The organism is Paenibacillus sp. MDV22-iso6 (assembly GCF_058408365.1).
Window position 1 is genome coordinate 1 of sequence record NZ_JBZVDZ010000004.1, and the last position, 57,671, is coordinate 57,671.

At 47.1% G+C, this 57,671-nt stretch carries 55 protein-coding genes, 2 tRNA genes and 1 other annotated feature (1 of these 58 running past the window's edge); of the genes, 4 read left to right on the forward strand and 53 right to left on the reverse strand.

The genetic code is table 11. From position 1 onward, the window contains the following. Positions 1 to 153 precede the first annotated feature (153 nt). Positions 154 to 636 carry a NucA/NucB deoxyribonuclease domain-containing protein gene (locus tag AC4PM4_RS12045; RefSeq protein WP_079696176.1) on the reverse strand — a complete coding sequence of 161 codons (483 nt, stop codon included), beginning with the start codon at positions 634 to 636 and terminating at the stop codon, positions 154 to 156. A 112-nt stretch (positions 637 to 748) separates the two neighbouring features. Further along, a complete protein-coding gene (locus tag AC4PM4_RS12050; RefSeq protein WP_090953417.1) occupies positions 749 to 1,897 on the reverse strand; it encodes a sensor histidine kinase in 1,149 nt (382 codons plus the stop codon). Positions 1,898 to 2,200: 303 nt separating this feature from the next. Between AC4PM4_RS12050 and AC4PM4_RS12055 the strand changes: the two genes are divergently transcribed. Together AC4PM4_RS12055 and AC4PM4_RS12060 are read left to right on the forward strand one after the other, a co-directional pair. Continuing rightward, complete coding sequence (locus AC4PM4_RS12055) at positions 2,201 to 2,389, forward strand: DUF6199 family natural product biosynthesis protein (RefSeq protein WP_053784205.1); 189 nt, start codon at positions 2,201 to 2,203, stop codon at positions 2,387 to 2,389. A 144-nt stretch (positions 2,390 to 2,533) separates the two neighbouring features. Continuing rightward, positions 2,534 to 3,736: an MFS transporter gene (locus AC4PM4_RS12060; RefSeq protein WP_090953419.1), complete on the forward strand. Its 1,203-nt coding sequence runs from the start codon at positions 2,534 to 2,536 to the stop codon at positions 3,734 to 3,736. 72 nt (positions 3,737 to 3,808) lie between these two features. Here AC4PM4_RS12060 and AC4PM4_RS12065 read toward each other — a convergent pair whose 3' ends face one another. The 24 genes from AC4PM4_RS12065 to pyrR form a co-directional block, all read right to left on the reverse strand. Continuing rightward, positions 3,809 to 4,138, reverse strand: coding sequence for a DUF1904 family protein (locus tag AC4PM4_RS12065; RefSeq protein WP_063567881.1), 330 nt, complete (start codon positions 4,136 to 4,138; stop codon positions 3,809 to 3,811). Between the two features lie 171 nt (positions 4,139 to 4,309). Further along, positions 4,310 to 4,432: a sporulation protein YjcZ gene (locus tag AC4PM4_RS12070; RefSeq protein WP_079696179.1), complete on the reverse strand. Its 123-nt coding sequence runs from the start codon at positions 4,430 to 4,432 to the stop codon at positions 4,310 to 4,312. Between the two features lie 116 nt (positions 4,433 to 4,548). Further along, positions 4,549 to 5,229, reverse strand: a complete 681-nt coding sequence (locus tag AC4PM4_RS12075) for a hypothetical protein (RefSeq protein ID WP_491613690.1) — start codon at positions 5,227 to 5,229, stop codon at positions 4,549 to 4,551. Between the two features lie 171 nt (positions 5,230 to 5,400). Beyond that, on the reverse strand, positions 5,401 to 5,571 hold the full coding sequence (locus AC4PM4_RS12080) for a hypothetical protein (RefSeq protein WP_157258415.1): 171 nt from the start codon (positions 5,569 to 5,571) through the stop codon (positions 5,401 to 5,403). Positions 5,572 to 5,652: 81 nt separating this feature from the next. Continuing rightward, positions 5,653 to 7,209: a hypothetical protein gene (locus AC4PM4_RS12085; protein WP_072734467.1), complete on the reverse strand. Its 1,557-nt coding sequence runs from the start codon at positions 7,207 to 7,209 to the stop codon at positions 5,653 to 5,655. A gap of 238 nt (positions 7,210 to 7,447) precedes the next feature. Beyond that, positions 7,448 to 7,870: a hypothetical protein gene (locus AC4PM4_RS12090; protein WP_063567878.1), complete on the reverse strand. Its 423-nt coding sequence runs from the start codon at positions 7,868 to 7,870 to the stop codon at positions 7,448 to 7,450. Positions 7,871 to 8,009: 139 nt separating this feature from the next. Then, complete coding sequence (locus AC4PM4_RS12095) at positions 8,010 to 8,207, reverse strand: hypothetical protein (RefSeq protein ID WP_063567877.1); 198 nt, start codon at positions 8,205 to 8,207, stop codon at positions 8,010 to 8,012. 187 nt (positions 8,208 to 8,394) lie between these two features. Then, positions 8,395 to 9,627: a beta propeller repeat protein gene (locus tag AC4PM4_RS12100; RefSeq protein ID WP_090953422.1), complete on the reverse strand. Its 1,233-nt coding sequence runs from the start codon at positions 9,625 to 9,627 to the stop codon at positions 8,395 to 8,397. Between the two features lie 23 nt (positions 9,628 to 9,650). Next, positions 9,651 to 10,019: a hypothetical protein gene (locus AC4PM4_RS12105; RefSeq protein WP_063567875.1), complete on the reverse strand. Its 369-nt coding sequence runs from the start codon at positions 10,017 to 10,019 to the stop codon at positions 9,651 to 9,653. Between the two features lie 244 nt (positions 10,020 to 10,263). Next, positions 10,264 to 10,337 (reverse strand) — tRNA-Ile (locus AC4PM4_RS12110). Positions 10,338 to 10,393: 56 nt separating this feature from the next. After that, positions 10,394 to 10,467 (reverse strand) — tRNA-Met (locus tag AC4PM4_RS12115). Positions 10,468 to 10,538: 71 nt separating this feature from the next. After that, complete coding sequence (locus tag AC4PM4_RS12120; RefSeq protein ID WP_162842468.1) at positions 10,539 to 10,703, reverse strand: hypothetical protein; 165 nt, start codon at positions 10,701 to 10,703, stop codon at positions 10,539 to 10,541. Between the two features lie 132 nt (positions 10,704 to 10,835). Beyond that, positions 10,836 to 12,290, reverse strand: coding sequence for an ABC transporter substrate-binding protein (locus tag AC4PM4_RS12125; RefSeq protein WP_063567874.1), 1,455 nt, complete (start codon positions 12,288 to 12,290; stop codon positions 10,836 to 10,838). Between the two features lie 21 nt (positions 12,291 to 12,311). Next, positions 12,312 to 13,175 carry an ABC transporter ATP-binding protein gene (locus AC4PM4_RS12130; protein WP_063567873.1) on the reverse strand — a complete coding sequence of 288 codons (864 nt, stop codon included), beginning with the start codon at positions 13,173 to 13,175 and terminating at the stop codon, positions 12,312 to 12,314. A 2-nt stretch (positions 13,176 to 13,177) separates the two neighbouring features. Then, entirely contained in the window at positions 13,178 to 16,084 is a 2,907-nt protein-coding gene (locus AC4PM4_RS12135) for an ABC transporter permease (RefSeq protein WP_491613691.1), read from the reverse strand. Beyond that, the gene (locus tag AC4PM4_RS12140) at positions 16,084 to 17,199 is read right to left on the reverse strand and encodes an efflux RND transporter periplasmic adaptor subunit (RefSeq protein WP_491613692.1); all 1,116 of its coding nucleotides are present in this window, start codon (positions 17,197 to 17,199) and stop codon (positions 16,084 to 16,086) included. The genes AC4PM4_RS12135 and AC4PM4_RS12140 overlap by 1 nt, the downstream gene beginning before the upstream one ends. Next, positions 17,162 to 18,082 (reverse strand): ABC transporter ATP-binding protein, encoded by a 921-nt coding sequence (locus tag AC4PM4_RS12145; protein ID WP_256863706.1) that lies wholly within the window; start codon positions 18,080 to 18,082, stop codon positions 17,162 to 17,164. Before AC4PM4_RS12145 ends, AC4PM4_RS12140 begins: the two co-directional genes overlap by 38 nt. Positions 18,083 to 18,371: 289 nt before the next feature. After that, positions 18,372 to 19,013 (reverse strand): orotate phosphoribosyltransferase, encoded by a 642-nt coding sequence (pyrE, locus tag AC4PM4_RS12150; protein WP_062326374.1) that lies wholly within the window; start codon positions 19,011 to 19,013, stop codon positions 18,372 to 18,374. Then, positions 19,010 to 19,750, reverse strand: coding sequence for an orotidine-5'-phosphate decarboxylase (gene pyrF / locus AC4PM4_RS12155; protein ID WP_072734472.1), 741 nt, complete (start codon positions 19,748 to 19,750; stop codon positions 19,010 to 19,012). Before pyrF ends, pyrE begins: the two co-directional genes overlap by 4 nt. A gap of 111 nt (positions 19,751 to 19,861) precedes the next feature. After that, entirely contained in the window at positions 19,862 to 23,080 is a 3,219-nt protein-coding gene (gene carB, locus AC4PM4_RS12160; RefSeq protein WP_063567868.1) for a carbamoyl-phosphate synthase large subunit, read from the reverse strand. 1 nt (position 23,081) lies between these two features. After that, on the reverse strand, positions 23,082 to 24,224 hold the full coding sequence (gene carA, locus AC4PM4_RS12165) for a glutamine-hydrolyzing carbamoyl-phosphate synthase small subunit (RefSeq protein WP_063567867.1): 1,143 nt from the start codon (positions 24,222 to 24,224) through the stop codon (positions 23,082 to 23,084). A gap of 405 nt (positions 24,225 to 24,629) precedes the next feature. Next, the gene (gene pyrC, locus AC4PM4_RS12170) at positions 24,630 to 25,934 is read right to left on the reverse strand and encodes a dihydroorotase (RefSeq protein WP_491613693.1); all 1,305 of its coding nucleotides are present in this window, start codon (positions 25,932 to 25,934) and stop codon (positions 24,630 to 24,632) included. Between the two features lie 126 nt (positions 25,935 to 26,060). Next, the gene (locus AC4PM4_RS12175) at positions 26,061 to 26,972 is read right to left on the reverse strand and encodes an aspartate carbamoyltransferase catalytic subunit (protein ID WP_491613947.1); all 912 of its coding nucleotides are present in this window, start codon (positions 26,970 to 26,972) and stop codon (positions 26,061 to 26,063) included. Beyond that, positions 26,972 to 27,535: a bifunctional pyr operon transcriptional regulator/uracil phosphoribosyltransferase PyrR gene (pyrR, locus tag AC4PM4_RS12180; protein ID WP_072734474.1), complete on the reverse strand. Its 564-nt coding sequence runs from the start codon at positions 27,533 to 27,535 to the stop codon at positions 26,972 to 26,974. The genes AC4PM4_RS12175 and pyrR overlap by 1 nt, the downstream gene beginning before the upstream one ends. Before the next feature lie 703 nt (positions 27,536 to 28,238). Here pyrR and AC4PM4_RS12185 point away from each other — a divergent pair. After that, entirely contained in the window at positions 28,239 to 30,914 is a 2,676-nt protein-coding gene (locus AC4PM4_RS12185) for a YhgE/Pip family protein (RefSeq protein WP_491613694.1), read from the forward strand. Positions 30,915 to 31,067: 153 nt separating this feature from the next. On the opposite strand, the gene AC4PM4_RS12190 is transcribed toward AC4PM4_RS12185, so the two are convergent. The 9 genes from AC4PM4_RS12190 to AC4PM4_RS12230 form a co-directional block, all read right to left on the reverse strand. Then, complete coding sequence (locus AC4PM4_RS12190; protein WP_491613695.1) at positions 31,068 to 32,369, reverse strand: DUF6080 domain-containing protein; 1,302 nt, start codon at positions 32,367 to 32,369, stop codon at positions 31,068 to 31,070. Positions 32,370 to 32,393: 24 nt separating this feature from the next. Then, positions 32,394 to 32,696, reverse strand: coding sequence for a DMT family transporter (locus AC4PM4_RS12195; protein WP_256338016.1), 303 nt, complete (start codon positions 32,694 to 32,696; stop codon positions 32,394 to 32,396). 4 nt (positions 32,697 to 32,700) lie between these two features. Next, positions 32,701 to 32,991, reverse strand: a complete 291-nt coding sequence (locus AC4PM4_RS12200) for an EamA family transporter (protein ID WP_090810048.1) — start codon at positions 32,989 to 32,991, stop codon at positions 32,701 to 32,703. A 26-nt stretch (positions 32,992 to 33,017) separates the two neighbouring features. Continuing rightward, on the reverse strand, positions 33,018 to 33,650 hold the full coding sequence (locus AC4PM4_RS12205; RefSeq protein WP_079696187.1) for an HAD-IB family hydrolase: 633 nt from the start codon (positions 33,648 to 33,650) through the stop codon (positions 33,018 to 33,020). Positions 33,651 to 33,682: 32 nt separating this feature from the next. Next, on the reverse strand, positions 33,683 to 34,597 hold the full coding sequence (locus AC4PM4_RS12210; RefSeq protein ID WP_371121651.1) for a decaprenyl-phosphate phosphoribosyltransferase: 915 nt from the start codon (positions 34,595 to 34,597) through the stop codon (positions 33,683 to 33,685). A gap of 184 nt (positions 34,598 to 34,781) precedes the next feature. Continuing rightward, positions 34,782 to 36,035: an LL-diaminopimelate aminotransferase gene (locus tag AC4PM4_RS12215; protein WP_063567860.1), complete on the reverse strand. Its 1,254-nt coding sequence runs from the start codon at positions 36,033 to 36,035 to the stop codon at positions 34,782 to 34,784. Between the two features lie 109 nt (positions 36,036 to 36,144). Beyond that, positions 36,145 to 37,128, reverse strand: a complete 984-nt coding sequence (locus AC4PM4_RS12220) for an RluA family pseudouridine synthase (protein ID WP_090809957.1) — start codon at positions 37,126 to 37,128, stop codon at positions 36,145 to 36,147. Further along, positions 37,121 to 37,615 carry a signal peptidase II gene (gene lspA / locus AC4PM4_RS12225; RefSeq protein WP_024628399.1) on the reverse strand — a complete coding sequence of 165 codons (495 nt, stop codon included), beginning with the start codon at positions 37,613 to 37,615 and terminating at the stop codon, positions 37,121 to 37,123. Before lspA ends, AC4PM4_RS12220 begins: the two co-directional genes overlap by 8 nt. Before the next feature lie 9 nt (positions 37,616 to 37,624). Then, on the reverse strand, positions 37,625 to 37,771 hold the full coding sequence (locus AC4PM4_RS12230) for a hypothetical protein (protein WP_157258414.1): 147 nt from the start codon (positions 37,769 to 37,771) through the stop codon (positions 37,625 to 37,627). A gap of 64 nt (positions 37,772 to 37,835) precedes the next feature. Between AC4PM4_RS12230 and AC4PM4_RS12235 the strand changes: the two genes are divergently transcribed. After that, complete coding sequence (locus AC4PM4_RS12235) at positions 37,836 to 38,573, forward strand: TraR/DksA C4-type zinc finger protein (protein WP_063567858.1); 738 nt, start codon at positions 37,836 to 37,838, stop codon at positions 38,571 to 38,573. 12 nt (positions 38,574 to 38,585) lie between these two features. Here AC4PM4_RS12235 and AC4PM4_RS12240 read toward each other — a convergent pair whose 3' ends face one another. From AC4PM4_RS12240 to murG, 18 genes are all read right to left on the reverse strand, one after another. After that, positions 38,586 to 38,942, reverse strand: a complete 357-nt coding sequence (locus tag AC4PM4_RS12240; RefSeq protein WP_063567857.1) for a DUF5665 domain-containing protein — start codon at positions 38,940 to 38,942, stop codon at positions 38,586 to 38,588. 229 nt (positions 38,943 to 39,171) lie between these two features. Beyond that, positions 39,172 to 42,270 carry an isoleucine--tRNA ligase gene (gene ileS, locus AC4PM4_RS12245; protein ID WP_491613696.1) on the reverse strand — a complete coding sequence of 1,033 codons (3,099 nt, stop codon included), beginning with the start codon at positions 42,268 to 42,270 and terminating at the stop codon, positions 39,172 to 39,174. Positions 42,271 to 42,863: 593 nt separating this feature from the next. Beyond that, positions 42,864 to 43,155 (reverse strand) — a binding site (T-box leader). Positions 43,156 to 43,213: 58 nt separating this feature from the next. Further along, positions 43,214 to 43,723, reverse strand: coding sequence for a DivIVA domain-containing protein (locus tag AC4PM4_RS12250; protein WP_063566974.1), 510 nt, complete (start codon positions 43,721 to 43,723; stop codon positions 43,214 to 43,216). Between the two features lie 241 nt (positions 43,724 to 43,964). Then, positions 43,965 to 44,747, reverse strand: coding sequence for a YlmH family RNA-binding protein (locus tag AC4PM4_RS12255; protein ID WP_491613697.1), 783 nt, complete (start codon positions 44,745 to 44,747; stop codon positions 43,965 to 43,967). Between the two features lie 16 nt (positions 44,748 to 44,763). Continuing rightward, on the reverse strand, positions 44,764 to 45,033 hold the full coding sequence (locus tag AC4PM4_RS12260; protein ID WP_301290087.1) for a YggT family protein: 270 nt from the start codon (positions 45,031 to 45,033) through the stop codon (positions 44,764 to 44,766). 7 nt (positions 45,034 to 45,040) lie between these two features. Next, a complete protein-coding gene (locus AC4PM4_RS12265; RefSeq protein WP_063566976.1) occupies positions 45,041 to 45,508 on the reverse strand; it encodes a cell division protein SepF in 468 nt (155 codons plus the stop codon). Continuing rightward, entirely contained in the window at positions 45,499 to 46,200 is a 702-nt protein-coding gene (locus AC4PM4_RS12270) for a YggS family pyridoxal phosphate-dependent enzyme (protein WP_491613698.1), read from the reverse strand. Before AC4PM4_RS12270 ends, AC4PM4_RS12265 begins: the two co-directional genes overlap by 10 nt. Before the next feature lie 6 nt (positions 46,201 to 46,206). Further along, positions 46,207 to 47,100: a peptidoglycan editing factor PgeF gene (pgeF, locus tag AC4PM4_RS12275; protein ID WP_072734482.1), complete on the reverse strand. Its 894-nt coding sequence runs from the start codon at positions 47,098 to 47,100 to the stop codon at positions 46,207 to 46,209. A gap of 51 nt (positions 47,101 to 47,151) precedes the next feature. Next, positions 47,152 to 47,505 carry a YlmC/YmxH family sporulation protein gene (locus AC4PM4_RS12280; RefSeq protein WP_063567037.1) on the reverse strand — a complete coding sequence of 118 codons (354 nt, stop codon included), beginning with the start codon at positions 47,503 to 47,505 and terminating at the stop codon, positions 47,152 to 47,154. Between the two features lie 236 nt (positions 47,506 to 47,741). Beyond that, a complete protein-coding gene (gene sigG / locus AC4PM4_RS12285) occupies positions 47,742 to 48,524 on the reverse strand; it encodes an RNA polymerase sporulation sigma factor SigG (RefSeq protein ID WP_063566979.1) in 783 nt (260 codons plus the stop codon). A 111-nt stretch (positions 48,525 to 48,635) separates the two neighbouring features. Continuing rightward, on the reverse strand, positions 48,636 to 49,358 hold the full coding sequence (gene sigE, locus AC4PM4_RS12290) for an RNA polymerase sporulation sigma factor SigE (RefSeq protein WP_017687308.1): 723 nt from the start codon (positions 49,356 to 49,358) through the stop codon (positions 48,636 to 48,638). A gap of 11 nt (positions 49,359 to 49,369) precedes the next feature. Continuing rightward, positions 49,370 to 50,350 (reverse strand): sigma-E processing peptidase SpoIIGA, encoded by a 981-nt coding sequence (gene spoIIGA, locus AC4PM4_RS12295; protein ID WP_063567038.1) that lies wholly within the window; start codon positions 50,348 to 50,350, stop codon positions 49,370 to 49,372. 253 nt (positions 50,351 to 50,603) lie between these two features. After that, positions 50,604 to 51,716 (reverse strand): cell division protein FtsZ, encoded by a 1,113-nt coding sequence (ftsZ, locus tag AC4PM4_RS12300; RefSeq protein WP_063566980.1) that lies wholly within the window; start codon positions 51,714 to 51,716, stop codon positions 50,604 to 50,606. Positions 51,717 to 51,866: 150 nt separating this feature from the next. Further along, positions 51,867 to 53,150, reverse strand: coding sequence for a cell division protein FtsA (ftsA, locus tag AC4PM4_RS12305; protein ID WP_063566981.1), 1,284 nt, complete (start codon positions 53,148 to 53,150; stop codon positions 51,867 to 51,869). Positions 53,151 to 53,443: 293 nt separating this feature from the next. Continuing rightward, on the reverse strand, positions 53,444 to 54,211 hold the full coding sequence (locus AC4PM4_RS12310) for a cell division protein FtsQ/DivIB (RefSeq protein ID WP_063566982.1): 768 nt from the start codon (positions 54,209 to 54,211) through the stop codon (positions 53,444 to 53,446). 58 nt (positions 54,212 to 54,269) lie between these two features. Then, positions 54,270 to 55,553, reverse strand: coding sequence for a UDP-N-acetylglucosamine 1-carboxyvinyltransferase (gene murA, locus AC4PM4_RS12315; RefSeq protein ID WP_063566983.1), 1,284 nt, complete (start codon positions 55,551 to 55,553; stop codon positions 54,270 to 54,272). Between the two features lie 17 nt (positions 55,554 to 55,570). Next, the gene (murB, locus tag AC4PM4_RS12320) at positions 55,571 to 56,476 is read right to left on the reverse strand and encodes a UDP-N-acetylmuramate dehydrogenase (protein ID WP_063566984.1); all 906 of its coding nucleotides are present in this window, start codon (positions 56,474 to 56,476) and stop codon (positions 55,571 to 55,573) included. Between the two features lie 148 nt (positions 56,477 to 56,624). Next, a protein-coding gene (gene murG / locus AC4PM4_RS12325) for an undecaprenyldiphospho-muramoylpentapeptide beta-N-acetylglucosaminyltransferase (protein WP_063566985.1) crosses the window boundary here: on the reverse strand, positions 56,625 to 57,671 show its 3' portion. It continues 63 nt past the right edge of the window; the window shows 1,047 of its 1,110 coding nt (coding positions 64-1,110); its start codon lies beyond the right edge, outside the window; its stop codon occupies positions 56,625 to 56,627.

Consider the following 57,671-nt stretch of genomic DNA (forward strand, 5'->3'; position numbering starts at 1 on the left):
TTCATGCCATACAGGTTGCATAAAAATATTTGTCTAACTTTAAGGGGTCACTTCAATCAACGTCTGGTTTTATTTTTGCCTTTTACTTTACACCACACTCTTTCAAAGCCAAGGCATTTCTCCATCAATTACTTTCTCATTCATAGTCCGTCGTTATTTCACCACAAACTTTACTCGTGTTCCATCCGGATATGTACTTAGCTGGTTTCCCACCCATGAGCCTGCACCACGATTATCTTTGGGACTAATATATTGGATATCCGCACCCGCTCCGCCTTCCGCACACATCGCCATTGGCCATTCATCCCGATCTTTCCCCTTTTTGACCGGAACACCTTTGAGGGACAAATCCCGATTACCTTCAGCTCCACTGCGATCAATGGTGCATACATCCGAATGTCCTGCCTTGATGGCCTTCTTGATATGATTGGCCGTTTCGGGATAGCGCTCGGCCGGGAATGTGATGGTATGATCTACGCTCCCCTTGCTTCCTCCAAATTGGGACGGTATATCCAGAGACCATTCTCCCCCAACCCATGCATAGAGAGCTACCATTAACATGGCCACCAGCGTCAATATCTGCTTTTTAAATCGTTGCTTGCCCTTGCTCCTTTTACTTCTGCGTCTTTTACTCATGCTGTTTCTCCCCCATTCAACACTTGCATTATACCAGAACGCCAGTTCGCTAAACAATATAAAAAAACATAAAAAAACAGCCGACACTTCCCGGCTGTTCGTTCTGTATAGACTACCCTACGTTAGGAATCGCCTGTTGTCGAAGTAAAGGCAAGGTTACCTCAAACTTCGTACCTTTCCCCTCGGTACTCTCCACCGAAATTTGACCATCCATCAATTCGAGCAACTCTTTGCAGATGGTGAGTCCAAGTCCGCTGCCGCCAAATTTGCGTGCATGAGAGATGTCTGTCTGCGTGAATGCTTCAAACAATTGATTGATTTTATTATCTGGAATGCCAATGCCGGTGTCATGTACAGTGAATACCAGAATAACGGTATCCCCTCGCCGCTCCTCAACGTCCATCTGTAATTGCACTTCACCTTGTTCCGTGAATTTAATGGCGTTGCTGAGCAGGTTATCCAGCACTTGTCGGAGACGCAGAGGATCACCTGTGAGTACATCAGGAGTAGTCAGATCCGCATGACAGAGCAAGCGAATTTGTTTATTCTGCGCCGCAGGTTCATGCGTTTTAATAATCTGTTGAATCAGCTTTAACGGCTGAAATTCGATTTGCTCCACTCTCATTTTCCCTCTGCCCAGCTTGGCCATATCAAGACTATTGTTGACAATGTTCAGAAGAGCCTCCCCTGACTGGCGCGCAAGCTCCAGGTACTCTTTTTGCTCCTCACTGTTGTCACCCATGCCCACAAGTTCGATCATGCCCATAATCCCGTTCAGCGGCGTGCGAAGTTCATGGTTCAGCTTCCCAATGAACTCCAGCTGTCCCCTACTGTTCATTTCTGTCAGCGAAGCTGCCATACGTAACTGCTGCTCAGCATATTTTCGCTCCGAAATATCGTATTGAATCCCTACAAAAAACAAACATTCCCCTGAATCATCGAAAATCGGATCAATATTCAGTTCATTCCAGAATTTCTGTCCATGCTTCGTATAGTTTAGAATCTCTGTCTTGATCGACTGATGCTTCTTCAATGCTTCGCGAATTTTCTGTACGGTTTCCGGATCCGTATCCGCCCCTTGCAGGAACCGGCAATTCTGTCCAATCGACTCTTCCGCACTATATCCGGTTAATTCACTAAAATATTCATTTACATACATTAGCGGAAAATCAGGCAAGGTAGCATCGACTACGGTCACGGAAGATTTAATCTTAGAAATTATAAATTCCCATTGTATAGCGAGTTGATTGTATTTAGTCATGCTTCCTCCTTCATCTCACCAAACTTTGTTGCGTTGTGTTCATGCTCCTAATGCAGCTATCGATAACCCGATGGTATGTGATTATATAAAAACAATATAATTAATTGTAACATAGTTATTCAAGCCATGTGTTCCTTGGGTAATATCTGATTAATACATTCACAAAACTTATCATGTCATCAGGAGGGTCACTCATGAAATTTTTATTAATCGTTATTATTATTATTTTGCTTGTTTTCTTCTTCTCCAGACGTAAGCGTTAATTTTGAGCCGGTCATGTAAAATGAGGAAGGAAGATCGGGTATGAGAACCCTCTTTTTTATATTCATGACACTTTGTATCATTAATTTGTGCTTCCCGAAATTTGGCTGGTACTTGCGTTATGGCTGGATTTCTCGGGGAGAGGCTGAGCCCAGCAGACCGTATATGGCGATGACCAGAATGACCAGTCTGTTGATGCTGCTTATCGCTTTTACGCTAGTTGTGGCTTGAATTATAGAAACCAGAACGGCAGCTATCCCTTGGGACAGCTGCTTTTTTGCTGCTTCAATGACGGGAAAATGACAACTTTGTTTGTGGTGCGTTTGCAACGATACCCGTAATATATAATTAACGTTGTGGAAAGGACACCTTAGCATGAACATCGCATTTTATCCATATTGGGCTGCCAAAACGCTGCTTTCTCTCATTAATGTTATATATATCATGGTTATCACGACGTTTATTTACGGTCAGACCGGGTCTGTCCTTTACGCTGCGCTGTTTCCATTCATTCAAATGTCAGCTCGTATCGTCGCAGGGTTCACTGCACCACTGCTTGTGAACCGTTTCGCATTCTCCAGGCTGATTATTAGCATTCCTTTAGCCAAAACATTGATGATAACCGGAATCGCCATCGCATTTACCGATCTCACTGCTCACATTCCTCTTCTGCTGGTGGGAATAGCGATCCTCTCGTTCCTGGACGGATGGGAATCTCCATTAATAAACACATTAACTCCACGATTGGTTCAAGGAGAAGATCTGGTGAAGGCGAATAGTTTTCTCTCATTCTCTACTCAGACCGTGACGATCATTGGATATGCGATGACAGGATTCATCGTTATGCACTGGGGGGCTTCACAAACATTCTGGGCGGCTACAAGCTTATCCTGGGCTGTCCTGCTTCTAATGATTACGATCAGTTCACTTACCCGCGATATGCAGGAAAAAGTCGAGAAATCCACTTCCAGATGGGATGTATTAAGGGAAGGTTGGCTTATCCTTTGGAAAAATCGATCGTTGCGCCTGATAACGTTCATGGATCTGGTTGAAGGTCTTGCTGGCTCCATCTGGATCGGTGCTATCACGCTTGCTTTTGTGAAAGAAGCTTTGGGCCAAGAGGAAGGTTGGTGGGGACTTATCAACTCCAGCTATTCTGCCGGCACCATTCTTGGGGGAATTCTGGCCATCGCCTTGGCCACTCGCATACAAAAGCACTTGATCTCCAGTATGGCCATAGGTTCTCTTCTCTTCAGCTTACTGACCATCGCATACGGTTTAAACAGCCTTCCTTGGCTTGCTCTGTTATTGTGTATGCTTATGGGTCCTGCTTATCAGATCCGCGATATTGCTCAGCAGACGGCTTTTCAGACCCGTGTGCCCATCGAATCACTGACCAAAGTAAACGCAGCACATGGAATTATTCTCTCAGCTTCCATGAGCATATCTACGGTAATCTTCGGTCTGATTGCTGATCAAATGGGGATTCGGCTAGTATATTTGATTGGCGGTGCCTTATTCATCGTATCCTCCCTGTGCTCTTTCCGGTTAAATCGAATTAAAGAGCAAAATGATTGAATCAAAAAAAGACGAGCACATATCTGCTCGTCTCTGCTGCATCCGAACATCATCGGTGCAGCCATTTTATTCTCAATCCAATCGGTAATCTGTCAACGGCTTGCCTTGTTTATAATACAGGGCGGGTGACAGTATATTGAAGAAAATATGCACATCAGGCAAATCCGCTTCTTCCAAAATAACCTGCATTGAGGAAGCAATCCGATTATGAATCTCCTGATCACGTTGGAACATCAAGATCTCTACTGAAGCCGGAGAAGGAGTAAGGGCTTGTACGTCATGACGTTCTGCCTTCATTCTCTCCCGCGGAATATTGGTAATCAACGCAAATTGCTCCGTGATGCGAGGTACAACTTCCTCCAGCTGAGGTCCTGTGAATCCTTTAAAACGAATAAACGGCATTGCTATCCCTTCAATCTCTATTATTAGTCTCTTATGTGATTTTAAGCACATTGTTTTCGGTTGTCAAATCTCTTTCATCATATCATTTTTTTCATAGAAACGCAGAAAAGCCCCGCTGAAGTCTCAGCGGAGCATACACGCAACCAGGGTCTCACCTTGTTCTACAGCGGCTTACAGCCAGAAAGATTTAGTGATGATTACGAGCAGGATGAAGAGTACGAGAATTGCGCTTGTGGAAGTCCATCCGCCAAATCCACCAACATTGCCGCCACAACCGTATCCAACTTCACTCATTTGATTGGCCTCCTTTGAATTTCAAGGTATGCCATAACATATGTCGATTCTAACATGAATGACCGGGCTATACGGCAAGCTAACCGGCCCAATCATTGTGTATTCTGTTAGTTGAATTATGCCGAAGGAATGACTTGGATGTTGATGTTCACATCATTTCCCGATACTTCACGATAGAAGTCTGGTGTATTTTGTTTCTCCAGGACAATCAAACGAGTACGTGTATCGTTTCTGGACGCCAAAACCACTTGGCCATCCGGGGCAATACAATAAGCGATTGGAATTGAAATTTCACTGTTACGATATGAACCGTCCGCATGGCTGGTCCCCATAACAATGCATTGATTTTGTATCGCCATCTGCCGCGCTTCTTCAACCCACTCTGTATACTGCTCTTCACTGAACATCCCCACACCAATGGAATGCATAATCAAATCCACTCTGCCAATATTCTCGTTGCGAAATCCTTGCAGTACCAGTTCGTCACATAACAATGTGCTTATGGTCCAGTCCTGTTCCTTAACTACCTCAGCAGCGGTATACTTCGCTTTCTCCAATACAGTCTCCCCAGCCTTGTTAATGATAATCGTACGGTCCTTGGGACGTTCATCCAACCTGCGATGACCTGATACAATCATCGTTCGATATGCAGCCGCCAGACGGCTAGCTTCTTCCACGTTCTGATTCAGGTAGCCTTCAGGAAAGAACAACACATCCGCTTCTGGATGTTGTTTCAATTCCGCTTCCAGCTGCAGCAATTGTTGTTCCAACCTGGGTTGTCCAATAATAATCTTCAACGTTTATCCCCCATTCATGAATAAAAGCCGGTTCATACCTGTATCAGGTACGAAACCGGCTTAAAGGTTGTACAGGCAGGATTCCTGCTCACCGCACTTCGCTTCAAGAGTAATTGTCTTTGGCATATCGTTACGTCTAACAATTACTTTTACAGTTTAAATGATATGTAGTTAGGAATTTCTATGTTCAATTCTATCATAAATCTCCTGCCCGTCATAACCTCGATCTGTGGCTATATCTTTGGCAAAAAGTACCATATCACCAGTCGCAGCTGAATTTGCGCCCAACGCTCCCACAACCGCCGCAAGTGGATACAGCAAAATGGTCAGAACCTTCTTCATGCACTCATCTCCTCTTCCGTATACAGGAAATTTTTGTGTGATCATCCTAATAATACGATGAAAAGAAGTAAGTTTCAATCTTTATAGACACTCGAAGCTTTTCAACAAATCTATTGCTTCCTCATGATCAGGTTCCAAAGCCAGTACTTTCCGTGTGTAAGCCAGTGTTTCTTCTTCCAGTTCAAGTTCATAACAACACACAGCCAAGTCGTACAGCACAGCTGAGTTCTGTTTTCTCGAATCAGTACCTAACGACAGCTCCAGAAATCGCTTGGCGTCCTCATACATATACATCCCATATAACAGCTGACCTACAAGAAACGCCACATCTCCTAGCCGCTCCATTACATAATATGAAGACCACATGATGTGGATTCCAGACTGAATATCAAGCATTTCCTCATCGCTTGCATCCGGTAGAAGGTTCGAAATCCGGTTGGCACTATGAATCAAAAACTCAGCATCATATCCGCCCAGACGCCAGAACGGTATAATCTGCTTCAATTCCATCCGCTCTACCTGATGATCCATCCATTCTTTCATACTGAAGAAATCATCGGGTCCAAAACGTTCAACAAATCGGTGATACGCCAGACGAGTGTTTATGTACCCCAGTGGTTCGTCCACCATCAACATACATCCAACGTTCAGATCTTTATAATGATGTGTTGTGAAACGAGTGTGGGCTCCTTGCTGTTCCAATACATATTGAATGGCATGATAATTTGCCGTTAAAGAAAAACTTCCATGAAGTACAAATTCAGGAGGCTCGGCAAACTTCCAGTTGTCCAGTCGATGGTCACCTTTGTCCGCAGTAATTAACACATATCCTGAATCTGATAACCTATTCAATCGTTCGAGACAGGACAGACCGATTGCCGGGAACATAATGTGCGAATCCTCCAACTCTTCCTTGTACAGAGCGATAAGCCCTTGATACGGATAGTCTTCTGCACTGTACTCAGGTGCACGGCGGTATTCATAACTCAGTATCATGTTTTTCAGCAACTCGGCAGGCTCCGAATGAAGAGCAGATTCTGGAGATTGGAGGAGTATGTCACACTCGTATATCTCACCCTCACCGACATAAATTAATTCCTGTGGAATGCTGTCAAAAAAGTAATTGGCAATCAACAGCAAAGGTTGCTTCAGATCGCCCGGTCGAATAACTGTATCCGCCACTACCAGATTCAACTCGGTGTCCTCTATCGCGTCAAAACGTGCGAAATCCAGTATTCCTTGGTCAATAAAGGATTGCATGGACGGATGCTCTCTCCAGCCCAATACATTATCTTCGACCAGATCGGTCATTACATATCGAAAAGCTGGCAGCTGCACGCCTGCAAAATCTTTCAACTCTGTCAGTTTGAACAGAATTTGGTGCGCCAAGCGGCCTACGCCCGCTCCAAGTTCCAGAATGGTCACTGTCTCGGCCGTCTTTCCTTTGCTGGCGAGATCTTGAAGAAAACCAAAAATCATCTCGGCATACGCCATTGCAATCATGGGGTTACTCGTAATATATTGCGGAACCTGATTCTCGGTCCAAGCGTGCAGCCCTTTCTGTTCATAATATGCCCGCTGCCAGTCCCATACCGGAGCTTCACTGAAGCGGAATCGTTGTCCTTCGTTTTGCATCATTGGTTGAAAACCTGCTTTCCATTCATAATTTCATCGACATTTCGGAATTTCCATTCCATCTTCTCATAGACCGTTCCCTTAATCTCTAACGCATTATATCATAAACGATGCCTGATCCAATGAAGTGCTAAACCACACTCCTGTAAAATAGAAAAAACCTGCCTTTCTCAAGGCAGGCAATGCTCGTTAATACATTTATACTCCTTCTATAACGAACTGTTGGCAAGGGCGCTCAACGTTAGTCCGAATATACGGCTCCATCAAAGTTCTCAGGTCCTACACGGATCGTACCCAGCAAGTTAGAGCTGATAAATGCAGTGTACGTCAACTGAGGTGTTATTGGTGGATTGAAATCATCCGCTGAGAACGTAATGACCTGAGGAGCCAGAATGCTCAAGCTGAACGTAGACGTTGCAGAATAGATGACAGGATCCGTTGCTAAGGTCCCTCTGACAATTGTTATCGTTACACCTACGAGGGCTAATGGAAGCTGCACTGATACAGTTCCTTTGAATTGTACCCGTGGGTTTGCACCAGCACCAGCTGTTTGCAGACCAATCTGACCAAACAGTTGAGGAGTATTGATTACGAGAATCGGGATAGCAATGGAGTTCGCCAAACTCGCATTCTGCGATGTTCTAGCATCAAGAAATTGACTCATGAAATCTACCTCCTTCTGTCGGGGATATGATAGTATATGTGAGATTTGAGATATGGCATGGACAGACACTGATATTTAGAAAAAAGGGCATATGAAAAAGACACTGCCCGTATTGCTACGGTAGTGCCTCCAGAATTTCTTAATCGAAGTTATGTTCGTTTTTCTCCAATCTCTCTTTTAATAATCGAATCTCTTGCTTCAAACCTGAGATTTCCTCCCTTAAACCAGATCTTTTTATTGCCATTGAAAACACAGCATATAAAATCAGACCTACCAAACCAATGAAAATAAATATAGTTAAAATCCCTACAAAACCCACAGCACTAGCACCATTCATAACTTTAAATTGTCACCACCTTTATAACATATATTTTAACAATTATACCATATATTTATTTTATCAGCTTTGTTTGCAATTTCGTTAGCATTCGCCTGCCATAAAAAAGCTCTGCTAGCATTATGCTAACAGAGCTTTCTCACAGTGAATTATTAAGTAATTCCCTCATCACTTTAAAGTAATCTAATCAACTTCCAAAGTAAACGTCCAATTTTCCAGTGGGCGGAGTGGTTGCCATCCAAACTGCAGCCAAATTATCGGGAGCATACGTTGTAGCGGTGATATAATCACCAATTAATACGGTAGGCACCGGTGAATTGCCGTTGGGGTTAAACGAAGTCGTTGTGAGTCGGCGATTCGCAAAGGTAGCTCCTCCGTTAAACGATTCAGCAACAAACACATCTAAAAGAAACCCGTCAATCTGATTGGAATAATAAATAACCCTTACAGTTCCTGTGAATGGCGATACAGTAATGGAGGGAAAGAAATTTTGAGAACCAACAGGGGCTCCAGTAATGCTTACGGGATCTGACCATAGAAGCCCATCCGGTGAGCTGCATAGGAAAATGTCGGTGTATCCATTCCGCGCATCATTCCAGGTTGCATAGACTTTACCACTAAAGGTTCCATTGGATATGTCAGCTCCCAAGCTCAGGTTCGTCTGCACGCGAAAAGCATAATTCGTGACAGGTAAAGGAGATGGGGCAGGGACAACAGAAGCAATCCATGTGGATTGTCGTTCAATTGGCGGCTGGAACGTAGCCCCTCCATCGTAGGAGATGCGAAGCAGTGCGTACGGACTATCCGGCCCTGTAGTAATATATCCTGCATATACCTCACCAGTAAAACCTATAGCTATAGAACTTCTGTCATGGAAACCTCTTGGGCTTGAAATTCGGCTCGGAATCTCCCACGTTGTCCCCTGATCTAATGACCTTTGCAAAAATGTGGACGAAGCCAATGTAGCAAGAGGGGTGTACCCCACATACGCATTCCCCCGATAAGGGCTTCCAGGTGTTCGATCCACTGCTATAAACGGCTCATCATTATGAACGATAAGGCCATATCCCTTGTTCACAAACACGGGAGGAGTCCAGGTCACCCCATCATCCAGGGATGTGTAACTGATGATTGTACCGTCATTATCACCGTTAAATATGTGAACTGTCACTATAAACGTACTCGGAAATGTGTAATCAATGGTTGGTGCTTCAGCGCCTGCATACCCGGCAGGCTGCTGCATAGTTGTCGTTGACCATGTCTGTCCACTGTCAGTAGAACGATAAACGCCGATAAGTGTAGGTCCTGTACTTGTGTCAACAGCAACCGCACACATGATATTCGGAAGTAACTCGTTGGAAGCAATCGAGGGTTCAAATTGGTTTCCACCGAGTGCTCCTGTGATATTTACAACGGGCAAGTACCTCATCTCCATTCCAAAGATTAAGGAATATTCGTAAACCGGTCAATTAATATCATTTCTGACTGTAAAACACGTTGAATAATATTACCTGTAGAATCAATACCATATGCATGAATAATCGTACTTGTAGCACTAAAGAAATCTGCTTGAACTTCATAAAATGCTGCATCGTTTAGAGCATAAATCAAGGTCCGAGATGCCTGGGGGCCTACTTGAAATAAATCGTGCCCGATTGGAATTCTGGCATTTTGAGTAGTGTCCCATTTAAACACTTCTATCTCTATATTTACAGGAATATCAAGAGAATCATTTAAACAAGTCACAAGAATCTGAGTAGCCACACTTCCACCTGTTGGCGAATTGTAGATCAACCCTGTAGAGTTTGGCAATCGAACTATCCCTCCTCTTTGAACCACAGATTAACTACACTATTTGTACGCCCCTATCATTTAAAGTAGTACGGATTCTTTGTTGAAGGGGACATACAACAAAAAAGCCTTGATGAAGCAGCAACGAATGATGATGCTCATCACCATCGAACTTTTGCAGGCTTTATTCCAAGGCTCAGTTAATATCAGTTTTGAGTTTATAACAATAGAAAAAAACCCTTGCTACGCAAGGGTTTTGAGAGAATGGGCCCTACAGGACTCGAACCTGTGACCAATCGGTTATGAGCCGACCGCTCTAACCAACTGAGCTAAGGGCCCTGAACAAAAATGTATAACGTTCAGATGATGGCTGTGAATCATCCAGTAAAACTAAATTGCGGGGGCAGGATTTGAACCTGCGGCCTTCGGGTTATGAGCCCGACGAGCTACCGGGCTGCTCCACCCCGCGTCAGTAAGAAATATTAAAACAGCGACTTAATTAATATACACCATACCTGCCCCACATGTCAAGGGGTAATGTTAGGGAATGAAGCGTACGCCATACCGCCCTTTTTTTGAACGATATACTTCCACTTCAGCTGGCTCGTTATGACCGTAAATCCACCCATCCTGCTCCATCCGTTTTGCAAGACACCCTGCCTGAAATTTGGTTGTATACAATTTGCTGAAATATACCCAGTGCATTCCACTCGTCCTTTCTTGAAGTCATCATTTATCCCTGCTTTTGTAGAATACCCCAATTCCATAAAAATAGCCGCCGAAGATATAAATCTCCAGCGGCTGCATCTATGATTTTTTCACAAGATCATCTAACTTTTATTGAAATGTGGCTTTAGGGTTCTTTTTCAATTTCTCCAGCATCTCGTTCCCTTTGGCTGCCCATTCACCAAGCGCTTCTTTTGGTGTTTTTTTGTTCGCAAGAACTTGATTGAAGTATTCCATACCCTTGTCACTTACTTGCCACAGGTTCGGCATTTTTTGATACATTTTATCCAAGTTCGTATTGGTCGGAGGTATAGGTTTCAGTGTATAGAACGCCTGGATATTGTAATCCAAGCCATCCTTCGGTTTAATAAAGCTCTTCCGTGAAACCATCTCATAACTGCTGCGTGCTTTGATTTTCGCCCAGTCTTCACTGTTCATATACTTAATCAATTCCCATGCATCATCAGGGTTCTGAGCTGAACTATTAATGGCCATAAGATTGCTCAGATAAATGTTGCCTCCGATTTCAGGAGCCTCCGGATGAACTGGAGGTGTAACAACATCCCAGTCTACCTTCGTAAAGTCTTTCATTTTATCTGCATTTTTATTGGCATCAATCAACTGATTAATGTAGCTGTAATCTCCAATCACCATGGCTGTTTTGCCACTCAGGAACAGATCACCCTGAAGCGGATTATAACGTCCACTCTCATCCTGACTATCCTGCGGTTCGTCTCCTTTAGGGATGACTTTATCTAAGGCGAGCTTGCTTATCGTGCTCCATACTTTCTCCCATTGAGGAGAATCTACAGTCATTTTTTCCGCTTTGTCATCAAAAATTTTCAGCTGCAAAGAGTTATAATACTGGGACATCGTATAGTATGGAGAACCGCCTTGATAGGTACTGAAAGAGAAACCAAATACATGGTCTTTTCCTTCACCTTTGGTAAGGCGTGTACCCAGGTTGAAAATATCATCCCAAGTCATATTATCCGTTGGAGGCTCCACGCCTGCTTTCTCAAACATACCCTTGTTATAGAACAAAGCGGAAGAGGAGAACGTTGGTGTCAAAGCGTAGATGCTCTGATCTCCCAAATCCTTAATTCCTTCGAGAACACTTGGCACAATATCCGTAGTATCAAACTTGTCTTCCTGCATCAGTGGGTCCAGTTGTTTCACCATGTTTTCCTGAATCAACGACTTGACTGTCGCCGTATCCGCCACGATGACATCTACCGGGTTATCCCCTGTCATAATCTTCTTCAAGCTTTCCATCGTATCCGGAATGTCCTTCTGCTCTTCCTGGTTACCATAGCCATACATGCTGCCCTGATCTACCGCAGGTACAACTTCAATCGTTATATTTGGATGTGTCAATTCAAAAGCATCGGTAAACTGCTGACGGAAATAGCTGTCATCCTGGCCACCCCATAACGTCGCTACACGCAATACACGCTGCTCGTTATCCTTGGACTCACTCGCTGTACAACCCGCAAGCAGCGGCAATGCCAGACTAGCTGTAGCCAACACGGCCAGCACTCGTTTTCCCCAAAACCTGTTCTTCATCTCCCAATTCCCCCTCTAAAATTATCTTGGCGGTGTAATGACAATACGTTCACCGTCAAATTCCAATGTGGCACGATTATCAATGGACAGCGCCTCCAGATACTCCTTGGGCACCTGAAGTCGTCCCGCCCGGTCGATAATGACAAAAGCTTCATGAATATCCGGGGCTCCTGCCTCCGATAAGCCATGTTCGTCATCCAGATTCGGATTACGTTTCACAAACTCGGTGCTGGTCAAGCCGTCCCGAATCGCCACGATCCGGTCCACCTTACCAGCAAGGGTTAGATCATGAGTAACAATCACAATCGTGACCCCGAGTTCCTTGTTCATTTTACGAAAAATGCCCATGATGGTATCACATGTCTCTGAATCCACCGAACCTGTCGGCTCATCGGCAAGCAGCAGCTTGGGGCGATTTGATAGCGAGATGGCAATCGCTACCCGCTGCTGCTCACCACCGGATAATTGATGCAGCTTGTTGTGCATGCGATCCTTCAGTCCAACCCACTCCAGCAGCTGCATGGCATATGCGCGATCGCGCTTGCCTCCCAAAATCATGGGCGTTTCCACGTTTTCCAGTGCTGTAAGGTATGGCAGCAGGTTACGGCCGTTATTTTGCCAAATGAACCCTACGGTATGACGTTTGTACTCCACCAATTGGGCGTCTGTCATTTTCAGCAAATCCCAATCCCCGACAACGGCTGTACCGGCTGTTGGACGATCAAGTCCACCCAGAATGTTGAGCAATGTGGATTTACCACTACCACTGTTACCGATAATAGCCATCATTTCACCTTGATTGACAGTCAGATTGAGACCTTGAAGGGCAACGACTTCCACATCGCTGGATTTAAAAATTTTGACAAGTCCTTCGCATTGGATCACGTTTACCTCTCCTCTCCCATTTTGACTGCCTGGTGAACTCGCAGCCTGCGGATTTGCCACAGCAGCATCGTTGCTCCAATGATCAGCATGACCACGGTCACGCCGTACAGTTGCAACATATCTTTCTCTTCAAATACAATTCGGAACGGAGGTACCTGTGCGGACACATTATCTGTCGTTTGCAGGAAGGGCAGGAACAGACGGCTGGATACCTGACCAATGCCAATACCGAGAATGATGGACAGACCCGCCGTGAACACCTGCTCCAACAGCAACATACCGCTCAATTGTGCCCGGGATAACCCCATCGCCCGCAGGACACCGAACTGTACTACACGCCCGGATAGATTGAAGAACCAGTACAGAATGTATCCGATCAGGGAAATAATCACCGACACAAGGAATCCGAGACTCAGTATGCCGAACACCCCACCCCTTGACGGATGTTTGCCCTGTGATACCAGCTCTGTACGCACATCGCGCACAGACGATAACTCAATGCCTTCTGCTGCAAGTTTCTCCATCAAAGGAGCAACTTTGGCATCCGGCTCCATCTTCAACCAGACCTCATATGGAATCAGAGGCACCTGATCATAGATGTAATCCAGATTGGCAATGAAAAACGGCATTTGATCCGGGTACTGGGCAGGCCAGTAAGGTATAATGCCAAACACAACAAATTCAATCGCCTGACCCTGTACACCAATGGAGACGAGGTCTCCGGTTTTGAGCTTGAATTTGTCTGCAAATTTGGAAGAGATCAATACGGCCCCTTCATATTTCCCAAGCAAGTCAAGGTACTTATAAGGATGAGCCGGGAACAGATCGTTGCGGAACCACGCCACTTGGGCAAAATCCACATTGTCGATCCCCACCAGCATTCCCTGTCCACCTGATTTGCCAGAGACAATAATGTTGCCTTTCGTTTGCAGCACTCTCGCTGCATGTTCGACACCATTCAGGCTGCGGAACACTTCAAAAGGTGGCTCGGAATAGATCATCTTCGTGGGTTGTGAAGTACCACCGCCCCCACCTGATCCACCTCCGCCGCCGTTACCGCCGCCTCCAGAACCACCGCCACCGTTTCCTCCACCCTGTCCACCGCCTGAACCTCCGTTTTGTCCGGAACCCGTTGGCTTAACCTCAGGTGTGCCTTCCCATACCGTCTGCATAATAACATCCGAACCATAGCGATATAACGTACGCTCGGTTGAGTTCAGATCAATGGTACGAGCCGCCGCCGAGTTATACACACCGAGTCCGAGTGTCAATACAAGCAGGATCATCAAAGGATAATAAGAAGATGATGAACGTGAAAGCTGCGTCAGTGTCAGATACAGTGGAACCGGGAGAAACTTGCGCCCGATCAGCTGAATCAACTTCAAAATCCACGGGAACAATCGTAAGAAGAACAGTCCCAGTGCAAAGATCGCGAGTGCCGGTACAAAGAACAGAAACGGCTGTACCTGAAGCTGATCTGTCGTCATTCCGGTCTGGAACGTCAACATTTGCCGTTCATAGAACAAGTAGTATCCATATCCGGCGAGCCCCAACAGCGCGATATCCAGGAACCAGCGCTGCCATACCGGCGCACGATCTGTACGTGCTTGCCGCCGCTTAGCCGATACAATCGTCGCCCGCGCATAGGTTACTGCCGGAATGAGAGAAGCTATAATTGCCACCAACACGGCGATAAGGCCAAGCAGGAAGGCTTCTTTCGATATTCCAATCGGAATGGATTTCCGATCCACGAACGACAGGAATCCACTCGCTGAACCGATGCTTTTCGCCATAAACCATCCAAGAAACGGTCCGATGACAAGAGCAATCGCTCCCAGGAATATACCTTCAAGCAGATAAAGAGAGAATATCTGCCGGGCAGAAGCTCCGCGACTGCGCAGAACCGCAATGTCACTTTCCTGCTTCTGTAACGACTGTCTGGCATTCATGGCAATAAAATAAAAGACCATCGCAATCATCGGTGCTGCCAGTGTGAACAGCATGGTCTGCAATTGCAGACTCTGACTGCGGAATTGTTTCAGCAGATCCCCGAAGGTGATGTCCACTTTCGTATCCTTCAACCGCTGATACAGATCGATATCCAGCCTTTCCAGCACAGAGGTCAATCCCGAGAGCTGGCTCGTTTGAATCTCTTTCAGATCAAATGCATAATACCAACGTGAATTCTGAAGAGGGATCCCTTTTTCCTTTAACAAAACATTATTAAATACCGATTCATCCACATATAGTCCGTTCATCATACCGTCAAATCCCTGTACCCAATACGGGCTGCTAGGATCATCGGCTTTGAAAGAACCTATAATCTTCACACGCAACGTAATATCGAGACCGCTGTAAATCGGATATTCCAGAACATCTCCGATATGCAGATCGTTACGATACATGCCCTCTTCGAGCATGACCGCTTCAATCGTATCGTCCTTGACCTGGTTGCCCGGCTTCACTCCCGCAGAATAATTAACCTGTGCATCCAGGCCTGTCATCGTCCCCAGACTCATGCTGCGGACCCGGCTGGCATCCACTTTGGTTGGGTCTTCCGGGTTCACTTCCGTGCTGCGGATGGAGCGGGAGTTCACATACGTATGAAAAGGAAATCCAATGTCACGGGGCACATCCTCGCGAATATATCGATCCACCTCTTCCAGACCACGTGTGTCTGTCTTCACACCACCAGGTGCCTGGTAACTCATGAGCAACGAGCCGGCTGGCAGTCCCTCACTGTTATCCTGCAGCGTCTGGGCCACGACCCGCTTCAGCGCACCATCGGCATACATCGGAATACTAACGGTGAACGCTACCGCCACAATCAGTCCGATCAGTGTGCTGAACGTCATCCAGCGAGTGTTCCACATTTTGCGGAACAACAGTCGAAGCAATGGCAGCCCCATTAGCGGCCCACTACTTTCTGTCCAACGGTCAGACCTTTCAGAATCTCCACATCCGTGGATGTCTGCTGCCCAACTTCTACGTCCACTTCACGCTTGCTTCCATCACTCTCCACCACTTGCACGTACGTTCTTGAACCGATGGAGCGCAGAGCGGATACTGGAATGACAATCGCGTTCTCTGTTCGCTGCGTGACAATCGAAACCGTTAGAGGTGTACCGCGTTCAACCCCTTTGGGCATTTTCGCCAGCGAGACGATAACATATTGATCCAGGCTTTCTTTCGCTGGAGGCGTTCCGCCTTCCCCCGAACCTCCGCCGTTACCACTTCCACTACCCGATGCTTGGGCAACAGGCATCACTTTAACTTTGCCAGCCACTTTGCCTGCCCCATTAATGTCCACATCCGCCTTCATGCCAGCCGAGAACTTTTCCAAATCTTCCTTGGCAAACGTAGCTGCGACAACCAGGTTGGATGTATCTGCTATGGTCGCAATCGGGTCATAAGCTTTGACAGCCGCGCCCTTCTCCACCTGCACAGCAATGACTGTTCCACCGAATGGAGCGGTCAAAGTGGCTTTACCCAACTGATCCTCCAGATCGGCGAGTTCCTGACGAAGTTCTTCAAAGGCAATCGTGGACTCTTCGAACTCTACCGGGTCCATCTCATCCCGTTTGCGAAGCGTTTCCTTCATTTGCACTTCCGATTTGCGAATCTGCAGGTTTTTGGCCCGGATTTCCTTCTCCACGCTCTCTACATCAAGAACAGCGAGAAGTTGACCTTTTTTCACTTTATCCCCTGGTTTTACATTCAACTCTTTGATATGCATACCGTCCAGCGTAAAATACACCTTTTCTTCCCGCTGGCTCATCATCTTGCCGCTTCCGCTTACTTTCTTCTCCAGCGTCTCTGTCCGAACTTCATATTCCGGCTTCTTGGAGATCGTTGGCGGTGTAATTGGCGGAAGTACTTCTTCCTCTGTCTCAGCCGGCAGCAAAGAGCAGCCGGCCATCGTTGCAGCCACTATCGCACTAAGCACAATAAGCGCTGCGCGTTTCCCCCTCTTCGGAGCGGCCCCTTTACTTGATAAATCTGCCGTCCGCCATTTCATAAACATGGTCCGCAACCTCCAAAATCGTAGGATCGTGTGTAGTCATACAGATCGTTACTTGTTCAACTTCAATAATATTGCGAAATACAGCCATAACCTGTGCTCCCATTTTGGAATCGAGTTCAGCTGTCGGCTCATCCGCGAGCAATAATCTCGGTCTGTGGGCTATCGCCTTGGCGATGGCCACCCGCTGCTGCTCTCCCCCGGACATCTCGAATGGACGGTGCTTGACCCGTTTGGTTAGTCCGACCAGATCCAGACAATGACCTACCCGGTCCTTCCATTCCGAACGCGGCACGTCCGCCATGCGCAGCGACAGCTCTACATTTTCCCAAGCAGACAACAAGGGCATAAGCGCATACGCCTGAAAAATAAAACCAATTTCTCTGCGCCGCAAAGCGGTCCGCCGCCGGTCTCCCCAATCTTGAAGAGGCTGGCCGGAGAACAGAATGTCTCCACTGGATGGCTGATCCAGCCCACCCAGCATATTGAGCAGCGTCGTTTTCCCTGAGCCCGACCGCCCTTTCAACATCACCAGCTGTTGCGGGTTCACTTCCATATCGATGCCTTTGAGCACATGAATAATACGGCTACCCGTCTGGAAACTGCGATGAACATTGCGAACCTCCAGCACAGGTCCTTCATATGGAGGCAACAGATCCTTCTTGGAGGGCTTGGACTTCACTTCAGGTTCAGCTGCTGCAACCGCAACTTCCTCTTGGCTTGTTTCATTGGTTATGTCGTGCGGGTCGATGGATGTATTCTGCGGTTCACTTATGTATGCCGATTCCTCCTGCCCGACTGGTTCCTGCTGCTCCGTGAGTCCGACCGCACTGTCCTCGCCTGACTGGCTCTTGGCAGGTCTGATTTTGGAAAATAAATTCTTCATGCCAGCAATCACGCTCATCCTTTCTTCATATCCCGTTCACTTCATCAAGACACTAAAAATAGAAATCTATTCCATACTACACTGCATTATAAACGACGGATCACAACTAAAAGTTACAAGCTTTTTACAACGTTCCAGTGAAAAAGTTAATATTTTGATGAACAAACGAAAAAAGCACCCCAAAGTGCGGGATGCCTCTTGAATATTCAATGTATTTGCCTCTATGGCGGCAATCATTACAATTTTGATACCGTTCACAATCAAACTGTTCAGTCGGGTGTGAATGATATTATTTACCAAATGAAGAAGGATCTTCACGCCAGGATTTGAGCAGTTCAAAATCACTCTCCTGGATCGTACCCTCAGCCAAAGCCACATCCATCAGAGCTGTGTAATTGGACAAGGTTTGCAGCGGAATTCCCGCTTCTTCAAAAGCTTTAATTCCTTTGTCGAGCTGATAGCTGAAAATCGCCAGTACAGCCAATGGAGTCGCCCCGGCTACACGTACTGCTTCAGCGGCTTTGATTGAACTGCCACCTGTCGAGATCAGGTCTTCAATGACAACAACCTTCTGCCCCTCAGTGATCAGTCCTTCAATCAGGTTCTCTTTGCCATGTCCTTTGGCTTTATCACGAATGTATGCCATCGGCAGATTCAGCTTTTGCGCCACCCAGGCAGCATGCGGGATACCCGCGGTTGCTGTACCTGCGATGACTTCTGCATCGGGATATTGATCACGAATGATCGCAGCAAAGGCTTCAGCAATGTCGTTACGAATCTCGGGATAAGACATCGTTAGACGGTTATCACAATAGATTGGTGATTTGATGCCGGATGTCCAGGTAAATGGCTGCTGCGGACGCAGCGCCACCGCTTTAATTTTCAACAGTTGGGAAGCAATATGGTTAGGAATCTCAGTAAGTTCGATCATGCGTTTAACATCTCCTTCAAAATGGTTTCTGCTGCTTCACGTGGATTGGGAGCGCCCGTAATTGGTCTGCCTACAACAATGTAATGGCTGCCTCTGGCAATGGCTTCACCTGGCGTCAGGACACGAGTCTGGTCTCCGAGGCCACTTCCCGCTGGGCGGATGCCTGGTGTGACCGTGTGAAAATCACTGCCACAGGCTGCGCGGATCGCCGGTACTTCCAACGGGGAAGCAACGACGCCATCAAGACCTGCCTCATGGGCTAGTCCTGCATAACGGACTACTGCTGCCTCAACGCTTCCCTGGATGCCGATCTCAGCATTCATCGTTTCCTGGCTGGTACTGGTCAGCTGGGTAACCGCAATAATCTCAGGTCTGCGAAGAGAAGGATCAGCAGCTAGAGCCGCCTCAGCACCTTCACGGGCAGCACGCATCATGCTTGTACCTCCAGCTGCATGCACATTGAACATATCCACTCCCAGACGGGTGATGCTTTCAGCACCCCCACGAACCGTGTTTGGAATATCATGCATCTTCACGTCAAGGAATACCGAGTACCCCTTCGACTTCAGCTCGCGAATGAAGTCCGGGCCAGCGGCGTAGAACAGCTGCATGCCCACCTTCAGATAACAGGGAATGCCTTCTAAGGCTTGTACTAATTCCTGAGCCTGCTCCGCTGCGGGATAATCGAGTGCCACCATCAGACGGCCAGCCATTTCGTTGAAATTCGGGTGATTCATATTCCAGCGCTCCTTCCAAAAGCTTGATTTTTCCGTTTTTGCCCGATATAAAGGACATCCCGCCAGCCCGAAGGCTGACTGATGTCCTTGATCAGTGACAAATCGTCTTATTTATTTTACAAGAGCTGGCATAGCCTCAGAGGAGAAGTTGATCGTTTGCAGCATGATCAACAGGGCACGGATCGTATCCAGTGAAGTCATACATACAATCCCGTTCTCTACCGCCTCACGACGAATACGGAATCCGTCACGCTGCGGGGTTTTGCCTTTGGTCAGCGTATTGAACACAAAGTTTGCTTCGCCGCTGCGGATCATATCGAGAATGTTCGGCGAACCTTCACTTAATTTGTTCACCGTCGTCACCGGAATGTTCGCTGCTTCAAGCGCAGCTGCCGTACCTCCGGTAGCCATGATTTTGTATCCCAGTCTATAGAAACCTTCAAGCAGTGGAACAGCTTCCTCTTTGTCTTTGTCCGCTACCGTTACCACGATTGCTCCGGTGGCCGGGATCTTCATGCCTGCACCGATAAGACCTTTGAACAACGCTTTAGCGTAATTCGGGTCACGGCCCATAACCTCACCTGTGGATTTCATCTCAGGTCCAAGCGTTGGTTCCACACGACGCAGCTTCGCGAAGGAGAAGACCGGAACTTTTACGGAAACATGATCCGATTCAGGCCATAGACCGTCGACATATCCGAGGTCTTTCAGCTTCACGCCCAGAATGGCTTGTGTTGCCAGGTTCGCCATCGGAATGTTAGTTACTTTGCTCAGGAAAGGTACTGTACGGGATGAACGCGGGTTCACCTCGATGATGTACACTTGACCCTTATGGATAACAAACTGGATGTTAACCAAACCGATCGTTTTCAGTTCTTTTGCAATCTTGATTGTAATCTCTACAATTTTCTCTTTGAGATCCTGGGACAGGTGCTGTGGCGGATAAACCGCGATGGAGTCACCGGAGTGAACCCCTGCGCGCTCGATATGCTCCATGATACCCGGAATCAATACCGTTTCACCATCACAGATCGCGTCAACCTCAACCTCTTTACCCATCATGTAACGGTCGATCAGGACCGGATGCTCCGGATTGATTTTAACCGCCTGCTCCATATATGTCAGCAATTCTGCATCGGAGTATACAATCTCCATCGCACGACCGCCGAGTACATAGGAAGGGCGAACCAGTACCGGGTAACCCAGACTTTGAGCCGTTTCAACCGCATCATCTACCGAAATGACTGTTTTTCCTTTTGGTTGTGCAATTTCCAGACGGGAGAGCAAACGCTCGAACTTCTTGCGATCCTCTGCCTCATCAATGTTTTCCAGATCTGTTCCGAGAATCGTTACACCAGCGGCACGTAGTGGTGCTGCCAGGTTGATTGCTGTTTGACCACCAAACTGTACGATAACACCTACCGGCTGTTCCTGTTCGATAACGTTCATTACATCTTCGAAGAACAGGGGTTCAAAGTACAAGCGATCCGATGTATTAAAGTCCGTAGACACCGTCTCCGGGTTGTTATTGATGATAACTGCTTCATAGCCTGCTTTTTGCAGAGCCCATACCGCGTGTACTGTGGAGTAGTCAAACTCAATCCCTTGACCGATCCGGATTGGACCAGAACCAAGTACGACTACTTTTTTCTTATCTGAAGGAATGACTTCATTCTCAGTTTCGTAAGTAGAGTAGTAATATGGCGTTGTTGCTTCAAACTCAGCTGCACATGTATCTACCATTTTGTAGACTGGGCGAAGGTTTTCCTCTTCACGACGTGCTCTGATTTCAGCTTCTTTCGTCAGCGTACCTCCTGGTTGACCTTCAGCCCGCAGCTCAGCAATGGCACGGTCTGTGAAGCCAAGACGCTTCGCTTGATACAAGGTTTCGGAGGACAATTCGGATTCCTCACGAATGCGATCTTCGAAGCGGATCAGCCCTTCGAGTTTATCCAGGAACCACCAGTCAATCTTCGTCAGATCTTGAAGCTGTTGCAATGTATACCCTCTGCGGAATGCTTCAGCGATCAGGAAGATACGCTCATCGTCGGCTTTGACCAGACGCTCGTTCAGCGTTGCTTCATCCAGGGTTTCGGCATCTTTCAGATACAGACGGTGTACGCCGATTTCCAGGGAACGAACAGCTTTATGAATTGACTCTTCGAATGTACGGCCAATCGCCATAACTTCGCCTGTCGCTTTCATCTGTGTACCCAGTTTGCGGTTCGCTGAGATAAACTTGTCAAACGGCCAGCGTGGGATTTTGCTCACGATATAGTCCAGTGTTGGCTCAAAGCATGCATATGTTTGGCCTGTTACCGGGTTCACGATTTCGTCCAGTGTGTAACCCATGGCAATTTTGGCAGCCATCTTAGCAATTGGATAGCCCGTTGCTTTGGAAGCTAGTGCCGAAGAGCGGCTTACCCGTGGGTTAACTTCGATAACATAGTACTGGAAGCTGTGCGGATCAAGCGCAAACTGTACGTTACATCCACCTTCGATGTTGAGGGCACGGATGATTTTCAGGGAAGCTGAGCGCAGCATTTGATATTCACGGTCAGACAGCGTCTGGCTTGGTGCCACAACGATACTGTCACCTGTATGAACACCTACCGGGTCAAAGTTTTCCATGTTGCAGACTACGATACAGTTATCGTTCTTGTCACGCATAACCTCATACTCGACTTCTTTCATGCCAGCAATGCTTTTCTCCACCAGACATTGCCCGATCGGGCTGTAACGAATTCCTGCTGCTACGGTTTCGCGCAGTTCTTCTTCGTTGGAACAGATCCCGCCGCCTGTTCCACCAAGCGTGTAGGCTGGACGGACGATGATTGGATAACCAATCTCATTCGCAAAATCAAGTGATTCCTCAAGTGTTGTTACGATTACACTCTCGGGTACAGGCTGTTCCAGTTCACGCATCAGATCACGGAACAAATCACGGTCTTCCGCTTTCTCAATGGATGTGAGCTGTGTTCCGAGCAGTTTGACATTCTCACGCTCAAGGACGCCAGCACGTGCCAGTTCCACAGCCATGTTCAGACCCGTTTGACCGCCAAGGGTTGGCAGCAAACCGTCTGGACGTTCCTGACGAATGATTTGCGTTACAAAATCCAGTGTAATCGGTTCAATGTACACTTTATCAGCCATGTTGGTATCCGTCATAATCGTAGCCGGGTTGCTGTTGATGAGTACAACTTCCACGCCTTCTTCTTTCAGTGCCTGGCATGCTTGTGTACCGGCATAGTCGAACTCGGCCGCTTGACCGATGACGATTGGACCTGAACCAATCACCAGGATTTTTTTGAGATCTTTGTTAATCGGCATGTTATTGTGCTCCTTTCACTGCGGCTGCCAATACGGCTTGACGCGGCTGTTGCGGGTGAGTAATCTTGTGCTCCCGAATCATCTCGATGAAGCGGTCAAACAGATAGCTGTTATCATATGGCCCTGGCGCTGCTTCCGGGTGATACTGAACGGAAAACGCCGGGAATGTTTTATGTTTCAGACCTTCAATGGTCTTATCATTATTGTTGATATGTGTCACTTCAAGCTCCGTATTTTTCACGGATTCTTCGTTTACGGTGTAACCGTGGTTCTGGGATGTGATGAAGCAACGTCCGCTCTCCAGTTCTTTAACCGGGTGGTTTCCGCCGCGGTGTCCAAACTTGAGTTTCTCTGTATCGGCTCCTGCCGCAAGTGCGAACAGTTGGTGCCCCAGGCAGATTCCGAAGATCGGATATTCGCCGAGCAGTTCACTGATCATTTTAACCGCGTGAGGAACGTCTTTCGGATCCCCAGGGCCGTTGGACAGCTGGATGCCATCCGGGTTCATGCGGCGGATTTCGTCCGCTGTTACATCATGCGGAACTACAACAACGTCACAGTTACGTTTGCTGAGTTCACGCAAAATCCCTGTTTTGGCACCGTAGTCAACCAATACAATGCGTTCACCCGTTCCCGGGCTGTTGTAAACATGTTGAGTAGAAGTCATAGGAACCTGGTTACGCAGCTCAGCGATGCTGGTGTCTCCCATCATCTCCAGCAACTCTTCCACAGGTTTCGATCCTGTTGTGAGAATTCCTTTCATTGTGCCGTGGTGACGAATCCGGCGAGTCAGCATCCGTGTATCAATCTCGCTGATTCCTACGATGCCATACTCTTTAAGCAAATCGTCTACGCTGTATTCCGCACGCCAGTTACTTGGTGTCGGCTCATGACGACGTACCACAAAACCATGTACGAATGGACGAATCGACTCGAAGTCGTCACGCGTAATGCCGTAGTTACCAATCAGTGGGTACGTCATGGTTACGATTTGACCGCAATAAGAAGGATCCGAAAGCACCTCTTGATAGCCTGTAATTCCCGTATTAAAAACGACCTCACCTGTTGTTTCACCTTCAGCACCGAATGCTTTCCCGGTGAACAGTGTGCCGTCTTCCAACAATAATCTTGCCTGTGCCTGCATCCCATTTCACTCCTCTGTGTTTATCAACGTTGAATACTTTGAGTTGAACATGGGGGACGTTACGTTTGGTGCGGCTCCGTGGGCAGAAAACCCTTTGATCGCTGTTATCCCCGGATTACTTTGATCCCATTCTTCAAATGGAGTAATCCGGTGATAAAGGCGAACGCTTTGCTTCTTCGGGTTCTTTCTGCCCACTCCACAGTTACGTTGGTGTCCATGTTCAAAAGCATTATTCAACTTTTCTTTGTTTCGTATGTTTGACTCTCGGCATGGTCTGCCTCGAGTTAGTTGTAAAGTTGTTACTGGTCTATACATTGTTAATTTAAAGCTATGAAGACTAGTTGTTTGATCAATTATTCAAAACCTGATGATGTAATTGATGTAGCGGTTCAGCAAGGTGCCGTTTTACTGTTGTACCGTGTTTTTCCACACGCTTTTGCCGTCCACCCATGTTTGTGTGGCCCAGCCTTTCAGCTTCCAGCCTGTGAATGGTGTGTTTCTTCCTTTGGTTGCGAACGTTGCAGGATCAACCGCTTTTTCCTCGTTCAGGTCAATCATCGTGATATCCGCTGGTGCTCCCTCTTCCAGCTTGCCAGTATCCAGTCGGAATACCCTTGCCGGATCAGATGTCATGCGTTTCACGAGGAAGTCCAGGCTCCAAAGCCCTGTTTCCACAAACTTCGTGTACAACAGCGGGAAAGCCGTCTCGAATCCAACGATACCGAACGGTGCCAGCTCCATACCTTTTGCTTTCTCTTCTTCGCTATGCGGCGCGTGATCGGTAACGATCATATCCAGCGTTCCGTCCAGCAAACCTTCGATACAAGCTTGCACGTCGCGTGGTGAGCGTAGGGGCGGGTTCATCTTCCAGTTGGCATCCATACCTGGGATATCCTCATCCGACAATACCAGATGGTGCGGACATACCTCAGCAGTTACTTTAATACCGATGGACTTCGCCAGACGAATCAAGCGAACCGACTGCTCCGTACTTACGTGGCAGACGTGGTAGTGAACTCCCGTTGCTTCTGCAAGCAGGATATCACGGCCTACGTGGATGGCCTCGGATTCATTAGGGATACCTTTGATACCATGACGCTTCGAAAACTCGCCTTCTGTCACATATCCGCCAACTACCAATGAGTCGTCTTCGCAGTGAGCGATGACTGGCATATCCATACTTGCTGCGAGGCTCATAGCATCTTTCATCATTTGAGCGTTTTGTACGCCCACCCCATCATCCGTGAATCCAATCGCACCCGCTTCTTTCAATGCGGCGAAATCCGTAAGTTCACGTCCAAGCTCGTTCTTCGTAATAGCTGCATAAGGCAGTACTTTAACCAGGTCGGCTTCTTTGGCTTTATCCAAAACCAACTTAACGACATCTGCGCTGTCGGTTACCGGTCTTGTGTTTGGCATACATGCAATCGTTGTAAAACCACCTTGTGCTGCCGAACGGGCACCCGTCTCGATCGTCTCTTTATGCTCGAATCCAGGTTCACGCAGATGCACGTGCATATCAATCAAACCGGGAATGACCAGTTTGCCTGAAGCATCGGTTACGCTATGCGCTGATTGCTCTGCTTTCAGTACCGCTTCGTCTTCCACTCCAGCGATCTTTTGAATTTTTCCTTCATCTATAATGATCGTTTTCCGTTCAAGTTCCCCTTGATGATTCAAGATGTTCGCGTTCTTTATAATCTGTAGCATAATTGCCCTCCGCTTCGGTTCTGTCCGACTTGCCAGACAAGCCGGGTGATTTTCTTTATCGTGTACCCTCACATTGCTCTATAAGAACTTCCGTCCCGTCAGCCTATGACCCACAGCCAGACCCTGTTACAGTTTCATCGCACGTTCCATGACCGCCATGCGGATTGGAACACCGTTTGCCATCTGCGGGAAGATCCGCGATGCTGCGCTCTCCACTACCGCGTCATCTACCTCGACATTTCGGTTCACAGGAGCAGGGTGCATAATGATTGTGCTTGGTTTCAGGCGTGATGCCCGTTCTTCCGTCAATCCGTAGTGTTCGCGATAATCCTCAGCCGAAGTAATCAGGCCATGTTTATGACGTTCCAGTTGAACTCGGAGCATCATGACTACATCCGCATCGAGTGCTTCTTCCAGACCTACATAAGGCGCGTGTTCTGCGAGCTCCGGTGCCTGCATCGTTTGCGGTGCGCAGAAGCGCACATCCGCACCAAACTTTTGCAGTGCCCACAGATTGGAGCGAGCTACCCGGCTATGCAGGATGTCTCCGATGATCGACACACGCAAACCTTTCAGCTCACCGAAAGCCTTCCGCATCGTGTAGAGATCCAACAACGCCTGGGTAGGGTGCTCGTTATTCCCGTCTCCGGCATTCACCAGTGGAACATTCACTTTCTGAGCCAGTTGTTGCAGAACACCCGAAGGTTTCAACCGAATCACTCCTGCGTCAATGCCCATGGACTCCAGTGTGCGTACCGTATCATAGATGGATTCACCTTTCTCCACGCTTGATGCAGCCGCCGTGAAGTTCAGTACTTGTGCACCCAGACGTTTTTCTGCCATCTCAAATGAGAAGCGAGTACGCGTGCTGTTCTCGAAGAACATGTTGGCTACGAAGTGGGATTCCAGTATAGGAACCAGTTTCTCCTTCTGCGCTTCCCAGTGTGCTGCTCTGTTCAGAATGGAGTCGATCTCATCGCGGCTAAGGTCCTTAAGGCCAAGCAAGCTCCGGTCCTTCAATGCTAGTTGTGTAATCATCATGCCTGTTCCCCCCGGTTCTGAATGATCTTGACTTCGTCCTGTCCGTCCGTTTCTATCAGTGCAACCTCGATCTCCTCTGATTTAGAAGTCGGCACATTCTTGCCGATAAAATCAGGTCGAATCGGAAGTTCCCGGTGTCCGCGATCTGCGAGAACCGCCAGCTGAATGTTCTGTGGTCTTCCACAATCCATCAGGGCATCCATCGCTGCGCGAATCGTACGTCCGGTATAGAGCACATCATCGAACAAAATCACTTTTTTGTTATGAATTGAAAGTGATTCAGGTGTCATCGTCAACAGTTCCTTGCGATTCGCTTTATTCTCTTCCAAGCGATCATCGCGATAAGGGGTCACATCGAGTTCTCCCCAAGGGATCGGTGTACCTTCGATTTCTTCAATCTTGGCGGCGATCCGTTCTGCGAGGTATACACCCCGTGTTCGAATTCCGATAAGTACACAACCCTCAATACCTTTGTTTTTTTCCAAAATCTCATGGGCAATCCGTGTTAATGCGCGGCGGATCGCGGTTTCATCCATAATGACATGTGTCTCTGTGCTCATGCGTTCAGCCTCCTCAGGATTTACCTTTCAGATCATGGCCCCGTGACGAGGAGAACAAAAAAGACTCCTTGCCGTGTTCATTGGCAAGGAGTCTCCGAACTTCAGACCGCTCTGAAGAAAGTTTACTCTCGGGATGCATCGCTTGATTTGCCGCAGCAAAAAACGATGTATCGTTCACGTTACCTTGCCAGTCTCACGGGACTGATTTAAAGGTGCTATTCATGTCGTTCATATTGCAGGACCTCACAGGGTTCTGTACTCAATATGTCCGTTTGTCTTCATGAATTATGACAGAAAGACAACCCTCTGTCAACACCTCAACATCACAGGCGAAATTCCTCTACTGTATTCCCTTAGAATCAGCAGTTCGGCTGAAAAACATCCAAACACATCACATTTCATTCGTTATTCATAATTATACAATAATTCTGTATATTTATCCATAGGCAATTGCGGAGAATCTTACAGCCAAAATAATCCTCTGACTATACTCAACGTTGGGACAGAGTCTAATTTTAGAGTTCAACGTCCAGAAACACGGAATACATGAAGGCTCTGCATTAGTACCCAGCGAAATGGGTAAAGTTTATAAACATGAAACAATTCATAGATGCTTCAATAAAGCCGATATACATAAGGATTTACAAATACGCGACATAGAAATAAGATAAGACCTACATTTATTTACATTTAGGAGGAAGTTATGCGTCACATTTGGCAAGTTTACAAAACAGACTGGTTGCATATTTTGAAGGTTCCCACAGGTATTTTTCTAATTGTGGCTATTATTTTACTACCCGGGGTGTATGACTGGGTCAACGTGAAGTCCGTATGGGACCCATACAGCAACACCCAAGGGATCAAAATTGCGGTGACAACCGAGGACAAGGGTGCAACTGTTGCAGGAACTAATGTCAATATTGGAGACGAACTGGTGTCCAGCCTGAAACAGAACGAAAAGCTGGGATGGACTTTTGTGGGCCAGGCTGAGGCTGATCGTGGTGTGCAAACAGGAGAGTATTATGCAAGCCTGCTCATTCCTGGGGACTTTTCAACCAAAATTACAGGTATCGTTGACGGGAAGCTGGAGCGCACAGAGGTAATCTATACCGTTAATGAGAAGGTTAATGCCATCGCTCCAAAAATCACGGGTTCCGGTGTATCTGCGATAACAACACAAATCAATGAAAATTTCACTGAAGCCGTCAGTCAGGCTGTTCTAACCAAATTGAAGGAAGCCGGAGTTGAGATCAATGCCCAGCTTCCAACTTTGCGCAAGATGGAGAATGGCATATTCACGCTGGAGAAAAATCTTCCGGATATACAAGCTGCAGGTCAAAAGGTACTGGAAGTAGAAAAAGCCATGCCTGGTATCGTAAAAGATGCTCAAAAGATCGTCGAGATCGAAAAAAAACTGCCTGAAATCAATGAAGCCGCACAGTATGTGCTCAAGGTGCAGGAGTATTGGCCACAAATTAATGATGCAGCATCCGAGGTGTTGGCTATTCAGGGGCGTATTCCCGATATTCAAAAAGCCGTAGAACGTATTCAAGAAGTGGATGCAAACTTTGGTCAGGTATCAGGTGTCATCCAAACTGCCCTGGATAAAACCAATAAGGCTCTCTCTATCGTAACGGCCGCAGAGCAAGATCTGGACAAAGTATCCCAAATCGCTGGTAACGGGATTGAGCTGGCCGAAGGCTTAAATCACTTTGTGGATTCCAGTGAAGAAGCATTTCAGGCTATAGGCCCGGCGATTCGGCAAAACCTGCTGCTGGTGCAGCAAATATCAAACGCTGCATCAGACGTATTTGGGCAATTGCAGAATACAGATCTTAATAACCTGCCGACAGCAGAAGATCTGGACCGGATCGCTGCCCGTTTGGGGATTGCAGTAAGACTCGTCGACAGTATGGCAGAACTACTGGGCAAAATCGACAACTTACTTCCAAGCCATCCACTTGCTAATAAAATTACGCAGCTGAACACCATTTCAGATAAACTTCAGCTGCAAATCCGCCTGACAGGGATTATCAGTGATGCTCTGCGTCGTAATACAACTCCGCCCGCAGACGTCATCGCCCAGTTAAATGCTCTCTCCAAGGACATTAGCAGCGGCATTGGCAATATCATGAACACCTACGAGAGCGAAATATCGCCGGCTCTTGCGGCTGGTGCGGATAAGCTGAGGTCTATCCTTTCCACTTCAGCAGATACACTACAGGAAGCAAGAGATCGAATTCCGGATATCGCGGACATTCTTGCGTCAGCCAAAGAAGGGATTACGTTTGGGCAGACTGAATTGACAAAAATCCAGAGCGAACTGCCTCAAATACAATCTAAGATTCATGAGATATCGGAGACACTCGCGAATAAAAGTGAAGGCTTCATCCAAGCTTTGAACACAGTATCTTCATTAATTCGAAACGATCTGCCCAAGCTGGGCACCAAGCTGAATGAAGCGGCTAATTTTGTTCGGAACGATCTGCCCAATGCCGAGAAACAGATAGGCAAGGCATCCGATTTTGTACAGAACCAGCTTCCGGAGGTCGAACAAGGAGTACATCGTGTTGCCACGCTTGTACGTGATGATTTGCCAGCATTGGAAAGTGCCATCAGCAAGGCAGCAGACAAACTTAGAGAAGTCGAAGGTAATAACCAGTTTGCCGAGCTCGCCAAGCTTTTGCGCGGCGACATTGAAGAAGAGAGTGCTTTCCTAGCAAGTCCGGTGAAAATCAAGGAACAACAGCTTTACCCGATTCCGAATTACGGATCAGCCATGTCACCATTTTATGGCGTGCTGTCCTTGTGGGTCGGCTCAACGCTACTGATTTCCCTGCTTCGTGCCGAAGCTGAGAATCCAGAAGGCAAGTTCCGGGGATACGAGTTGTATCTTGGACGTCTTGCCACTTTTCTGACTATTGGATTGCTTCAAGCGATCTGTGTCAGCCTGGGAGATATATTGATCCTCGGCACCTATGTCGCAGATAAAGTGTGGTTTGTCTTGTTTGCCATGCTGGTGAGTGCCGTATTTGTCACCATAACGTACACCCTGCTGTCCGTTTTTGGGAATATCGGAAAAGGGATCGCGATCATCTTCATGGTGTTTCAGTTCTCCAGCTCCGGCGGTACGTTTCCAATCAGCATGACATCGCCCTTTTTCCAGGCATTGAATCCGTTCATGCCCTTCACATATGCGATTAGTCTACTGCGTGAGTCGGTCGGCGGCATCTTGTGGTCGACTGCCTTCAAGGATATTCTGTGGTTGTGCATGTTCATCGCGCTGAGTCTCATCGTTGCTCTCGCTTTGAAACGTCCACTCAGCAGTCTCACCAAACGTTCAGCCGAGAATGCCAAGAAGACCAAAATCATTGCTTAAAATCGTCCGTGAGACCCTCTGCGTAATCAACGCAGTGGGTCTTTTGTTTATCCCAACATGTACATATCGAATGAATCATACCAAACAAGACAAGGCCATTGGATTTAAAGTCCAATGGCCTTGTCTCATTATAAAGATAATTAAAATCTCTGATTATTTCACTGTACGTTCCTGTTCCAACTGATCATAGGACTGCTTAATGGTTGTTAAAGTTTCTACATGACGGTAGATGTTGTTCCCTGCGGTGACGAGAATACATATCATGATCAAGCCTATTAGCACTTTTTTACCCAGCCCCTGACGAAGACCGATGACGAAGCCCCCACCGAGGAGGAAAAACGCAAACAGATAGTGTCCTGCATACAGGTACATATCGTATTGAAATACCGCCAGCCCGAAACCAACAACGATATGAAGTAAAAAGGCAAACAGAATGTATGGCACAAGAGTCCACACTTCCCGTTCACGGATGCCTTTGATAAACCCAGTGAGCGCCAGCAACAGGATAAATATACCCGTAAGCTGAACATAGATCGGATTGGAACCGGTCAAATCTGTTACAAACGCGACCATACCCGGGTCCAGCAAATGTACTTTCGGTGACAGCATCGGATTAATCGTTAGCAAACTTAGAGCTTTCCAATGAGCTGCGAACTGGAATGGAGTGGCATAGCTTGTTCCCCCATTTTGAATGCCAAGCAGCCAGTTACTGACCCAACTGCGACCGCCAAACGCGATGTATTGGATTCCTGTCAATACTACGATGAAGGCAACGGCCAGTGCCATAATCCCGATATACTTTTTCCAACCAGACTTGTTACGCCACGTACGCAAATTGAAAAACATGGCTGCCGTAAATGGTACAATGTTGGTCGACGTCAGTCCGAAGTTGATGGATGCCAGCAGCGCATTCGGGATGTAACGGACATCTTTCCGTTCCCGGGTGTATTGCATATACAGCACAGAGAACAGGATAACAAACTGTACGTACGGATACGAATCCGGAATCAACGCGGTAAACATCAGATAGGAGCTGAAACCGAACAATAAAGCGAAAAGTAACGGTGTGGTGATTTGTTTATCTTTTTGATTTAAAAACAGAAACACCAGCACAACCGAACCCGCATTCACAAGGGACTGCAGGACAAGAAAGAACCAATTCCCGCCCAGCAATTGAGCACCTGCTTCAAGCGTGACCGCTAGAAATGAAATTAACGGATGAATAACCGAAGAACTGTTGCTTCCGTAATACATGGAAGGATCGAAGTTAAATAAATTAAGTGGAAACTGCGTCGTACTAAATGGCGTGTATGACCCAAGTAGCTCTGCGTGATTCGCAATGTACGTCACGTAAGGTCCATTCATGAGAGCGTAAAAAAGAGCAAAACCCGCAAACAGGCCAAATGCCGTCCAATTGGTCCTGCGATTATAAAATATGTAGTCCAAAAATTTCATGCATTCACATCCAGTTTCATTATTCTAGAAAACCAATAAACACAACCCGCCCATAATACAAGTGACACCGATCCAGCGCAAAGGACCCACTGCTTCCTTAAAGGCAAACCGCGCTATAATGAGCGTCCACACATACGTTAACGCATTGGCTGGCAGCACAACCGTTAAGGGAAGAAATTTCAACAATACAATGTTCAGCAGCGCACCTGTACCATAGAATCCTAGCCCCATTAAAACATGCAGCTTTTTGCGGCTGGTAGCGTAGGCTTTCAAACCCGCTCCCCCCATCGCTCCACACAGGGTCATTGCAATTAATACAGCAATCATCCAGCTATCGATCAACACTGGTCAACGTCACCCCAATTCCAAGCAGCACAACAGCGGCCAACTTCTGCACCGTAATTTCTTCTCCTAGCAAAAAGTATCCATAGATCAGCGCAAACACATAGCTTGCACACATCAAAGGATAGGCCACAGACAGCTTTTCCAAAGCAAAAGCCTTGATCATCAAAATGGCACCCAGCCCATAACAGAGAAAGCCGATGCCCAGATAGATCCACTCGGTCAGCCCCCACTTCCAGAACAATTGGCCTGTCGCTGTAAGAAAAGCGGAGACCAGCATCAACAGCTTGCCTGTATGGCGCCCTTTTATCTCCCCCACGACAATGCCTCCATCTCTGGCACGCGCTTGTTAATAAAGTATCGCTGACTCACCAACTGCATCACTGGAAGATCGGATAAGGAGTCGGAGTAGGAGCAGGATTGATCATAATCAATCACCATCTTTTTCTCATCCAGATAGGCCTGAATTCGACGAACCTTCTCATCCCCTTTGCAATTGCTGCCATCAATCCTACAGGTATAGCCATTCGAGTGACGAACCAGATCGGTACCAATGACATGATCCACCCAGGGAAAGTTTTTAAAATATTTCATATAGGCATGCGGAGATGCGGTCACCAGCAATACATGATAGCCTGCTTCCTTACGGTGCTGCATCTCTACACTTGCCTCCGCAAAAATGGCAGTACGCAATCGTGTATCAAAAAAATGCTCCAGATCATTTTCGGACATGCGTTCAATGCTTTTGAAATAGGAACGTTTGACACGCTCAACCGTCATCAGACCTGCCTTGAACAGCGCGGTATGAAATGCAATTACAGGCAATCTCCATACCTGCCATGGGTAACGGCGAACGCCGTAATGTACAAACTGAAACATGGAATCTCTGCGTATAATCGTTTTATCAATATCAAAGATGGCGATTTTCGTGCTTTTCACCCTGATCCCCTCTACCTTCCAGACTCAAACTTTTATTCAAAAATAGCAAAAATCGAAATAACACTTATGACATACAAAATGACCGTGATCAAGATGGGCTTGTCCTCAAATAGAACTCGATCTGGGGAACCACCTTGGTTCTTCATATGAATCAGATACAGATAGCGGAACATGCCGTATATAACCAAAGGAATCGTCCACATTAAATGAATGGTACGATCGGATGTGAACGTAAAGAGCGAATAGCTAATAATGGTCGCCGTTGTGACAATGGTATTGAACTGATCCAATAACGTTATCGAGTAGTTATCCAATACTTTACGGTGTGAACCAGTATTTCCCTCAAGCAGGGTGAGTTCATTCCTCCGTTTGCCGATAGCCAGGAACAGGGACAGCAGCATCGTACAGATGAGGAACCACGGCGTAAATGGCACATGGATCAGGACACCGCCTGCAATCGCACGAAGCACAAATCCAGCCGCAATGGTCATCATATCCAAAATAACGAGATGTTTGAGTACAAATGAGTACGACACATTCAATAGGAAATAAACAATACATAATACTCCGAATAATGGGTTCATCACGAAGGCTGTCCCGACGGAAAGAATTAATAACAGAATTCCGAACAACAAGGCGTGAGCCGGGTTGACCTGTCCAGAAGCAAGGGGACGGAACATCTTCACTGGATGCTGACGATCTCTGTCGCGATCTACATAATCGTTTAAAATATAAACGCAGCCTGCAACAAGGCTAAATAAAATAAAACCTAGCAAAGTCGATAGAATGGTCTCCGTCCGAATCTCCTCAAAAGAAAAAAGTAGCGCGGCAAACAACAGCAAATTTTTGGTCCATTGTTTTGGTCTCAATAGTTTAAGCAAGCCTGAAACGGTATTGCCTGTCCCTGCAGCAGGTGTGGACACGGTATTGGTACGAGATGATAACAATTTCCATAACTCCCTTCAAAAGCAACTTCTGACTATAATAAATAACGTAAAGATCTAATCATATGTTGCTTGTATAATTTTGTAAAGGTATTACAGGGAGAAATTATATTTTTTTGCATAAAAAAAGAGACCGTTTCCGGTCTCTTCTTTCTTTACTTTACATCATTATGATTATGTGAATTAATTAAAATTCGAATTGCACGTCGCTCAGGCGGCGTTTAATTTCAGCGATAACACGTTTCTCTTCTTCTTCCCCTTTAGCTTCAAAGGTAACGGAGAAACGAACAAAGTTACCTGCATCATCCCAAGGCACCGAAGAGATCAGTTTCTCACGGATCAGGAACTGGGAGAAGTCTTCGCCTGATTCAAAGCGGCGACCTCCGACAATACCTTTTGGAGCTTCAACATAAAGGAAGAAGGAACCTTTAGGTTTCTCAGCCTGGAAGCCCAGCTCGTTCAGTGCAGCTACCAGCAGGTCGTGACGACGGGAATATTTCTCGGCGATTTTTTCCGTGATTTCCGGGTGGTTCAATCCATAAGCAGCAGCCTTTTGGATCGCGATGAACTGACCAGAGTCATTGTTGTCTTTCACGTCGCTGAATGCTTTGACAACAAGCGGGTTACCTGCAACAAAACCAATTCTCCAACCTGTCATGTTGTAGGACTTGGACAGGGAGTGTAATTCCACGCCCACATCCTTCGCACCAGGTACAGACAGGAAGCTGAACGGTTTTTTGCCGTCATAAGTCAATGCTGCGTATGGAGCATCATGTACAACGACTACGCTGTATTTCTTCGCCCATTCAACCACTTCCGTAAAGAACTCCACGGTAGCACTCGCGCCCGTTGGGTTATTCGGATAGTTCAGATAGAGCAACTTCGCACGTTTCGCAATATCTTCCGGAATAGCCGACAGATCTGGCAGGAAGTTGTTCTCCTTGGTCAATTGAATGTTGAACACTTCACCACCCAGGTATTTGGTGTGTGTACCCATAACCGGATACCCTGGCACCGTCATAATCGTTACATCACCTGGATTGATGAAGCAAGAAGGCATCATCGCCAAAGCTGGCTTGGAACCGATGGAATGCACAATTTCAGTTGATGCATCGATACCTTCAACATTAAATACATTTTTCAGGTAAGCAGCTGCCGCTTCCTTGAATTCAGGAATACCGTTATCCGCGTATCCACGGTTTTCAGGTTTGGAGGCTTGCTCCGCCAATGCAGCTACGATGCCTGCATCTGCCATCTCGTCTGGTTCACCTACGCCGAGGTCAATCAATTCTACATTGGGAAAATCTTTTTTAGCCGAAGCTTTGGCACGTTTGATTTTCTCGAATTTATAGATGTTGGTGTCTTTACCATAGTTGGAGCCGCCAATACGGTCGGCAAAATTAGTCTGAATGTACGTTTCCTGATATTTATCGATACTCATGATTTTGTTCATCTCCTCATTTGACGCAAATTTCTACACTTTAATATGAAGCATTTGCGCGTTCAAAACCATGGACAAATTATCCGAACATTTGTACTTTCTCGAGCTGTCAGCGGCTACGCAGTGAGGCTAGAACATCTTCCATATCCTGCGGAAGCGGAGCTGTAAATTCAAGGTATTCTCCGGTCGTTGGATGTACAAAACCGAGAATCGCAGCATGCAGGGCTTGTCCCTGCATTTTGATTCCTTTGTTACGACCATACGTCGGATCTCCAACAAGCGGATGACCAATGAACTTCATGTGAACACGAATCTGGTGGGTACGCCCTGTCTCCAATTTCAGTTCCAACAACGTGTAGTCATTGATGCGCTCCGTGACGGTGAAATGCGTAACCGCATGTTTACTGTTACGCTCTGTAACGGTGTACATTTTGCGATCATTGGTATCTCGACCAATGGGTGCATCAATCGTACCCTGATCATGGCTAAGATGCCCATGAACGAGTGCAATATATCGTCTATTCACACTATGCTCTTTGAGCTGAGCAGCCAGCGAGGCGTGAGCACGATCATTTTTGGCAGCCATAATTAGACCTGATGTGTCCTTATCAATCCGATGCACAATACCGGGACGCAGCTCGCCGTTAATGCCTGAGAGATCTTTACAGTGATACATCAGTGCATTAACAAGTGTTCCTGACGTATGCCCTGGTGCTGGATGTACAACAAGGCCACGCTGTTTGTTAATAACGATCAAATCACTATCTTCATACACCACTTCAAGCGGAATATCTTCAGCAATAATCTCCACAGTCGTCGGCTCAGGGATCAGAAGCTCTATCAGATCACCTTCAGATAATTTGGTGTTAGCTTTGACTTTAACTCCGTTCACCGTTACGAATCCGTCTCCGATCCACAATTGAACTTGGGAGCGCGATACGTTATCCATGGATTCTGTAATATATTTGTCAATTCGTTCTTTTTTATGTTCAGCGGCAACCGTCCATTCCATACGATCATTGCCATTCAAGAGTTCATCGTCATGCGTTGACGTATCTCCGTTATTCTGTTCTTCATTTTGCGTTTTACTCATGATGTTCATTCCCTTCGACCTTTGCGGCTGCTTTCTCGCGCCGTCCTTCAAGCAACGTTTCTACAATAATCAGTACCACACCGATACAGATCGCCGAGTCGGCTATGTTGAAAATGGGAAACGTATAGCTACCAAAATTAAGCTGGATAAAATCGACCACTTCTCCGGTCAAAGCCCGATCCAGGAAGTTACCAATGGCTCCCCCAAGCACCAAACTAAGCGCCACGGGCAGCAATTTGTGCGGAGTATCTTTTACCTTTTGCAAATACCAAACCAAAGCCACCACGACAACCAGTGTAACTACAATAAAGAACCAGCGTTGATCCTGCAAAATACCAAAAGCTGCACCTGAGTTACGATGTGATGTGATGACAAAGAAATTGCCAATCACCGGAATTTCATCTCTAAGTTCCATCCGGGTTGCAATTAGGAACTTCGTTCCCTGATCGACTAAAAATACGATAAAAGCGAGGATATAATACACCACGTTTGTTTGTCACTCCGTTCTTGTCTTTTCCAAACGATACCAGGCTTTACGCCAGACTTGTTCATTGTAGCACAGCTGTTTGGAAATCGTCCACGACGCGGTTAGCCCCAGCCCGGATGGCAAAAACGATAACATTTCCCTTCTGTAATTCTGCACGAAATGGTACATCCTACAACAGAGTTAAAATCCGGAGTCCATACGGAACAGAAAGGGGAAAATGATGTCACATTTCACTGCTAAACAACTGCAATCGTTACGTTCCCAACTGATAACCGAAAAGCGTGACATTGAACATAGACTGGAGCAAAACGAACATTATGGTCTTGGTGATTCCATGAAGCTTCAAACAGGTGAATTATCACCGATTGACAACCATCCAGGTGATGTAGCTACCGAGATGTATGAGCGCGAAAAGGATATTTCTCTGCTGGAGCATGATGAATTTCAACTGGAGCGCATCGATTCTGCCCTGCATTCCATCGAAGAAGGCCATTATGGAACTTGCGCCGTGTGTCAGCAACCTATCCCCTATGAACGCATGCAAGCTGTTCCTTACACCAAATACTGCAAAAAACATCAACCGGAAACCGTTGTCTCCGAAAATCGTCCTGTCGAGGAAGAATTCCTCGCTCCTGCCTTTGGCCGCACAAGCCTGGATGAACGTGACGACCAGAACGGCTTCGACGGCGAAGATGCATGGCAGATTGTTGAAAGTTGGGGCACCTCCAATACTCCGGCTATGGCTGAGGGACGCGACATCGACAGTTATGATGTTATGGCGATTGAAGCCACTGACGAAGTGGAGGGCTGCGTTGAGGCATATGAAAGCTTTGTCGCAACCGATATCTACGGCCATGACGTGTCCATCGTACGTAATCGGCAATATCGACAGTACCTAGAGAACCGTGAAGGTGATGGTCTGTTAGAACCAGATGTCGAGTCAGACGACTCATATTAACCCACGGGTAAACTAATAAGTGTTCAATTCCAGCTGTCGCTGCACAATCCGTACAATATCTGCGATGTAATCACCCACGATGGGCAGATTAAGCGCACCAAGCACTTGTAACACGTAAATGATCGTTGCTGCAAAAAAAGTAAAACCGATGGCGATTCCCACGCCCCTTGCGGCGCCGGACAACAGATTAAGTCCGATCAGCTTCCACGGCCGGTTCAGTAATTCCGTATACTGTGCGATTCGTGAACGTTCGAGTTCATTCGCGAGCCGGTTAGTGAGCTTGTGAAGTTCTTCAATCTTGTCCTCCGCATTCTTGGAATGCGTCGTGGATTCTGAATTAGATGGCGATTGGGTATCCTGTTCGTTCATAATTTACTCAGTTCCTTTGATGTATATAGAATGTCTGCACAATAGAAATCATTGCCCATTTGCTGAAAAACCAAACGAGCCAGGATACAGGATTGATCTCCTGCATCTGAGGCTCGTTGGCATGTCTGTCTCTATATACTGTCCTATTTGAAATAGAGTTACTCTGTCCCCGTTAAAGTCTGACAAAGCAATCCTTTCTCCAGGAACGCCTTACGTGAGAATTACTGTATTACCCCTCGATATAAACACCGATGGCTTTGCCTCCGGCTTCAATGCGTTGCATCGAATCATTCGTTCCGAAGGTAACTTCGGTAACGAGCACATTCTCACGCAGCACATGATCAAAAGCCTGAATCGCTTCTTGTAAAGCAGAGTCTACATCCAGCGTCAAACGTACTCTTTTCTCAATCGGCAGATCCAGCTTCTTCCGTGTGTCTTGAACTGCACGAATGACTTCACGGACCCAGCCTTCCTGTTCGAGTTCTGCTGTGATCTCCGTATTGAGAGCTACTGTCAGACCATAGCCGGATGCCGAGGCAAAACCGGATTTGGCTTGTTTCTCAACCAGCAGTTCTTCACCCGTCACTTGCAGCTCTTCGCCTTCAGGAGAAACGATGTTCAGAACATCTTCTGCCACGACTTTACGCGTCTCATCTGCTGACATTCCCTTGAAGAAATTCTGCAGGAACCCTACGTTTTTACCGTATTTTTTACCCGCTACTTTCAGGTTCAATTTCAAAGTGAAATCAACGAAATCCGCATCATCATGCTCGGTACGAATCGTTTTGACATTGATCTCATCCTTGATGATCTCTTCATAACTTGCCAGATCGAAGCCTTTATCCAGGGAAACGATCAGTTCAGACAACGGTTGACGTGTCTTGATACCTGTTTCGTTACGGACGTTACGGGCAAGTTCAACGATTCGGCGTGCTGTCTCCATATCCTGCTCCAGATCCAAGTCAATCAGCGTTTCATTGGCAACCGGATAATCATCCATATGCACACTCTCACCAGTAGTCAGGTTCAGATAGATATCTTCTGCAAGCATTGGTGTGAATGGAGCGACGAGCTTGGCTGTAGTCACCAGCACTTCGGTAAGGGTACGGTAAGCGTCCAGTTTGTCTTCTGTCAATCCGCTGCCCCAGAAACGGTCACGGGAACGACGAATGTACCAGTTACTGAGTTCATCTACAAATGCTTCAATGGCTTTGGAAGAGTTCAGATAGTCATTAACAGCCAGCGCTTTTTCTACAACGAGAATCAGGCTGTTCAGTCTTGACAAAATCCAGCGGTCCAGGTTGTGTGATGACAATTTAAACGGATGCTCCTGTGGATCAAATCCATCAATTGTAGCATACAGCGTCAGGAATGCATGGGTGTTGACCAGCGTATCCACCATTTTGGATTTCGCTTCGCCCACGATGCCTTTGGAGAAACGTTTGCTGTTCCACGGTGCGCTGTCAGACAGCAAAGCCCAGCGGAATGCATCTGTACCGTATTCTTCGATAACTTCCCAAGGATCGATAACGTTGCCTTTGGATTTGGACATCTTTTGTCCGTTCTCATCGAGAACGTGGCCTGTTGCCATAACTGCTTTGTAAGGTGCTTTGCCTGTCAAAAGTGTAGATACGGCCAGCAAGCTGTAGAACCAACCGCGTGTCTGATCAATTCCTTCACAGATCATGTCTGCCGGATATTGCTGTTCGAATATTTCTTTATTTTCAAATGGATAGTGCTGCTGGGCAAACGGCATGGAGCCGCTGTCGAACCAGACATCGATCACTTCCGGTGTACGTTTCATTTCATATTTGCCACAAGAGCTCATGACTTTGACGTCATCTACATACGGCTTATGCAGCTCCAGATTCTCAGGCACGTCGCCAATGGCACGAGCACGCAGTTCAGCGATGCTATGCGGAGCGAATTGTTCACCTGTCTCTTCGCACACCCAGATGTTCAGTGGCGTTCCCCAGTAACGGTCACGGCTGATATTCCAGTCTACGAGATCTTCTAGGAACTTCCCGAATCGCCCATCACGGACGTGGCCTGGGTACCAGTCTACTTCACTGTTATTGGCGATCAACTGATCCTTGATTGCTGTTGTTTGGATAAACCAGCTGTCCATTGCATAGTACAGAAGTGGTGTATCACAACGCCAGCAGAACGGATAGCTATGCTCATATTTTTCTTTGCTGAACAAACGTCCTTTTTCAGACAAGTATCTTACGATATCAATATCGCAATCCTTAACAAAACGTCCGGCAAAATCAGTTACCTGTGGCACAAACTTACCTTCCAGGTCCACCATGTTCACAAAGCTGATGCCATGCTCACGACATACACGATAGTCATCTTCACCATGTGCTGGTGCCATGTGTACAATCCCTGTACCACTTGCATCGGTTACAAAACCTGCACCCAGGATGATGTTTGCTTTCTCAGCCTGTACGTAGTTAAACGGAGGATCATACGTTTTGCCAACCAGGTCAGAACCTTTCAGGGCACCGATGATTTCATACTCCCCTTTGGCATCCTTCATGACTTTCTCAACGAGATTAGTCGCCATGATGTACACTTCGTTGTCCTGACGAACACGGGAGTAGTCCATATCCGGGTTCACGGCAAGCGCAACGTGTGAAGGCAATGTCCAAGGAGTCGTTGTCCAGGCAAGCACGAATTCGCCGCTGTCATTCAGCTTGAATTTGGCTGTAGCACTGAGGTCTTTCACGTCTTTGTACCCTTGCGCTACCTCATGGGAGCTAAGTGTAGTCTGACAAGACGGACAGTAGGGACTCACACGGTGACCGCGATACAGCAGACCTTTTTCGTGAATCGTCGCCAGAATGTTCCACACACTTTCGATGTAATTGTTGTCGAGTGTGATATACGGATTATTCATGTCGGTCCAGTAGCCGATACCTTCGGTCAGATCGCGCCATTGTTGTTCGTATTCGAACACGCTCGCTTTACATTCGTTAATGAATTTCTCCACACCATAATCTTCGATTTCCCACTTATGGGAGATGCCCAGCTTTTTCTGAACACCCAGTTCTACAGGCAGACCATGTGTATCCCAGCCTGCTTTACGAACGACGCGGTAACCCTTCATCGTGTTATAACGTCCCACAAAATCCTTGATTACCCGTCCCAATACGTGACCGATATGCGGTTTACCGTTGGCTGTAGGCGGCCCCTCGTAAAATACGAAATTCGGCTTACCTTCGCGGTTTTCGATGGATCTTTTGAATGTATTCTCGGTTTTCCATTTGTTTAACACACGTAGTTCTCTGGCACGTGCTTTCTCTTTGACGTCAACTCGTTGCATGATAATCTTCCTTTCGAGATATAGTTGTGGACCGTCCACAAAAAGCGTTTCAATCCCCCTAAATCCCCCTTACCAAGGGGGACCCCATAGGCGCTCCGCCCTCTGGACACCAGGAATGGGTTGTCTTTGGCGGGAACTGCGGCGGAGTTGGCGAGGGTGTGTATGTTGGAGTCGGCCCTCATGCGGCTGTCCCCTTCGGGAACGCCGCAGGGCCTTACCGCGAGAAGGGAGTTGCCGGACGCTTCGCTCCTCCGGCAGGCTGGCTCTCTCCTTGAGGCACCTTCGGGCCTCATGGGCGTTCGCCTTGGCGAAACCCCGGTGCCGGACGCTTCGCTCTTCCGGCGGTTGGCTCTCTCCTTGAGGCGCCTTCGGGCCTCATGGGCGTTCGCCTTAGCGAACCCCAGTGCCGGACGCTTCGCTCCTCCGGCGGGCTGGCTCTCTCCTTGAGGCACCTTCGGGCCTCATGGGCGTTCGCCTTGGCGAAACCCCGGTGCCGGACGCTTCGCTCTTCCGGCGGTTGGCTCTCTCCTTGAGGCGCCTTCGGGCCTCATGGGCGTTCGCCTTTTTTTGGACACAAAAAAACCTCATCCCTGGAAAGGGACGAGGTTGTGCTCGCGTTACCACCCTAATTCTGTTCATCACAAACCACATCCAATATAAATTGGGTATGCTCTGTCATCAACAGCGCTTATGCCCCGCTTAACTACAGCAGGGTGCCGATATAACGTTCGGCTCACGGTTTCGCTTACACACGGCCAATCCTTCACCGCTTCAGCGTCACTTCTCCGGGGAGATATTCGGCTATAACTCATCCATTGGCTTGCACCAAACGCCAACTCTCTGAGGGATGAGATCATAACGTACTGAACCCGTCATGGAATCACTATTCATTATGAATATAGTTATAGCTTCTTTACAGGCAAAAGTCAACCAGGCGGATAGACTAATAAATTTCCTTCATTTCCCGCTCACGGTCACGGACTTCCTGCTCCCGGCTCTCCAGCGCTTCCCAACCATCCTGAGTCAACAATTCAAGCTGTGCTTCCACAAGTGTACGGAAACGAGCACGATAGATGGACGCCTGCTTTTTCAGCTCTTCTACTTCCAAAGCAATTTTGCGTGATTTAGACAAAGATTCGTTTACGATCCGGTCCGCATTTTTCTCGGCTTCCTTCACGATCAACTGTGCTTCTTTTTTCGCATTGTTCTTCACATCATCCGCAGCTTCCTGCGCAATGATGATCGTTTTGCTCAGCGTCTCTTCAATCGTTGCAAAATGATCAAGCTTCTCCTGAACGGACAGCAACTGATTGCTCAGCTCTTTGTTTTCGCGAATGACGCCTTCGTAATCTTTGATGACTTGATCCAGGAATTCATTGACCTCATCCTCGTCATACCCGCGCAAACGTCGGGAAAATTCCTTGTTGTGTATGTCCAGCGGCGTTAATGGCATGCTGTCCACCTCCTGTAAAAGTTCCTTCCCGGACTGAGAAGGTTTGCAGCATATGGGTTCCACCCAAGGGGCCGTATATGTGATGCCTAATCCTGGCACTAACACGGAATGCAGGATCAGACTCTGATCCTTTGGCGGTCCTATCAACCTTTGCACTTTAATGTATATCGGAAACACCGAATGTTTTTTGCACCTTTACCTTAAACATTTCGACAAGAAAGCGGGTTTTCCTGCAACACTCTTAGGCAAATTTGCCGATTTTTACGCGGCAGCGTCCCTTTTTGGTCAACCCATCCTGTTCCATCACCTTGAATCGACCAAATCCTTGAATGGATACCACATCTCCCGCTTTTAGCGCTTTGGACGGATCTTCCTCCACTTTCCAATTCACCCGACAGCGGCCAGCCTTGATCGGAACGAGAACTTTACTGCGACTAAGCCGATACACATCTGCACAGATGCCATCCAAACGCAGGGAAGCTACGGTAATGTCCATCGTCTCCAGTTTGCTCTCGGACCATTTCAGCTGATCCAGTGCCAACAACTCCGTAAACACATGTACTCGATGCACCTGATTCAGTTGAAGCGATAAAAAAGCGCCGGTTTCCGACGCCACCACAGTATGGCACCCGTCCTCCAGCACTTGAATATCACCGATCTTGCCACGTTTCATGCCAAGCCCGAGCAGGGCACCCATATAGTCCCCATGCTCCAGCTCTTTGATTTTCTGATCGTCAGACGTAATGCTCATGACCTGCATACCCATATCTTCATCGTCCAGATATCGATAATCCGGTGCAATCAGCGCACGCTTACGTTCAGCTGTTTCATAACCACCATCCAGACGAACCTGTACATCATCTCGACGGTTCACAAGCGTTTGTAAAATAAAGGCCTGTCTGGGATCAAGAAAGTCAGTTAGCTTCATGTCATGATACTTACCTGCACGTTCAACCCAGTCTGAGGCTTTATCCACAAAATCCCGCTCGTCATGACTAAAATGCTCGTAAATTTCACCGCTCATCTATGTTCACCCTACCTTAATATACAAAGTATCGGAGGATGGAGATCAGTCCATTAAGCGCGAGTTGAAGAACGATCAACGCCACAATCGGTGAAATATCCAACACACCGAACAAAGGCGGAATAAATCGGCGGAAAGGTCTTAAATATGGTTCTACAAACTTACCTAGCCATTCACCGATGAAGCTCTCCCGTGCGTTGGGAAGCCATGACATCAATATGTAGACAATGACCATGTAAAAGTAAATCTGGTATAACGTGTACAACACGCTTTCAATCTGATACAAAAGTGGCTCACCTCATTCTGTTATAATCTTGCTCGCTGTCAGCCAGTATTTCCGTAATTGATCCTTGAATTTCAACCGTATCTGGCGTACAGAGAAAAATGTTGCCGCCAATTTTTGAAATACCGCCTCCCAGTGCATACACTGTGCCACTCAAGAAATCAATGACGCGAAGTGCCTGATCCTGACGCACCCGCTGCAGGTTAACTACAACTGTACGATGGGAGCGCAGATGGTCAGCAATCTCTTGTGCTTCGTCATAAGAACGCGGTTCATAAAGGACGACTTTAACATTTTTCTGGGAATGAATGCTCACCACATTATTACCCCTTTGGTTTCTACGTTTGTCTAGACTTGAGGTTTCAGCTTCCTGCTGATCAGGATCATGTTCCTCTTGTGCCGCCATACGCTCACGTTCCACAATCTCTTCCTCTTCCTGAAGCCCGAGGAAATTCATAAACTTATTCATTACGCCCATTGCGAACCCTCCTCTTTTCCTACGAGAATCGATCCAAGCCGAACCCAGGTTGCCCCTTCTTCAATCGCCACTTCAAAATCATTGGACATGCCCATCGACAACTCGGTCAATGGCTCCGCTGTCAAAGCTTGTCCATTCAAATGGTCTCTAAGCTCACGCAGTCCGCGAAATACGGGACGTGTAAGCTCCGGATCTTCCTCATGGGGTGCCATGGTCATCAGGCCGATGACCTTCAGGTTGTTGAACGAACTGATTTCACGCAAAAAGGAACTCGCCTGTTCAGGCTGCAAGCCATACTTGCTTTCTTCACCCGAAATATTCACCTGCAATAGTGTTTCCACCTGGATGCCAAGAGACGCCGCCTTTTTATCCAACTCCTTGGCCAGGGACAAACGATCCAGTGAATGTATGTAACGGAATTTACCGATGACGTCCTTCACCTTATTCGTCTGTAAATGACCGATAAAATGCCAGGTTCCCTGCTGACCGAATGCTTCCCATTTTGCTTGTGCATCCTGCCAGCGGTTTTCGCCAATATGCTCAAGACCGTGGTCCAGCACAGCTCCCGTTGTTTCAAGTGCGACGTATTTCGTGACAGCAATCACATTCACATCTTCACGTTGACGGCCACTGCGCTGACACGCGGCTTCGATCTTCTGATTTACCAGTTGTATACGCTCCTCCAATGACACAGAGGGTCACCTCTCTTCCAGCCCAATCCAGCTCGCCATTCTCCCGGTAATGCCATTTTCTTTACGATACGAGAAAAATAGCTCGGGATTGCAGCTTGTACACCAAGTTGTACATTCGATATGATCCGGCAATATTCCTGCTTTCATCATAATGTGTCGATTGCATTCTTTCAAGTTTAACATCGTTTTGCCATTTGTGGCAGGCCGATATACTTGATTAGATGCAGAGTTCTTGTATTCATCATTACCCGAGGAGTGGTCAAGCCAAACCCGTACATGCTGCATAACCGCTTCATCCACTTCATAACAGCAATCCCCAATGGAGGGACCTATTGCAGCATGGATATCCTGTCTGCGACTTCCGTATTCCTGCTCCATCTTTTCGACCATCGATTCGGCTATACCGGCAACAGTACCTTTCCATCCGGCATGAGCAAGCCCCACCGCTTGTTGTACGGGGTCATAGAAATAAAGGGGTACACAATCTGCATAAAAGGAAGTCAGCAGCACACCAGGCACATTGGTGACCAAACCATCCGTATCCTGTAATGCAGACTGTCGATCCAGCAAACCTTTACCCCGCTCTTCAGCCGTGATTACAGCAACATGTTTACCATGTACCTGTTCTCCACAAGTCCAGGATTCCAAAGGGAAACCCAGCTTTTCAGCCACAAGTTTGCGATTACTCAGCACGTTAGCCGGATCATCACCCACATGATAGGCACAGTTTAGACTGGCGTAAGGTGTGCTTCCAACACCACCCTGCCTTGTCGTAAAACCGGCTTTCATATGCTTAAACTGCAATTTCCACGGCTCCACATATAATAACAACGGGTCAGGACCCCAATTTGAGTTCTGGCTTCCCGACCGTATTTCCTTATCCAAAATAAACGGTTCCATCTTCTCACCTCACAACTTCCAGTGTACCAAATGAACCCCGTTCTGTCTCGGTTATATCGTTCGACGCTGGTTCCGATTCAACCGTTCAATACGTTCCACCCGGTCCACCCGGCCGTTCTGCTCGTCATACAAGCGGGCTTCACGGTCACGCTCATCGTAGTTATTTTCCTTCATTTCATCCATTTTAACCAAAATCACATCCGAACCGATCTTCACAATGTTTCTCCAAGGGATGATTAGATCCGTTCCCCCGCCGAATAGCCCCATAAAACGGCTGTAACCTGGCACAACAATTGCTTCAATTCGTCCCTGCTTCAGATCCAGCTCCAAATCGCTAATCTGACCCAGACGTTTGCCATCCGTAATGTTAATAACATCTTTGGTTTGAAAATCCGAAATTTTCATCCCGCTACCGACCGGTTCACCTGTGTTCACTTTCATTTGGTCCCGCCCCCCGATTAATCCGCTTCTGCCCGTTCTCCGCTTCTATACAATATATGTTTCATACGCGAAAAATGTCCTCTTTTTCGAAGGAAAGGCAATGGAACAATTCCAAATCCATCTGATGTCGAAATCCAAAAAGCAAAAAGACGATCAAAGGGATATTTCTTCCCTTTGATCGTCTCCTGGCTTACCCCTTGTTACGACTTCACATGTTTCTGCATTTGTTGTATCGCTGATTTCTCCAGACGGGATACCTGCGCCTGGGAAATGCCAATTTCATCAGCCACTTCCATCTGGGTTTTCCCTTCGAAAAACCGCATCGACAGAATCATTTTCTCCCTTTGACCGAGACGGTGCATCGCTTCACGCAGTGCAATTTCCTCAATCCAGGACACATCCTTGTTTTTGTCATCGCTGATCTGATCCATCACATAGATCGGATCTCCACCATCATGATAGATCGGTTCGAAGAGCGAAACCGGGTCCTGAATGGCATCCAATGCAAAAACCACATCTTCCTTCGGCACATTCAGTACCTCAGAAATTTCAAATATCGTCGGTTCACGGGAATTTTTATTCGTCAGGCTGTCACGCACCTGAAGTGCTTTATAAGCAATGTCCCGCAAGGAGCGAGATACCCGAATTGGGTTATTATCGCGCAGGTATCGACGGATTTCACCGATAATCATCGGCACCGCGTAGGTTGAAAATTTGACATTCTGGGATAAATCAAAATTATCAATGGCTTTCATCAGGCCGATACATCCAACCTGGAACAGATCATCGACAAACTCTCCCCGATTGTTAAAGCGCTGAATGACACTGAGCACCAGGCGCAGGTTGCCATTCACTAATTTCTCTCTTGCTGAGCGATCATGGTGTTGCTGTAGGGAATGAAACAATTCCCGCATTTCTATGTTGGTGAGGACAGGCAATTTTGCGGTGTCCACGCCACAAATCTCGACTTTGTTTCGGGTCATCGTGACTTACCTCCCAAGGAGAAACATTAATGTACATTATCTCCGGGGCAGGCTATTTTATTCGCACTTGGCATCCTTGCCATTAATACCCATTATGAAAAATGCTCCTGTTCAGACCATCTTGTTGAACTCCTTTCGGAGTCTTTTAATGATTCTTTTTTCGAGACGAGAGATATAGGATTGGGAGATTCCAAGCAGATCGGCGACATCTTTTTGTGTCTTTTCCTCCCCATCCGTCAAGCCAAAACGAAGCTCCATAATCATTCGCTCACGCTCGGTTAATTTTTCCAATGCTTTATGCAAAAGCTTCCGGTCTACCTGTTCTTCGATATTCCGATAGATTGTATCGTTCTCTGTACCGAGTACATCGGATAATAATAGTTCATTTCCATCCCAATCAATATTGAGTGGTTCATCAAAAGAAACTTCTGTACGAATTTTACTGTTACGTCTCAGGTACATCAAAATTTCATTTTCGATACAACGGGAAGCATAGGTTGCCAGTTTAATTTTCTTTTCCGGGTCAAATGTATTAACGGCTTTAATCAACCCGATCGCACCGATGGAGACCAAATCCTCGATATTGATACCTGTATTTTCGAATTTGCGTGCGATGTATACCACCAGTCGCAGGTTCCGTTCAATCAGCATGGCACGGATAGCGGAATCCCCTGAAGACAACTTTTGCAACAAAAATTCTTCTTCTTCACGTGTTAATGGGGGCGGTAGCGCCTCACTGCCTCCGATATAATAAATCTCTTCACTTTTCAAACCAAGCAGAAATAATAAACGATAGTACTGCAGCTGCGCCACCAGTTTCCATTTTACAAGCATGTACGTTCCTCCTATACCACATTCAGCGGCTTTTCTGTTGCTCCCGCAGAGATAGCCGTAGACTGCGCAGAAGCAGCGTCTTGCACAAGCTCAGGGTGAATCACGGCCTGGTATTTTCCATCGGATGACAGTACGCCCCCGTCCAACCCTATTAATACCTTTGTCGTCTCATAACACATCTCATCCATCGTTACCTTCACCCGGTCTGGCTTCATCGCCAGCATAAATGCAGTTCCTTTGTTAATCCCCCGATAGGGTACAAGCCTTAAACGATCCTGCCAGTGGAAATCCTCCTGATCGAGCTCCATGATAAGGTTGTCCGGCGCCTCATCCTTCAACCTGCCCTTCCATGCAGCAGGCAGCATGTCTTGCCATAACGATACCTCCATTACCATGACGGGCATACGTGAAAGGGGATCTGTGAGTTGATTTCCTGTATCCAGAAGGCCTGTACAAGAAATAGTCACATCATCAATAAAAACCTCCACTTTACCCAAGTACGTTGTCATTCGGTCTGTTTTTCGTTTCGAGCTCTGCACGGCTTTGAATAGAAAAAGCACGGCAAAAAAGACGACAAACGTGAACCAAAAGGCTATTTTCAAATCAAAAGACATTCCACCTGATGCCGTAAACCAAATGCCGTTGAACAATTCCCCAGAGCTTTGCAGCATGTAGTGCACACCCAGAATTCCCCCTGCGGCGACAAAATTGATTACATAGAAGGTACCCAAGGTCCTCATAAATGCCTGAAGACCCTTAAACCCAAATGCAATACTCAGCATCACCAGAGACAATCCAAACTTGATCAAAAAGGTGAACATAAAATCAAACTCCGGTACAAACATCATGACTACGTACAGCGCACCCACGATCGCGGACAGCAACCATCTCCACCAGACCAGCTTCGTTTTGCGCATCCAGGCCGTCAGTCCGATGAGTGCACCGTCAATACACAGGTTCGTCAAAAAAATAAGATCCACATATACAACCACATTCTTCACCTGCCTGCGCGCAACATATCGAAATAACGTTATCCCGATATTCATGAGCATATTCACAAGTATAAGGAGCTCACTTTTCAAAGTCTGTCTAATCATGGGGGGATCGTTCCAACTTTTTTTGTCGGAATTGCTCAGACCCGTTGTTCAGAATTTGTTCAATACGATGTGATAGGATAATAAAAAACAAAAAGACCCGGTTACTCCTATCAGGAGTACCGGGTCTTCATTGAAATCTATTGGAGTATTAATCGTTGTTATTATTGCGTGAACGATTGCGCAAAAATGTCGGAATATCCAGCTGATCATTGCTCGGCTGATTTCCGAAAGGACGCAGGTTCGGCGAACGGTTATCCGCAGGCTCACTTGCTGGAGCAGGTTTGCGTCCAGGTGGAGGCGAAGCAGGCTTGTCCTCAAATCCGGTCGCGATAACTGTAACCTTGATCTCCTCTTTCAGATCCTCATCAATGATGGCACCAAAGATCATGTTCACTTCCGGATCGGAAGCTGAAGTAACAATCTCAGCTGCTTCATTGACTTCATACAGGGACAGGTTAATGCCACCCGTAATGTTCATGATGACACCACGTGCACCTTCGATGGACGTTTCCAGCAAAGGACTCATGATGGCTTTACGAGCTGCTTCAGCTGCACGGTTCTCGCCAGTCGATTCACCGATACCCATCAGCGCAGATCCACGCTCGTGCATGATCGTTTTGACGTCTGCAAAGTCAAGGTTGATCAGACCCGGTACAGCGATCAAGTCAGAGATACCTTGTACCGCTTGACGCAATACATTATCTGCTTGACGAAACGCTTCAAGCATTGGGGTCTTTTTGTCTACAATCTCAAGCAAACGATCATTTGGAATGACGATCAGCGTGTCCACTTTTTCCTTGAGAGCTTCGATACCTTGCTCTGCATGGCTGGAACGTTTACGTCCTTCAAATGTGAACGGGCGTGTTACAACACCCACGGTAAGTGCGCCACACTCTTTGGCGATTTCGGCAATAACCGGAGCCGCACCTGTACCCGTACCGCCGCCCATACCCGCTGTAACAAATACCATGTCTGCACCTTTCAAGGTGTTCATGATCAAGTCGCGGGATTCTTCCGCTGCTTTTTTACCTACATCCGGGTTGGCGCCAGCGCCAAGACCACGGGTTAATTTATCACCGATTTGCAATTTATGCTCGGATTTCGCGAGGTGCAACGCCTGAGCGTCCGTATTTACCGTAATAAATTCTACACCTTGTACACCGTTTTCGATCATACGGTTGACTGCATTGCTTCCGCCGCCGCCTACACCGATGACTTTAATTTGAGCCAAGCTCTCCATCTCGAAATCAAATTCCAACATATTATTCCATCTCCCCCTCAATGTGCATGGATGGCCCGTCCAATTTTTGATTGAACCGAATCAATTTCATATATCGACGAACGAAAGCGTTTATTTTAGAACCAGCGCATTCAAACGGCTTCAAGAATTGTATGAAATGGATTCAACCTGTTATATAAATTCGCTGAACATATTTTTCAGCCGTTCGAACAGACCTGGTTTTTGCTCCGATTCCTGGGCCGCATTCGGCTTAGGACGGTTGGTCGGTTTTTTGTTGTTATTATTGTTGTTGTTATTTCCACCGCCGTTGTTGATCGAGGGACGAATACGCAAACTGCGGATTACACTGTGCAAAATGCCGACTCCGCTCGTGAAGCCAGGGTCACGCACACCGATATAATCCGGCACCGCAACTCGTACCGAAGCAGCAAGCTCATGCTGAGCTACCTGCAGAACACCCGGCATAGAGACCGTACCTCCCGTTAGTATATAACCTCCAGGAAGATCATTGTAACCAAGACGCTTCACTTCTTGAGAAATCATCTGGAATATTTCTTGAACCCTCGGTTCGATAATAGCCGCCAGATCCTCTTGAGAGAATTCCTTGTCTACGTTGCTGCCGATCCGTGTTACTTTGAACATGACATCCGCAGCAGCATCATCCAGCCATGCGCAACCATATTTCAATTTTACCTTTTCGGCTTGATCTGTTAATGTGCGCAGACCATAGGCAATATCATTCGTTACAAACTCCCCACCAATAGGTAGCGTTGAAGTTGCAACGAGACTGTCTTCTTCGAAGATGGCGATGGTTGTAGCCCCTGCTCCGATATCAACAAGCACGGAACCCATCGTTTTTTCATCCTTGGACAATGCCAGCTGACCTGCTCCAAGTGACATGAGTACCAAATCACTTACTTTCAGACCCGCTTTTTCCACGCAGCGCAAAAGATTATGTATCGCGGTTTTTGCACCCGTAATGATGGTCGCCTCTACTTCCAGACGAACACCAATCATACCACGGGGGTCCTGTATGCCCTCCAAGCCATCTACAACATACTGCTTGGCTACAACATCAATAATTTCCCGTTCCGGTGGAACCGCAATCACTTCGGCTGCTTTCAACACCCGCTCCATGTCTTCTTCTCCGATTTCACGATCCTCGTTAGATACTGCCACGACACCGTGACTGCTCATCAGTCCGATATGATTTCCCGAGATTCCAACATATACTTCGGATATTTGAATACCTACCATACGTTCTGCATGATCCACTGCATTACGGATCGATTGCACCGTCTGATCGATATCTACGATTACACCTTTGCGAATTCCCTCCGAGTCGGCAGATCCAACTCCAATAATATTAAAGGTTCCATTATTCATTTCCCCAATAATAGCGCGAATTTTGGATGTACCGATGTCCAAACTAACAATGATGTCATTGTTGCTCAAGTCTGTGGCACCTCCTGACTCCAAATAGTAAAATACGTTCGGGTTTAAACACTCTTAAAATATATTCAACACACTTTAGGCTTTCCCTCTTTTTTCTACAATTTTTTTGGGTGCCAAGATCTGGTTGCGAGACATAAAACCTTGAAGAAAAAAGAAGGAGGCAACTCAAGTGCCATAAGTTCAAGTGTATCATTTTTTCTTCGTCTCAGAAAGAACAACTTTCATTGGATAAAAGGGGCTAAACCCCGATCCCGCCTGGTTTTGAATACTTCTCTACCGAATAAAGGCGGAAATCAGGGAGTTGCTCCTGGTTCAGCATCTTCTTCCGGGTTATCCGGAATGAAAGGCACGTACGTATCAGCCTCTAGCATCGTGATTTTCCCTGGCCGTTCCGTCTCAATGACCTGGTTGAGATACTCTACCTTATCGGACAATAGAGAAACAGTTGTAATCACTTCAAACTGTGACTTGGTATACATCCGAATCTGATCCGGGAATGAAGGTGTAGGATTCGGAATAATCTCTGAAATATCCGTCGTTAGTTCATTCGGGATCTTGGCCAACGCTTCACTCAGCTTGGCCTTGAGCGGATCGTCCGCCTTCCACTGGGTCAAAATCGGTTTCTCAACCGCAACGCCAATGGTGGCAGGAACCGTTAAGCTTGTCCCGCTTGCCAGTATGGCTTTTAGCGTACCGTCAGAACCAAGTTCATACGCAACCGTTGGATATTCCTGCACCTTGATAAGAATAGTACCCGGAAATTGTTTATCCACAGTTACGGTTGATATAGCCTTGATCGTTTTCAGTCGCTCAATCACATCAGCAGAGGTTGTCCCAAAAAACTGTTCGCCCTCCTTCAGACCGCTTTTCTCCAGCAGTTCCGAAGTTGTTGTGTATACATTACCCGTAATCTCAATTGCCGAAATCCGACTCATCGAAGAACGAAAAAAAAGTACAGCAAGTAATACAATAAAAAGAAGTAAAAGAATAAATACGATTTTACGGCTTGTGTTTCGTTTGGGCCGATTCTTCTTCAGAACCGGAATTTGACTTTTAGGCATAGGTCGCGCTCCACAAAGCCTCCGGCCCCCTTCCCTTAAGAAGGGGACTCAAAGGACGTTAATTGGCAAAATCCAGCTGCTTCGAAACGGGGGACTGTCGCTCAACCGAAGCTCCAAGACTCTGAAAGAGCTTCTCGATACGATCGTACCCTCTATCAATATGATGTACTTGCTCCACAACCGTTTTTCCCTGGGCAGCAAGGCCAGCAATGACTAGTGCTGCACCTGCACGCAGATCGGTTGCTTCCACTGTAGCCCCGTACAAACGGGGAACGCCACGGATAAATGCTGCATTCATGTCTACCGAAATATCGGCTCCCATGACATTCAGCTCATCCACATGTTTGAACCGACCCTCGAATACCGTTTCCTTCATCACACTGAAACCGTCTGCCAGACTGAGCAGCACCATAATTTGCGACTGCAGGTCTGTTGGAAATGAAGGATACGGAGAAGTCACAATGCGGTCTACTGATTTGGGACGGCTCATACAGCTCACCGTCATTATATCATTGCAGACTGTGATTTGAACACCAGTACGCTTCAACACATGTATAAGGGAAGTAAGATGAGCCGGATTGCAGTGTGTAAGCGTTACATTCCCTCTCGTTGCTGCGGCTGCAATCATCACCGTTCCTGCAACGATCCGATCAGGTATAATTTCGTAAGAACAAGGCTTGAGTTTCTCCACACCATTAATGGTGATCGTATCCGTTCCAGCACCGATAATCCGTGCACCCATTGCATTCAGAAAATGTTGCAAATCCTGTATCTCAGGTTCTCTGGCTGCATTAAATATCGTTGTTGTACCCTCAGCCGTAACAGCAGCCATCATAATATTTTCTGTGGCTCCTACACTGGGGAAATCCAGATGAATGTCTGTACCCACCAGCTTGCGCCCGCGGCATATGATCTGCTGATCCAGCTCTTCAATCGAAGCTCCGAGCGTCTCAAGGCCCCGAAGGTGAAGATCAATTTTACGTTCCCCAATGGCACAGCCACCTGGCTGGTACACGGATACTTGCCCAAACTTAGCCAGTAATGGTCCCATTAAAAAAATGGAAGAACGCATCTGCTTCATGAGATCCTCAGGCACATCATATGACCGGATGGACGATGTATCTATCGTCACTGTTCCCTGTTCATGCCGACACGTGCATCCAAGTCGTTCCAGGATATACAGCATCACTTCAATGTCCAGCAAGTGTGGAACGTTGTGCAGCGTAACTTCTCCGTCTGCCAACAAACTTGCGGCCATAATCGGTAAAGCGGCATTTTTTGCTCCATGGATGCGTATGGATCCTGAGAGGGGTTTCCCGCCTTCAATCACCAATTTGTCCAATGTATCACCTCCGGGGTTTACCGTTCACCCACTACGAAGACTTCCGGTACCAGGTTAATACCGTTTTGAGATGATATAGTGTTCTGAATCTGCTGCATTAGGGTGATAACGTCCTCTGCTGTTGCTTGGCCTGTATTGACAATGAAATTGGCATGCATGGTGGATACCTGTGCGCCTCCTTGAGTCATACCCTTTAGCCCCGCTGCTTCAATCAGGCGGGCGGCATGATCACCAGGTGGATTCCGGAACACGCTGCCAGCACACGCCATCTGCAGTGGCTGTGTACGGCGTCTACGGTCTTTATAAGCGGCCATCGATTCCGAAATGACTTTGCGTTCTCCCTGCTGGAGTGCAAATGTAGCCTCCAGCACGATACCTCTCCGGTCATGAAGAACAGAGTGGCGATAGGCAAATTCCATGTCCTCCTTGCTGTAACGTACCAATTCCCCTGTCTCCAGTACAATCTCAGCGGATTGAAATATCCGTGACACATCCGATCCATGGGCACCAGCATTCATATATACGGCTCCGCCGACCGTTCCGGGGATGCCGCTACCAAATTCCAAACCGGTCCACTCTTTCTTTGCAGCAACAACACTGAGTTTAACAAAGGAATGTGCCGCTCCGGCAGTTACCCCGCCCTCGTGAAATTCGGCATAATCAAAGCCTTCTCCCGGTTTCACGACAACTCCGCGTATTCCCTTGTCAGACACCAACATGTTTGAACCCCGTCCAAGCTGCATCCATGGGATCTGATGCTTGTGCAGCAATTGAATGAGATTGATCATCTGCTCCTTGTTTTCCGGTATGACCAGCGCATCTGCAGGACCGCCGATCTTCCATGTGGTGTATTTGGCTAGCGGCTCGTTTTCAAGAACTTTGCCGACATTGTTCTGGGATAGTAACGATATCCACTGCTGCATATTAACATCCTCCTTTACTTCAAAACCGATGAGCACGGCAGTTTTCGTTGCTGCAAGCCGTGTTGCGGCGCCATGGAACGATTGTCACGATTTATAGGGTATCTTATGTCAGTCCCGCCGTGTGTGTGACAATCGCCCAAAACGCACTTTAACGCCCTGCAGCAAGACGCCGAATCTCGCTCACAAGCACCTCGGCTGCATCAGGTTTCCCCAGTTCCCTGGAGGCTTCCGCCATCCTTTTGCGCGCCGCTTCGTCATTCATAATTCCAGCAATCGCTTTATATAGCGCCTGGCCTGTCAGATCCTTCTCCAGCATCGTAAGCGATGCACCACCACCCTCAAGTGTACGAGCATTCGCCTCCTGATGATTATTCGTCACGTTAGGTGACGGAATCAGAATGGATGGAATACCTAGAGATGTAATCTCGGCAAGGAATGATGCCCCAGCACGATTTACAATCAGCGACGTGCATGCAAGAACCTCAGGCATGTTGTGTACGTAGGGCAGCACATGCAGATGATTTGGCATCGTTCCAAGGGAACTGCGAATCGCTTCACGCGTTTCATCAAAATAAGAATCACCAGTCACGTAGACCACGTGCACATCTTCAAGCTTGGCCAGCATCGGTGCCATATCCACCATGGCTTTATTGATTGCTTTCGCACCACGGCTACCACCAACCACAAGAACAACTCGGCTGTCCATCGGTACACCCAGTGTCGCAAAACCACGATCACGGCTAGCTTGAGCTACCGTTGTAGCCCTTGGATTGCCGGTATACACAACCCTTTTGGCTCCAGAGAATGCTTTCTCCGAACCCTCAAAACTAACAGCTACCGTGTCCACATACCGGGTAAGGAACTTGTTAGTTAACCCGGGAATGGCATTCTGTTCATGAATGACACTTGGAATACCAAGTTTGGCTGCTGCATATACGACAGGCCCACACACATAGCCCCCCGTACCGATGACAACATCGGGTTTGAATTCCTTGAGCATTTTCTTGGCTTTGCGAACACCTTGCAGAAATCTCATCACAGTCTTCACGTTGTCAAAGGACAATTTCCGGCGAAAACCTGTAATGTCAATCGATTGAAACGGAATATTCTCTTGTGGCACCAGTTTACTTTCCAGTCCACGGGTACCACCGATATATAAAAATGTCGAGTCGGGATTCTCCGCCTCACATTGCCT

What these genes read in the sequence shown, in the direction of transcription:
- AC4PM4_RS12045 (WP_079696176.1), bottom strand. Translation starts at nt 636, where the DNA reads ATGAGTAAAAGACGCAGAAGTAAAAGGAGCAAGGGCAAGCAACGATTT.
- AC4PM4_RS12050 (WP_090953417.1), bottom strand. Translation starts at nt 1,897, where the DNA reads ATGACTAAATACAATCAACTCGCTATACAATGGGAATTTATAATTTCT.
- AC4PM4_RS12055 (WP_053784205.1), top strand. Translation starts at nt 2,201, where the DNA reads ATGAGAACCCTCTTTTTTATATTCATGACACTTTGTATCATTAATTTG.
- AC4PM4_RS12060 (WP_090953419.1), top strand. Translation starts at nt 2,534, where the DNA reads ATGAACATCGCATTTTATCCATATTGGGCTGCCAAAACGCTGCTTTCT.
- AC4PM4_RS12065 (WP_063567881.1), bottom strand. Translation starts at nt 4,138, where the DNA reads ATGCCGTTTATTCGTTTTAAAGGATTCACAGGACCTCAGCTGGAGGAA.
- AC4PM4_RS12070 (WP_079696179.1), bottom strand. Translation starts at nt 4,432, where the DNA reads ATGAGTGAAGTTGGATACGGTTGTGGCGGCAATGTTGGTGGATTTGGC.
- AC4PM4_RS12080 (WP_157258415.1), bottom strand. Translation starts at nt 5,571, where the DNA reads ATGAAGAAGGTTCTGACCATTTTGCTGTATCCACTTGCGGCGGTTGTG.
- AC4PM4_RS12085 (WP_072734467.1), bottom strand. Translation starts at nt 7,209, where the DNA reads ATGATGCAAAACGAAGGACAACGATTCCGCTTCAGTGAAGCTCCGGTA.
- AC4PM4_RS12090 (WP_063567878.1), bottom strand. Translation starts at nt 7,870, where the DNA reads ATGAGTCAATTTCTTGATGCTAGAACATCGCAGAATGCGAGTTTGGCG.
- AC4PM4_RS12095 (WP_063567877.1), bottom strand. Translation starts at nt 8,207, where the DNA reads ATGAATGGTGCTAGTGCTGTGGGTTTTGTAGGGATTTTAACTATATTT.
- AC4PM4_RS12120 (WP_162842468.1), bottom strand. Translation starts at nt 10,703, where the DNA reads ATGCACTGGGTATATTTCAGCAAATTGTATACAACCAAATTTCAGGCA.
- AC4PM4_RS12125 (WP_063567874.1), bottom strand. Translation starts at nt 12,290, where the DNA reads ATGAAGAACAGGTTTTGGGGAAAACGAGTGCTGGCCGTGTTGGCTACA.
- AC4PM4_RS12135 (WP_491613691.1), bottom strand. Translation starts at nt 16,084, where the DNA reads ATGGGGCTGCCATTGCTTCGACTGTTGTTCCGCAAAATGTGGAACACT.
- AC4PM4_RS12140 (WP_491613692.1), bottom strand. Translation starts at nt 17,199, where the DNA reads ATGTTTATGAAATGGCGGACGGCAGATTTATCAAGTAAAGGGGCCGCT.
- AC4PM4_RS12145 (WP_256863706.1), bottom strand. Translation starts at nt 18,082, where the DNA reads ATGAAGAATTTATTTTCCAAAATCAGACCTGCCAAGAGCCAGTCAGGC.
- pyrE (WP_062326374.1), bottom strand. Translation starts at nt 19,013, where the DNA reads ATGATCGAACTTACTGAGATTCCTAACCATATTGCTTCCCAACTGTTG.
- pyrF (WP_072734472.1), bottom strand. Translation starts at nt 19,750, where the DNA reads ATGAATCACCCGAATTTCAACGAAATGGCTGGCCGTCTGATGGTGGCA.
- carB (WP_063567868.1), bottom strand. Translation starts at nt 23,080, where the DNA reads ATGCCGATTAACAAAGATCTCAAAAAAATCCTGGTGATTGGTTCAGGT.
- carA (WP_063567867.1), bottom strand. Translation starts at nt 24,224, where the DNA reads ATGCAGGCACAGGCAAGATTATTGTTGGAAGACGGCACACTGTTCACC.
- pyrC (WP_491613693.1), bottom strand. Translation starts at nt 25,934, where the DNA reads ATGCTACAGATTATAAAGAACGCGAACATCTTGAATCATCAAGGGGAA.
- AC4PM4_RS12175 (WP_491613947.1), bottom strand. Translation starts at nt 26,972, where the DNA reads ATGATTACACAACTAGCATTGAAGGACCGGAGCTTGCTTGGCCTTAAG.
- pyrR (WP_072734474.1), bottom strand. Translation starts at nt 27,535, where the DNA reads ATGAGCACAGAGACACATGTCATTATGGATGAAACCGCGATCCGCCGC.
- AC4PM4_RS12185 (WP_491613694.1), top strand. Translation starts at nt 28,239, where the DNA reads ATGCGTCACATTTGGCAAGTTTACAAAACAGACTGGTTGCATATTTTG.
- AC4PM4_RS12190 (WP_491613695.1), bottom strand. Translation starts at nt 32,369, where the DNA reads ATGAAATTTTTGGACTACATATTTTATAATCGCAGGACCAATTGGACG.
- AC4PM4_RS12195 (WP_256338016.1), bottom strand. Translation starts at nt 32,696, where the DNA reads ATGATTGCTGTATTAATTGCAATGACCCTGTGTGGAGCGATGGGGGGA.
- AC4PM4_RS12200 (WP_090810048.1), bottom strand. Translation starts at nt 32,991, where the DNA reads ATGCTGGTCTCCGCTTTTCTTACAGCGACAGGCCAATTGTTCTGGAAG.
- AC4PM4_RS12215 (WP_063567860.1), bottom strand. Translation starts at nt 36,035, where the DNA reads ATGAGTATCGATAAATATCAGGAAACGTACATTCAGACTAATTTTGCC.
- AC4PM4_RS12220 (WP_090809957.1), bottom strand. Translation starts at nt 37,128, where the DNA reads ATGAGTAAAACGCAAAATGAAGAACAGAATAACGGAGATACGTCAACG.
- AC4PM4_RS12235 (WP_063567858.1), top strand. Translation starts at nt 37,836, where the DNA reads ATGTCACATTTCACTGCTAAACAACTGCAATCGTTACGTTCCCAACTG.
- AC4PM4_RS12240 (WP_063567857.1), bottom strand. Translation starts at nt 38,942, where the DNA reads ATGAACGAACAGGATACCCAATCGCCATCTAATTCAGAATCCACGACG.
- ileS (WP_491613696.1), bottom strand. Translation starts at nt 42,270, where the DNA reads ATGCAACGAGTTGACGTCAAAGAGAAAGCACGTGCCAGAGAACTACGT.
- AC4PM4_RS12250 (WP_063566974.1), bottom strand. Translation starts at nt 43,723, where the DNA reads ATGCCATTAACGCCGCTGGACATACACAACAAGGAATTTTCCCGACGT.
- AC4PM4_RS12255 (WP_491613697.1), bottom strand. Translation starts at nt 44,747, where the DNA reads ATGAGCGGTGAAATTTACGAGCATTTTAGTCATGACGAGCGGGATTTT.
- AC4PM4_RS12265 (WP_063566976.1), bottom strand. Translation starts at nt 45,508, where the DNA reads ATGGGCGTAATGAATAAGTTTATGAATTTCCTCGGGCTTCAGGAAGAG.
- pgeF (WP_072734482.1), bottom strand. Translation starts at nt 47,100, where the DNA reads ATGGAACCGTTTATTTTGGATAAGGAAATACGGTCGGGAAGCCAGAAC.
- AC4PM4_RS12280 (WP_063567037.1), bottom strand. Translation starts at nt 47,505, where the DNA reads ATGAAAATTTCGGATTTTCAAACCAAAGATGTTATTAACATTACGGAT.
- sigG (WP_063566979.1), bottom strand. Translation starts at nt 48,524, where the DNA reads ATGACCCGAAACAAAGTCGAGATTTGTGGCGTGGACACCGCAAAATTG.
- sigE (WP_017687308.1), bottom strand. Translation starts at nt 49,358, where the DNA reads ATGCTTGTAAAATGGAAACTGGTGGCGCAGCTGCAGTACTATCGTTTA.
- ftsZ (WP_063566980.1), bottom strand. Translation starts at nt 51,716, where the DNA reads ATGTTGGAATTTGATTTCGAGATGGAGAGCTTGGCTCAAATTAAAGTC.
- AC4PM4_RS12310 (WP_063566982.1), bottom strand. Translation starts at nt 54,211, where the DNA reads ATGCCTAAAAGTCAAATTCCGGTTCTGAAGAAGAATCGGCCCAAACGA.
- murB (WP_063566984.1), bottom strand. Translation starts at nt 56,476, where the DNA reads ATGCAGCAGTGGATATCGTTACTATCCCAGAACAATGTCGGCAAAGTT.